General features: G+C 67.1%; 27 protein-coding genes and 5 pseudogenes (1 of these 32 running past the window's edge). 7 read left to right on the top strand and 25 right to left on the bottom strand.

All coding sequences use genetic code 11. From position 1 onward, the window contains the following. Positions 1–3,125, bottom strand: partial view of a non-ribosomal peptide synthetase gene (locus PSm6_RS24350; RefSeq protein WP_265168464.1) — the 5' portion only. 76 nt of this gene lie to the left of the window's left edge; only the first 3,125 of its 3,201 coding nucleotides appear in the window; its start codon is at positions 3,123–3,125; its stop codon lies beyond the left edge, outside the window. Positions 3,126–3,169: 44 nt separating this feature from the next. Continuing rightward, positions 3,170–19,894 (bottom strand): annotated as a pseudogene (locus PSm6_RS30740) (amino acid adenylation domain-containing protein); the annotation flags it as partial. A 274-nt stretch (positions 19,895–20,168) separates the two neighbouring features. Between PSm6_RS30740 and PSm6_RS24315 the strand changes: the two are divergent. Then, positions 20,169–21,358: pseudogene (locus tag PSm6_RS24315) on the top strand (PepSY-associated TM helix domain-containing protein). 7 nt (positions 21,359–21,365) lie between these two features. Here PSm6_RS24315 and PSm6_RS24310 read toward each other — a convergent pair. Together PSm6_RS24310 and PSm6_RS24305 are read right to left on the bottom strand one after the other, a co-directional pair. Then, positions 21,366–22,016, bottom strand: a complete 651-nt coding sequence (locus PSm6_RS24310; protein ID WP_265168460.1) for a thioesterase II family protein — start codon at positions 22,014–22,016, stop codon at positions 21,366–21,368. Positions 22,017–22,186: 170 nt separating this feature from the next. Beyond that, positions 22,187–23,593: an aspartate aminotransferase family protein gene (locus PSm6_RS24305; RefSeq protein ID WP_265168459.1), complete on the bottom strand. Its 1,407-nt coding sequence runs from the start codon at positions 23,591–23,593 to the stop codon at positions 22,187–22,189. A gap of 175 nt (positions 23,594–23,768) precedes the next feature. Between PSm6_RS24305 and PSm6_RS24300 the strand changes: the two genes are divergently transcribed. From PSm6_RS24300 to PSm6_RS24290, 3 genes are all read left to right on the top strand, one after another. Next, positions 23,769–24,362: a hypothetical protein gene (locus PSm6_RS24300; protein ID WP_265168458.1), complete on the top strand. Its 594-nt coding sequence runs from the start codon at positions 23,769–23,771 to the stop codon at positions 24,360–24,362. 4 nt (positions 24,363–24,366) lie between these two features. Continuing rightward, the gene (locus PSm6_RS24295; protein ID WP_021220719.1) at positions 24,367–24,681 is read left to right on the top strand and encodes a cyclic-phosphate processing receiver domain-containing protein; all 315 of its coding nucleotides are present in this window, start codon (positions 24,367–24,369) and stop codon (positions 24,679–24,681) included. Positions 24,682–24,760: 79 nt separating this feature from the next. Beyond that, positions 24,761–25,561, top strand: a complete 801-nt coding sequence (locus tag PSm6_RS24290; protein ID WP_265168457.1) for a hypothetical protein — start codon at positions 24,761–24,763, stop codon at positions 25,559–25,561. Between the two features lie 96 nt (positions 25,562–25,657). On the opposite strand, the gene PSm6_RS24285 is transcribed toward PSm6_RS24290, so the two are convergent. The 9 genes and pseudogenes from PSm6_RS24285 to PSm6_RS24245 form a co-directional block, all read right to left on the bottom strand. After that, positions 25,658–26,620, bottom strand: a complete 963-nt coding sequence (locus tag PSm6_RS24285) for a methyl-accepting chemotaxis protein (RefSeq protein WP_371877154.1) — start codon at positions 26,618–26,620, stop codon at positions 25,658–25,660. Between the two features lie 204 nt (positions 26,621–26,824). Continuing rightward, positions 26,825–27,159: pseudogene (locus PSm6_RS30635) on the bottom strand (cache domain-containing protein); the annotation flags it as partial. Between the two features lie 427 nt (positions 27,160–27,586). After that, positions 27,587–28,027 carry a hypothetical protein gene (locus PSm6_RS24275; protein WP_021220722.1) on the bottom strand — a complete coding sequence of 147 codons (441 nt, stop codon included), beginning with the start codon at positions 28,025–28,027 and terminating at the stop codon, positions 27,587–27,589. Positions 28,028–28,096: 69 nt separating this feature from the next. Then, positions 28,097–29,359: an NAD(P)/FAD-dependent oxidoreductase gene (locus PSm6_RS24270; protein ID WP_265168456.1), complete on the bottom strand. Its 1,263-nt coding sequence runs from the start codon at positions 29,357–29,359 to the stop codon at positions 28,097–28,099. Between the two features lie 4 nt (positions 29,360–29,363). Further along, the gene (locus PSm6_RS24265) at positions 29,364–30,941 is read right to left on the bottom strand and encodes an aldehyde dehydrogenase (NADP(+)) (protein WP_265168455.1); all 1,578 of its coding nucleotides are present in this window, start codon (positions 30,939–30,941) and stop codon (positions 29,364–29,366) included. 56 nt (positions 30,942–30,997) lie between these two features. After that, the gene (locus PSm6_RS24260; protein WP_265168454.1) at positions 30,998–31,945 is read right to left on the bottom strand and encodes a dihydrodipicolinate synthase family protein; all 948 of its coding nucleotides are present in this window, start codon (positions 31,943–31,945) and stop codon (positions 30,998–31,000) included. A gap of 44 nt (positions 31,946–31,989) precedes the next feature. Then, positions 31,990–32,916: a 4-hydroxyproline epimerase gene (locus tag PSm6_RS24255; RefSeq protein ID WP_265168453.1), complete on the bottom strand. Its 927-nt coding sequence runs from the start codon at positions 32,914–32,916 to the stop codon at positions 31,990–31,992. Between the two features lie 40 nt (positions 32,917–32,956). Continuing rightward, the gene (locus PSm6_RS24250) at positions 32,957–33,970 is read right to left on the bottom strand and encodes an Ldh family oxidoreductase (RefSeq protein ID WP_265168452.1); all 1,014 of its coding nucleotides are present in this window, start codon (positions 33,968–33,970) and stop codon (positions 32,957–32,959) included. A 23-nt stretch (positions 33,971–33,993) separates the two neighbouring features. Continuing rightward, positions 33,994–35,622: an APC family permease gene (locus PSm6_RS24245; RefSeq protein ID WP_265168451.1), complete on the bottom strand. Its 1,629-nt coding sequence runs from the start codon at positions 35,620–35,622 to the stop codon at positions 33,994–33,996. A gap of 276 nt (positions 35,623–35,898) precedes the next feature. Between PSm6_RS24245 and PSm6_RS24240 the strand changes: the two genes are divergently transcribed. Further along, complete coding sequence (locus tag PSm6_RS24240) at positions 35,899–36,678, top strand: AraC family transcriptional regulator (RefSeq protein WP_265168450.1); 780 nt, start codon at positions 35,899–35,901, stop codon at positions 36,676–36,678. Between the two features lie 37 nt (positions 36,679–36,715). Here the strand turns inward: PSm6_RS24240 and PSm6_RS24235 are convergent, their stop codons facing one another. Both PSm6_RS24235 and PSm6_RS24230 read right to left on the bottom strand, forming a co-directional pair. Beyond that, positions 36,716–37,468: an AAA family ATPase gene (locus PSm6_RS24235; RefSeq protein ID WP_021220730.1), complete on the bottom strand. Its 753-nt coding sequence runs from the start codon at positions 37,466–37,468 to the stop codon at positions 36,716–36,718. 52 nt (positions 37,469–37,520) lie between these two features. Next, complete coding sequence (locus PSm6_RS24230) at positions 37,521–38,561, bottom strand: cytochrome-c peroxidase (RefSeq protein WP_265168449.1); 1,041 nt, start codon at positions 38,559–38,561, stop codon at positions 37,521–37,523. A 185-nt stretch (positions 38,562–38,746) separates the two neighbouring features. Between PSm6_RS24230 and PSm6_RS24225 the strand changes: the two genes are divergently transcribed. After that, positions 38,747–39,319, top strand: coding sequence for a DUF4124 domain-containing protein (locus tag PSm6_RS24225; protein ID WP_265168448.1), 573 nt, complete (start codon positions 38,747–38,749; stop codon positions 39,317–39,319). A gap of 46 nt (positions 39,320–39,365) precedes the next feature. Next, entirely contained in the window at positions 39,366–40,103 is a 738-nt protein-coding gene (locus PSm6_RS24220; RefSeq protein ID WP_043245304.1) for a substrate-binding periplasmic protein, read from the top strand. 2 nt (positions 40,104–40,105) lie between these two features. Here PSm6_RS24220 and PSm6_RS24215 read toward each other — a convergent pair whose 3' ends face one another. The 10 genes and pseudogenes from PSm6_RS24215 to PSm6_RS30625 form a co-directional block, all read right to left on the bottom strand. Then, complete coding sequence (locus PSm6_RS24215; RefSeq protein ID WP_043245306.1) at positions 40,106–42,343, bottom strand: ankyrin repeat domain-containing protein; 2,238 nt, start codon at positions 42,341–42,343, stop codon at positions 40,106–40,108. A gap of 259 nt (positions 42,344–42,602) precedes the next feature. Beyond that, positions 42,603–43,388, bottom strand: a complete 786-nt coding sequence (locus PSm6_RS24210) for a hypothetical protein (RefSeq protein ID WP_148304331.1) — start codon at positions 43,386–43,388, stop codon at positions 42,603–42,605. Between the two features lie 180 nt (positions 43,389–43,568). Next, positions 43,569–43,973 (bottom strand): lysozyme inhibitor LprI family protein, encoded by a 405-nt coding sequence (locus PSm6_RS24205; RefSeq protein ID WP_043245311.1) that lies wholly within the window; start codon positions 43,971–43,973, stop codon positions 43,569–43,571. A 58-nt stretch (positions 43,974–44,031) separates the two neighbouring features. After that, complete coding sequence (locus PSm6_RS24200; protein WP_148304332.1) at positions 44,032–44,745, bottom strand: hypothetical protein; 714 nt, start codon at positions 44,743–44,745, stop codon at positions 44,032–44,034. Between the two features lie 7 nt (positions 44,746–44,752). Continuing rightward, a complete protein-coding gene (locus PSm6_RS24195) occupies positions 44,753–45,709 on the bottom strand; it encodes a hypothetical protein (protein WP_148304333.1) in 957 nt (318 codons plus the stop codon). Positions 45,710–45,817: 108 nt separating this feature from the next. Next, the gene (locus PSm6_RS24190; RefSeq protein ID WP_265168447.1) at positions 45,818–49,579 is read right to left on the bottom strand and encodes a calcium-binding protein; all 3,762 of its coding nucleotides are present in this window, start codon (positions 49,577–49,579) and stop codon (positions 45,818–45,820) included. After that, positions 49,528–54,441 carry a calcium-binding protein gene (locus PSm6_RS24185; protein ID WP_265168446.1) on the bottom strand — a complete coding sequence of 1,638 codons (4,914 nt, stop codon included), beginning with the start codon at positions 54,439–54,441 and terminating at the stop codon, positions 49,528–49,530. The genes PSm6_RS24190 and PSm6_RS24185 overlap by 52 nt, the downstream gene beginning before the upstream one ends. A gap of 11 nt (positions 54,442–54,452) precedes the next feature. Further along, positions 54,453–55,238, bottom strand: coding sequence for a hypothetical protein (locus tag PSm6_RS24180; protein ID WP_043245317.1), 786 nt, complete (start codon positions 55,236–55,238; stop codon positions 54,453–54,455). 505 nt (positions 55,239–55,743) lie between these two features. Further along, positions 55,744–56,343: pseudogene (locus tag PSm6_RS30630) on the bottom strand (methyl-accepting chemotaxis protein); the annotation flags it as partial. A 258-nt stretch (positions 56,344–56,601) separates the two neighbouring features. Next, a pseudogene (locus PSm6_RS30625) lies at positions 56,602–57,606 on the bottom strand (HAMP domain-containing protein); the annotation flags it as partial. Between the last annotated feature and the right edge of the window lie 65 nt (positions 57,607–57,671).

The following is a 57,671-nucleotide window of genomic DNA, read 5'->3' as shown; positions in this document are numbered from 1 at the left end:
CGCGCCTGGGCCAGCTTGAGCAACTGCCCCGGCACCGTTTCGAGGGCGCGCAAGGCCTGCGCCAATGCCGCCGGCGTCGGGTTGTCGAAGACGATGCCCGGGTTGGCCTCGCATTGCAGCAGCTTGCGGATGCCGGCCACCAGCTTGATCACCAACAGGGAATGCCCACCACTGGCGAAGAAGTCCTGGTCCATGCTCAACCGCTCGAGCCCCAGCAACTGGGCCATGCGCGTGGACAGCAGTTCTTCCAGGGCATCCTGCGGGGCCACGAAGTCCCGCGGTGCCAGCTGCAGCTCACGGGCCTGCAAGGCCTGCCGGTCGATCTTGCCGTTGGCCAGGCGCGGCATGGCCGCCAGCACCTGCACATGGGCCGGCAGCATCGATTCGGGCAGGTGCGTACGCAGCGCGGTGCGCACCTCGCTGGCGTAATCCTCCGCCACTGCGCCCTGCACCACGACGAACGCCACCAGCTCCGCAGCCTCGCCCGGGTTGCGCACCACCACCGCGGCCTCGGTGATGGATGGCAACAGCAACAGCGCCTGCTCGGTTTCGGCCGGTTCCACCCGATGGCCACGGATCTTCACCTGCTGGTCCTTGCGGCCGTACAGCTGGATGCCGCCATCCGGGCGGTAGCGCGCCAGGTCGCCACTGCGGTAGAGCACCTGCCCCTCGTCGAAGGGATCGGCGACGAACGCCTGGCGTTGCTCGACAGTGGCATTCAGGTAGCCGCGGCTGACCTGCTGCCCGCCGATGTACAGCTCGCCGAGCACGCCCACCGCCACCGGCTGGCGCTGCTCATCCAGCACATGCACCCGGTTGTTCGCCAGCACCCGGGTCAGCGGGATGCCCAGCTCGCCCAGGTCCGCCTCGGTCACGGGGTGGACGAGCACGCCCACGGTGGTTTCGGTCGGCCCGTAGTGGTTGAACAGCCGGCAGTCGGGGCGGATGCCCAGCACCCGTGCGGCCAGGGCCGGCGGCAGTGCCTCGCCACCCAGCACCAGGGTCTGCGGAACGACCGGGCTCTCCGTGTCCAGCAACGCGGCCAGGTGGGAGGGCACGATCTTCAGGCAGTCGATGCGCTGGGATGCGAGGTAGCCGGCAAATGCAGCGGGGTTCTGCAGGGTCGGGTCATCCGCCACATGCAGGGTCGCGCCGTTGTAGAGCGCACCGAACAGCGCGGTATTGCCCAGGTCGGCCGAGACGGTGGACGCCAGGGCGACCTGGCGGCAGCCATCGAGGGCCATCGCCTCGCTGGCGGCAACGGTGTAGTTGAAGAGGTTTCGGTGCTCGATCACCACGCCCTTGGGCGCCCCGGTGCTGCCGGAGGTGAAGAGCACATAGGCGACCTCGTTGCCCGCCGTCGGTTGGGCCTCGAATACCGCTGCCGAGGCTGCATCGGGAGTACCCGGCTGCACCTGCAATGCCGGCACGCCTGCCACCTCGGCGAGCGCCGTTGCGGTCAGCACCAGACGCGCGCCGGCCTGTTCCAGCACCTGCGCCTGGCGGGTCGCCGGCCAGTGCGGGTCCATGGGCACGTAGGCGGCGCCGACACGCCAGGTCGCCAGCAGGGCCACCACCCAGGCAATCGACCGGGGCAAGGCCAGCGCCACCCGGTCACCCGGCTCGACGCCGCTATGGCGCAGCCGCTGGGCCAGGTGCTGGACCTGGGTCTCCAGCTCGCGCCAGGTGAGTGCCTGGCCGCCTTCGGTGATCGCCAGGGCGTCCGGCGTGACCTCGGCCCAGTGGGCAATGCGCTGGGGCAGCAGGCCATCGGCCTCCCCCAGCGCCCGTGGCGGCGGATTGATCGCCAGCAGCTGTTGCCGCACCGGCTCGCTCAGGGGCGGCAGGGTCGCCAGCTCGGGGTCGCCCGCCAGCATGGCCTGCAGCAGGCCCTGGTATTGGTCCAGCAATCCGTGCATGGCAGTGCGGCTGTAGAGATCGGTGCGGTAGCTCAGGGCCAGCCCGACGGGTGCGTCCCCGGCACGCAGCACCTGCAGATGGAGGTCGAAGTCCGGTGCCTGCTCAGCCACGGCCGTGGCCCGCCAGGTGGCGCCCTCGATGACCCGTTCCGGCAGCAGCGGGCCGCAGGCGAATCCGCAGGGTGTCTCGGGCACGACCTGGCCGCTGCCGCCAACCCAGTACTCCTGCCAGGTGTCGTGCTGCTCCAGGCAGCTCGCCAACTCGGCGCAGACCTTGCGCAGGCGCACATCCCCGCCAAGGTCCAGGCGGATGGGCAGGGTCCGCTGCAGGACGCCAGGCGCCCCGGCGAAGAATTCGTAGGTTTCACGGGCATCGTGCCGCCAGGCCACCAGGCAGGCGGTACGACCGCTCAGGCGCGACAGCAGCGCCCACCAGCCCGCCTGCAGGAGCGATGCGGGTGACTGCCCATCGGCCTGTGCCCGCTTCTCCAGCGCGGCCAGCAATGCCGGCTCGAGGGGCAGTTCGACCCGCTCGGCGCGCTGGGGGAATGCGCCGCCATTACGGCGGTACGGCAGGTCGGGGGATGCGCCCTCGCCTTGCAGATGACTCGCCCAGTAGCGCTTGCCGTCGGCGGCGTCTTCGTCCACCGCCACTTCGGCGTGCCATTCCAGGTACTGCTCGAAGCAGGCCGGTTCATCGTCATCGGCGGCGCCTGCCGGCAGCCCCTGGTAGGCATCGAACAGGGCTTCGCAGAGGAGCCCCATGCTGCGGGCGTCGACGATAAAGCGCGCGACGCCCAGGCTCAGGCGCCAGCCGCCGGTTTCCAGGTGCTGCAACAGGCCACCCAGATGGACCCCGGCCCTGATTTGATGGGGCGCATTGGCCCAGCCGTCGAAGCCTGCCGCCAGCGCTGCCGGCGAGCCGGGCTCGGCCAGCACCTGCAAGGGGAAGCCACCGCCCTCGCCCGCCAGCTGGCGCCGGCCGTTGTAGCCGGGCACCTGGCCAATGCGCGTGGCGAGCACGGGGAAGCGCTGCACCAGCCCGTCCAGCGCGGCCTGCAGGCGAGCCAGGTCCAGCTCGCTGGGGATGTTCACCTGCAGCAGGTGCGCCACCTCGGCCCAGGTACCCCCGAGTTCGGTCCTTTCCAGCAGGCGCTGCTGCTCCGGCAGCAAGGGGAACCCGGTGCTGATTGCGTCCATGCTCATGCCTCCACCTCGTTTGTTTCCGTGTTCGCCTGCGCCCCGGACGGCTGTTCGAGTTCGCGGCGATCGAACATTTCACTCATGGCGACCACGATCTTCCGCGGCCCCTCGAAGGGGTCGCGGGCGTGGGCCGCCAGCATGTTGTCGAGCAGCAGGACATCGCCCTTCTGCCAGCCCGGGCGCACGGCGCAGGCTTCGTAGAGTTCACCGACCTGCTGCATGATCGCGTCGCTGATCGGCGAGCCGTCGCCGAAGTAGACATGCCGAGGCATGCGTTCCAGGCCGAACATGGCCAGGAGGTCATCACGGACATCGGCGTCCAGGCAGTGGATGTGATGGAGCTGGACCTGGTTGAAGAAGCTTTTCTCCCCCGTCACCGGGTGGCGGATGATCGCCGGGCACGGCGTGCGGATCTGCAGCCCGTCGTTCTCCAGCCACGACCACTGGATGCCGGCAACGCTGCAACGCGCCTCGACCTCCGCCCGCACCTCGGTCTTGAAGAAGTGCTGCCAGGGCACGTCCAGGTCGCTGCTGAAGGTGCGCACGTAGAGCAGCCCCTTGCGTTCGAACTGGTCACGCAGGGCCTCGGGCATCTGCCGGTACATCTGCCGGCAGTCGACGATGGGCGTGGCGCCGCCGATGGGCGATGGCAGCTCGCAGAAGAACAGCTGCTTGCGCGGCCAGCGGTCCTGGTGCGAACCCTCGTTGTGAAACAGGATCATCTTCTGCTCGGGATAGGGCGTGGAGCGGTAGGTGTTCTTGCCGCCCTCCTTCTTCGGCAGGTCGCCGTACTGGCCGTAGAGCCCGGGCTGCACCGCCTCGGCGAAGGCTTCGAAATCGTGGATGTCACGCAGGGCGAAGCCACGGAACAGGATCGAGGCGTGGCGGGCCAGCTTCGCTTCCAGCAACGGCCGGTTGGCCTTCGCCCAGTCGACCAGGTCGATGCCCGGGTCGCTGGGCTCCATCATCAATGGGAAATCCTGCCCGGGCACCACGAGGGTTTCCCGGATCGGGCCCTGGGCTTTCGCCGGGGTTCCGCCCTGGGCCTTCTTGAGGAACTTGCCCAGCTTGTCCGCCTTGTTGCGAACCGGCACCTCGGCGCTGGCCGCAGTGTGAATTGGCATGTCGATATCCTCCGATCTGATATTCGGGTCGCCCACGATCTGTTTAAGAATTCCGATCCAGCCGCTTAGCAGGGCGTCGATGCGCTGCACGTCGAACAGCTCGCTGGCGAACTGCCAGGTGCCCTGCAGGCCTTCTTCGGCAGCCTCCACGAACAGCGCCATGTCGAACTTGGAATAGGCAGTCGCCGACTCGATCGGCTCGATCCGCAGCCCTGCGACGGCGCGGCGCTGCAGCGGCAGGTCGCTCATCACGAAGAGCACCTGGACCAGCGGGTTGGCGCCCTTGTGGCGAGGCGCGGCAGCCGCCTCGACGATCATGTCGAAGGGCAGGTCCTGGTGCTCGAAAGCGTTGAGTGCGGCCTGCCGGGTGTCGGCGAGGAAGGCCGAGAACGGCTGCGCGGCGGCGTAGCGGGAGCGCACGGGCAGCACGTTGACGAAGAAGCCGATCAGGGTTTCCAGCTCCACCTGGCCACGCCCGGCCACGTCCACGCCGATGACGATGTCGTCGCTGGCGCCAATGCGGTGCAGCATGACCTGGAACGCCGCCAGCAGAACGTTGTAGAGCGTGGTGCCCTGGCTGCGGGCGAGCTCGTGCAAGCCACGACCAAGGGCCGGCTCGATCACGAACGACACTTCACGCCCCGCCAGGGAGGCATTGGCCGGTCGCGGCCGGTCGCTCGGCAGGGCCAGCAACCCGGAGCTGCCGGCCAGGTTCGCGGCCCAGAAATCGGCCTGCGCCTGCAAGGCACCACTGCGTTCGAGGTCTTGCTGCCAGGCGGCGAAGTCGGCGTATTGCAGGGGCAGCTCCGGCAGTGGCGCCAGGTCGTTCTCACGCAGGCGGCTGTAGATCTCCATCACCTCGCCAGCCAGGATCGACAGGGACCAACCATCGGAAATGATGTGGTGCATGGCGAACAGCAACACGTGCTCCTCGGCATCGAGGCGCAGCAGCCGGGCCCGCAGCAGCGGCGCGCGCAACAGGCTGATGGGGCTTTGCGCATTGTCTTCCACCGCAGCGACCACCCTGGCGTCGCGCTCATCGCGGGGCAGCGTGGACAGGTCGAGCAACGGCAGTTCGATGGCGAGGTGTTCGCTGACGAGGGCGAGAGGGTCGCCCTCGTCATCGGCCACATAGGCCGTGCGCAGGATTTCGTGGCGGCGGATGACCTCGTTCAGCGCCTGGGCGAGCAACGGTGCCTGCAGCTCGCCGCTCAGGCGCAGAGCCATCGGCATGCCATAGGCCCCACTGGCGGAGAACTGCTCGATCACCCACAGCCGGCGTTGCGCCAGTGACAGCGTGGCCGCACCGGTGCGTCGGGTCACCAGCGGCTGGGCACTGGCCCGTGCGGCGTCCGGCTGTGCTGCGCGGCTGCGCAGGCGTTCGCCCAGGGCGCTGAGCACCGGCGCCTCGAAGAGGTCGCGCAGGCTCACCGGTTGCTCGATGCAGCGACGCAGGCGCGCCACCACCTGGGTGGCCAGCAGCGAGTGGCCACCCAGCTCGAAGAAGTGGTCGCCGCGGCCGACCCGCTCCAGCCCGAGGACGTCCTGCCAGACATCGGCCAGGCGAGCTTCCAGCTCATCGGCCGGCGCTTCGAAGCGCTGTTGTTGCGAGGCGGCGTCGGGGGCCGGCAAGGCCTTGCGGTCCAGCTTGCCGTTGGGGCTCAGGGGGAAGCTTTCCAGCAGCACCAGGCAACCGGGGACCATGTAGTCCGGCAGCTGCGCCTTGAGCCGCTCACCCACCGCTGCGCGCCAGCGGCCCTGCTCGTCGCCATCGGCAGCCAGCAAGCCCGGTTCCTGCGGCACCACGTAGCCGACGATCTGCAGGCCGTTGGCACCCGGCAGGGCCAGCACCACGGCGTCGCGCACGCTGTCCTGTTCCAGCAGGCGCGCTTCGATCTCGCCCAGTTCGATGCGGAAGCCACGGATCTTCACCTGATGGTCGACGCGGCCGACGTACTCGATTTCGCCCTCGGCGTTGTAGCGCGCCAGGTCGCCGGTGCGGTACAGGCGGGCACCCGGTTCGCTGGCGAAGGGGTCGGGGATGAAGCGCTCGGCGGTCAGGCCCGGGCGGTTGAAGTAACCCCGTGCCAGCAGCTCGCCGCCGATCACCAGCTCGCCGATCATGCCGACCGGCGCGGGCAAGCCCACTTCGTCCAGCAGGTAGATGCTGCGCCCGGGCAGCACCCGGCCAATGGGCAGGGTCAGCGGCAACGGCCGTGCCTCGCTGACATAGGGCGCGCAATCCAGGGTGGTGGCGGTGACGGTGGCCTCGGTGGGGCCGTAGGTGTTGAGCAGGCGGATAGCGCCCAGCCCCGCCTGGCGCCAGGCCGACAGCCCTTCCGGCGGCATGGCCTCGCCACCGCTGTGGACCTGGCGCAGCGCGCCGTAGCTGCGCGGGCCGACCTCGGCGAAGTCGCGGGCGATCATGCTCCAGTAGGCGGTGGTGAGGTCGACGACGCTGATGCGTTTGTCCAGCAGCTCGCGGTAGAAGGTTTCGCTGTCCCAGATCTCGCTGCCGCGCAGCACCACCGCCGCCCCGCAGATCAGTGCGGGGTAGAGCTGCTCGACGAAACCGTCGAAGTTGAAGGTGGAGAACTGCAACACCCGGTCTTCTGCACCGAGGTCGAAGAAGTCCAGGGCCACCCAGGCATGCCGGGCCAGGGCCTGATGGCTGATGCCCACGCCCTTGGGCCGGCCCGTCGAGCCCGAGGTGAACATGACGTAGGCCAGGTTGTGCGGGTGCAGGTGCACCTGCGGGTCGCTGCTGTCGAGGCCTTGCCAGGCGTCGTCGCGGTCCAGGCACAGGCGCGGCAGGCCGGCGGGAATCGGCAGGGTCTGCAGCAACGGCTGCTGGGTCAGGACCAATGCCGCGCCGCTGTCTTCGATCATGCACAGCAGGCGGTCGGCCGGGTAGCCCGGGTCCAGCGGCACATAGGCGCCGCCGGCCTTGAGCACCGCCAGCAGGCCGATCACCAGGTCGAGCCCGCGCTCCACGGCGAGGCCGACCCGCACATCCGGCCCCACGCCCAGCGCCATCAGGTGCCGGGCCAGGCGGTTGGCACGGGCGTTGAGCTCGGCATAGGACAACTGGCGGCTCTCGAACAGCAGCGCCGCGGCGGTCGGCGTGGTGCCGGCCTGGTCCTCGAACAGCTGGTGCACGAAGCGCTCGCTGGGGTAATCCAGGGTGGCGCTGCTCCATTGCCCGACCAGTTGCTGCCGCTCGCCGGCATCCAGGTAGTCCAGGCTGCCCAGCGCGGCCTGGGGTTGCGCGGCCATCAGCCCGATCAGGCTCGACAGGTGGCCCGCCAGGCGCTGCACCACCGCCTCGGTGAAGTGCGCCTTGTCATAGCTGAACTCCAGGACCAGGCCGTCTTCCAGGCTGACGCTCAGGGTCAGCGGGTAGTTGGTGCGCTCGTGGTTGGCCACCTCGCCGAAGCGCAGCCCCTGGGGGCGCCTTGCTGCAGCGCGGCGGACATGGGGTAGTTCTCGAACACCATCAGGGTGTCGAACAGGCTCTCACCGCCCTGCCCCGCCCAGCGCTGGATTTCGTACAGCGGCGTGTGCTCGTGGTCGCGCAGCTCCAGGTTGAGCGCCTGCACCTGCTCCAGCCAGTGCGTCACGCTCTGCTGCGGTGCCGGCGCAGCGATCACCGGCAGCGTGTTGATGAACAGGCCGACCTGCTCTTCGATGCCCGGCAGCTCCGCCGGGCGACCGGCGACCGTTGCACCGAATGCCACCGTCGTTTGCCCCGTGTAGCGCTGCAGCAGCAGCAACCAGGCGGCTTGCACCAGGGTGTTGAGGGTGACCTTGGCGTGTCGGGCCGCCTCTTGCAGCCCGTGGCTGCGGGCAGGGTCGAACTGCACACGGTGGTCGCCGTAGCCACTGGCGGCCAACGGCATGGGGTTGGCCCTGGCCAGGCGGGTCGGCTCCTCCAGGGTCGCCAGCAGGGGGCGCCAGAACTGCTCGCTGGCCTGGGCGTCACGCTGTTGCAACCAACCGATGTAGTCGGCGTAGCGCCCTGCGCGGCCGGGCAGCGGCTGGCCGGCGTAATGCTGCAGCACCTCGCCCAGCAGCAGGGACAGGCTCCAGCCGTCCACCAGGATGTGGTGATGGGTCAGGACCAGGTGGCAACGGCCTTCCGCCAGTTGCACCAGCTTGATCCGCAGCAGCGGCGCGCTGCTCAGTTCGAAGCCGCGGTTGCGCTCGTCATCCGCCAGGGCATCCAGTGCCTGGGCGCTGTCCGCCTGCGCCCGCCAGTCGAGCACCTCGAAGGGCATGTCCACGCGGCGCTGGACGATCTGCAGCGGCTTCTCCATGTCGGCTTGCCAGAGAAACGCACTGCGCAGCACGTCGTGACGGTCCATCGCGTGCTGCCAGGCATCGCGGAAGCGCTGCGGCTCCAGGCCCTCGGCATCCACGCGCAGCTGGTTGACGTACTCCGCGCGCGATTCCTGGTAGAGGCTGTGGAACAGCATGCCCTGCTGCATCGGCGACAGCGGGTAGATGTCCTGCAGCTGCGCCACCGGGCCCGGCAGGGCATCCAGCTGCTGCTGGGTGAGCGGCATCAGCGGGAAGTCGGACGGCGTCACGCCCTGCTCGCCACTGGCGCAGCAATGCTCGACCAGTGCGCGCAGTTCGTGGGCGAAGTCATCGGCCAGCGCCTGAACCGTCGCCGCGTCGAAGCACTCATGGCTGTAGCACCAGTCGATGGCCAGCTGGCCGTCGTAGACCTGCCCGTTCAGCACCAGGCCGTTGGGCAGCGGCGCCTCCAGGCTTTGCTCGCGCCCGGCGGGCTCCTTGGCCGGCACGAACAGGCCGCCCTCGGCAGCGAAGCTGCCATCGAGCTGGCCCAGGTAGTTGAAGGTGACGCTCGGTGCCGGCAGGGCCGCCATCCGTGCCGGCACCTCGCCCGCCCCCAGGTAGCGCAGGGCGGTGAAGCCAACGCCGCCGTCCGGGACGCTGCGCAGGTCTTCCTTGATGCGCTTGATCGAGTCGCCCAGGCTGCCCTGCGGGTGCAGGTGCACGGGGAAGAAGCTGGTGAACCAGCCCAGGGTCTGGCTGACGTCGAGCCCGTCGCCCAGGTCCTCGCGACCGTGCCCTTCGAGCTGCACCAGGGCCGAGAGGTTGCCGGTCCAACGGCAAAGCACCCGGGCCAGCGCCGTGAGCAGCAAATCATTGATGCGCGTGCGGTAGGCCGCCGGCGCCTCCTGCAGCAGGCGGCGGGTGGTGTCCTTGTCCAGGTGCGCGTTGGCATGGGCCGCCTGGCGGTAGGTGGCGCGCCCTTCGCGCTGCTGCGGCAAGCCAGGTTGGGCATCGCCCAGGTAGGCCTGCCAAAACTCGAATTCAGCCTCGGCGCCCCCACGGGTGGCATGGGCCTGCAGCCGCTCGGCCCAGGCCTTGACCGACGCACCCTTCGGCGCGAAGACAGGGGCCTCGCCCGGGCAGCTTGGGCATAGGCCTGTTGCAGGTCGTCGAACAGCACCCGCCACGACACGCCGTCCACGGCCAGGTGGTGGATCACCACCAGCAAGCGCTGGCCGGCGTCGCCCATGTCGACCAGCACCACGCGCAGCAAGGGCCCGTGCTCCAGATCCAGGCTGCCCTGCACCTCATCGCACAGCGCCGCCAACTGCGCCGGTTCGGCCAGTTGACGCTGCGCCAGCACCGGTTCGCCGGCGGGCGCCGCGAAGTGCGCCTGCCAAACGCCGGAAACCTGGGTGAACCTGAGGCGCAGCGCGTCGTGCCGCTGCACCAGGGCGCCCAGCGCCTGCTCCAGCACATCGGCCTGCAGGGGCTGCGCGGGATGCAGCAGCACCGATTGGTTCCAATGGTGGGCATCCGGCCATTGGGCGTCGAAGAACATCCTCTGCGCCGGCAACAGCGGGGTGCTACCGGTCAGGGGGCCCTGCTCCACCGTTGCCGGGCCGTTATCGTGGCGGGCGACGGCCGCCAGGGCCTCGATGGTCTGATGCTGGAACAGGTCCTTGGGGCTGATGAGGATGCCCTTTTGCCGGGCCCGGCTGACGACCTGGATGGAGACGATGGAGTCGCCGCCCAGTTCGAAGAAATTGTCCTGCGCACCCACCTGCGCAACACCCAGAATCTCCTGCCAGATCGCAGCCAGGTGCTGCTGCGTCGCGGTGGCTGGCGCCACATAGGCCTTGCGCGACTGCCCGGCTTCCGGCTGTGGCAGCGCCTTGCGCTCCAGCTTGCCGTTGGGACTTAGCGGCATGGCATCCAGCAGCACCCACTGGGCTGGGACCATATAGTCCGGCAGCCCCTGGCGCAGCTGACTGGCCAGTTGTTCGGTGTCCAGATCGACCTGCGCCGGGACCACATAGCCAACAAGGCGCTGGTCGACCGCCAGCACCACCGCTTCGCGGACTTCAGCCAGTTCCATCAAACGGGCTTCGATTTCGCCCAGTTCGATGCGCAGGCCACGGATTTTCACCTGGTGGTCGATGCGGCCGGCGTATTCGATCACGCCGTCCGGGCGATAACGGGCCAGGTCGCCGGTGCGGTACATACGCTCGCCGGCCACGAAGGGGTTGGCGACAAAGCGTTCGGCGGTCAGTGCTGGGCGGCGGTGGTAACCCCGGGCCAGGCCTTCGCCGGCCAGGTACAGCTCACCCAATACACCCACCGGCACTGGCTCCAGATTGCTGTCGAGGATGTAGCAACCGAGGTTGGCGATCGGCTGGCCGATGGGCACACCGTCTTTGCCTTCATCGCGGCAGGTCCAGTGGGTGACGTCGATAGCCGCTTCGGTGGGGCCATAGAGGTTGTACAAACCAGCTTGCGGCAGGCGGGCGAACACTTGCTGCTGCGCATCCACCGGCAGGGCTTCACCGCTGCAGATGATGCGTTTGAGGCTGCTGCAACGCTCTACCTGCGGGTCGAGCAGGAAGGCCTGCAGCATCGAGGGCACGAAGTGCAGCGTGCTTACCCGCTCCTGTTCGATCAGCGCCACCAGCTTGGCCGGGTCGCGATGGTCGCCAGGGGCGGCCACGACCAAGCGAGCGCCCGTCATCAGCGGCCAAAAGAACTCCCACACCGAGACATCGAAGCTGAACGGCGTCTTTTGCAGCACGCTGTCGCTGGCATCCAAACCATAGGCTTGCTGCATCCAGCACAGGCGGTTGGTCAGTGCAGAGTGGCGGTTACCGGCCCCTTGGGTTTACCGGTGGAGCCGGAGGTGTAGATCACATAGGCGAGGTTTTCAGCATCGAGCGTGACACCGGGATTGGTCTCCGGGAAGTCACCCAGTAGCGCCTGATCCAGATCGATACGCTGCACGCCTGCCGCCAGTGGCAGGTCCAGGTGCGACTGGCTCAGCAGCAGTTTCACGGCGCTGTCGTCGAGCATGTAGGTCAGGCGCTCGGCCGGGTATTCCGGGTCCAGCGGCACATAGGCGCCACCGGCTTTGAGAATGGCCAGCAAGCCCACGACCATCTCGATGGAACGCTCGACGGCGATGCCCACCAGGCTGTCCGGCCCCACGCCACGAGCGATCAGCGCGTGGGCCAGGCGGTTGGCGCGGCGGTTGAGTTCGGCGTAGCTGAGCGTTTCAGCGCCAAAGGCCAGAGCCGGCGCATCGGGATTGCGCAACACCTGGGCTTCGATCAGATGGTGAACCGGGGTAGTCAGTGGGTAGTCGGTGGCGGTGGCGTTCCAGCCGTGTAACTGGGCCTCGCGCTCTGCCGGCGAGAGCATAGATAGCTCAGCGATGGGTGCGTCGGGCTGGGCGAGGATGGCCTCCAGCAGGCCCAGCCAATGGCCGGCCATGCGTTCGATGGTCGCGGCTTCGAACAGGTCGGTGGCGTACACCAGGCTGGCGCTCAGGCCATCGCCTTCATCACAGGTTTCCAGGGTCAGGTCCAGCTGCGCGGTGCCGCTGTCCCAGGTCAGGCTTTCCACCGCCAGGCCGGGCAAGCCGGCAAGTGCGCCGCCCTTGGCCTGGTGGTTGTACATCACCTGGAACAGCGGGTTGTGGCTGAGGCTGCGCTCGGGCTGCAGCGCCTCCACCAGTTGTTCGAAGGGCAGGTCCTGGTAGGCCTGCGCCTCCAGCCCCATCTGTTGCAGTTGCTGCAGCAGCTCGCTGAAGCGGGTGTGGCCATGCATCACGCCCTGGAACACCTGGGTGTTGATGAACAGCCCGATCAGCCGCTCGCTTTCCCGGCGGTTGCGGTTGGCCATGGGCACACCCACGCGCACCTCGGCCTGGCCGCTGTAGCGGTGCAGCAGCACCTGGAACGACGCCAGGAGCAGCGAGAACAGCGTGGTGTCCTGGCTACGAGCGAGCGCCCTCAGGGCAGCGGCCAGTCGGGCCGGCAGCGGAACGTCGAAACGGGCGCCACGGTGGCTCTGCACCGGGGGGCGCGCGTGGTCGGTGGGCAGTTCGAGCAGCGCCCGGCCTTCCCCTAGGCGCTCCTTCCACCAGCCCAGCTGGCGTTCGCGCTCACCGGCTTCCAGCCATTGGCGCTGCCAGGCGGCGTAGTCGCGGAACTGGATCGGCAGGGGTTCGAGCTGCGCCGCCGTGTGCTCGACGGCGGCTTTGTAGAGCGCCAGCAGGTCATCGACCATCACGCCCATGGACCAGCCATCGGTGATGCTGTGATGGAGCACCACCACCAGCACCTGCTCCGCCTCCCCGTGCACGCCAGTGCCGCGCGGATCAGCGGGCCCTTTTCGAGATCGAAGGGTTCGAGGATGCGCGCTTCCAGGTAGTCGTTCAGCACGTGTTCTTGCCCTGCCCCGGCCTGCAGGCGGGTGACGTCCAGCGTGAAGTCGAGCGCCTCTTCGATCTGCTGGTGGACCTCGCCGTCTTCTTCGACGAAGCGGGTGCGCAGGCTTTCATGACGGTCGATAAGCCCATGGAAGGCCTGTTCCAGCGCGCCGGCATCTACCGCGCCCTGGAGTCGCAGCACCACCGGAATGTGGTAGGCGGCGCTGTGCGGGTCGAGCTTCCAGAGGAACCATTGCCGCTGCTGCGCATAGGACAGCCCATGGCGGCCGCGCTCGCAGGCCGGGACGATGGGCAGGCGCGCCACGTCGATGCCCATCTGGCGCAGCTTGGCGAAGAACTGCCGACGCTTGCCGGCGTCCAGACCACGCAGGCGCTCGATCAGTTCCTCAGCGCGGATATCCCGTGCGGCGCCTTGCTTAAGCATCATCTTTCTCCAGTTCGTCCAGCGCGTCGAAAATCATGTCGTACTCATCGTCCAGCCCGCCCGCGCCCAGCCTGGGCTCCAGGTAGGCCGCCAGCTCGGCCAGGGTCCGGGCCAGGTAGAAGTCACGCAGGGGCACCTCGATGCCCAGGTCGTCGCGCAGGCGCGACGACAGCATGACCAGTTGCAGGGAGTGGCCTCCCAGCTCGAAGAAGTTGTCGTGGCGGCCCACCCGTTCCAGGCCCAGCAGGGCCTGCCAGATGTCTGCCAGGCGCTGTTCCAACTCGCTTGCGGGCGCCTCATAGGCGCGCTGCTGCAGGGCAGCATCCAGTGCCGGCAGGGCCTTGCGGTCGAGCTTGCCGTTGGTGGTCAGGGGCAGGTGGTCGAGGAACAGCAGGTGCGCCGGCACCATGTAATCCGGCAGGTGTTCGCGCAGATGCGCCTTCAGGGCGTCACGCAGAGCGGCTTCGTCGAGGTCGCTGCTGCGCACCAGGTAAGCCACCAGCTGCGGGCCGCCGTTGCCGTCCTGGGCCAACACTGCCGCCTCGCGAATCGAGGGGTGCGCCAAAAGCTGCGCTTCGATCTCGCCCAACTCGATACGGAAGCCACGGATTTTCACCTGCTGGTCCAGCCGGCCGATGTACTCGATCACACCGTCGTTGCGGTAGCGCGCCAGGTCGCCGGTGCGGTACAGCCGCTCGCCCTGCGCCGAGAACGGGTCCGGCACAAAGCGCGTGGCGCTCAGGCCGGGGCGCTTCAGGTAGCCACGAGCCAGGCCTGGGCCGCCGACATACAGCTCACCGGTGCAGCCCTGGGCCACCGGATTAAGCGCGCCGTCGAGCAGGTACCAAGTGAGGTCAGGAATGGCCTCACCAATGGGGCTGCTGGCGCCCTGTTGCAGGTCGTCGATGGACAGCGGCCGCCAGGTCACATGCACCGTGGTTTCGGTGATGCCGTACATATTCACCAGGCGCGGCTGGGCGTCGCCAAAGCGTTCGAACCAGGGCGCCAGGCCTTTTACTTCCAGTGCTTCACCACCGAACACCACATAGCGCAGCGCCGAGGCCTGATCGTTCGCCGCACAAGCCACGCCCATCAGCGCCTTGAACGCAGACGGCGTCTGGTTCAGCACGGTGACGCCTTCACGGCAAAGCAATGCGTGGAACTCATCGGGCGAACGGGTCACCCACTGCGGGACGATCACCAGGCGGCCGCCGTACAGCAACGCGCCGAAGATTTCCCACACCGAGAAGTCGAAGGCGAAGGAATGGAACAGGCTCCAGACATCCTGCGGCCCGAAGTTGAACCAGGCATCGGTGGCGGTGAACAGGCGCATGGCGTTGGCATGGCTGAGCAGTGCGCCCTTGGGCTGGCCGGTGGAGCCGGAGGTGTAGATGACATAGGCCAGGTTGGCGGGGCTGAGGGCGACATTGGGGTTGTCGTCGCGACCCTGGCCATCGTCGGGCTCCAGGGACAGAACCCGGACCTGCTCAGGAATGACCAGACGCTCACGAGCACTGTCTTCGGCCAGCAGCAGGCTAAGACCGCTGTCTTCGATCAGGAAGGCCAGGCGATCTTCCGGGTAGGCCGGGTCCAGGGGCACATAGGCGCCACCGGCCTTGAGGATGGCCAGCAGGCCAACGATCACTTCCAGGCCACGGCCGGCGGCCAGGCCGACCAGGCTGTCAGGCTGCACGCCCTCGGCGATCAAACGGTGGGCCAGGCGGTTGGCACGGCGGTTGAGCTCGCCATAGGCCAGGGTCTGGCCCTCGAAGCTCAGGGCAATGGAATCCGGCGCTTCGGCGGCACGCTGTTCGAACAGTTGGTGCAGGCAAGCGTCCACCGGGAAGCGCGCGGGCGCGGGGTTCCAGGCCTGCAGGTTGGCTTGCTGCTCGGCACTCGACAGCATCGGCAGCTCGGCCAGGCGCTGGTTCGGGTGGGCGACCATGGCGGTGAGCAGGTTGCGCCAGTGGACGGCCAGGCGCTCTACGGTGGCGGCTTCGAACAGGTCGGTGGCGTAGGTGAAGATCGCCTGCAGGCCTGCGCCGTCGACGATATCCAGGCTCAGGTCGAACTGCGCGTCGCGGCCGTCCACGGCAATCTGTTCGAAGGCCAGCCCCGGCAGCTCGGGCCGTTGTGCGTAGAGGTCATGCTGGTAGTTGAACAGCACCTCGAACAGCGGGCTGCGACCTAGGCTGCGCTCGGGCTGCAAGGCTTCGACGAGCTGCTCGAATGGCAGGTCCTGGTTGGCCTGGGCATCCAGCGTGGTCTGCCGGACCTGCTGCAGAAGCTGGCTGAAGGTCGACTGTTCGTCCACCTGCGCCTTGAGCACCTGGGTATTCACGAAGAAGCCGATCAGGCCTTCGGTTTCCAGGCGGTTGCGGTTGGCGATGGGCACGCCGATGCGGATATCGCCCTGGCCTCTGTAGCGCGCCAACAGCACCTGGAAGGCCACCAGCAGGAGCATGAACGGCGTGCCGCCCTGCTCCCGGGCACAGGTACGGATCGAGTGTGCGAACGCGTCGCCAAGGTCCAGGTCCAGGCGGGCTGCCCGTCTGTTGCGCTCAGCGGGGCGCGCATGGTCGGTGGGCAGCTCCAGCGTCGGGGCATGCCCACCCAGTTGTGCCACCCAGTAATCCAGTTGGCGACGGCGCGCCTCGGAGCCCATCCACTGGCGCTGCCAGGCGGCGTAGTCGGCGTACTGGATCGCCAGCGGCGGCAAGGCAACGGCCTCATCACGGCGGCCAGCGGCGTAGAGCGCCAGCAGTTCATCCACCATTACCCGCATCGACCAGGCATCGGACACGATGTGGTGCTGGGTCAGCAGCAGCACGTGCTCATCCGCTGCCAGGCGCCACACACGCACCCGCAGCAGCGGGCCCTGGCGCAGGTCGAAGGTCCGGCGCGCTTCCTGGGCGATGGCGTTGTCCAGCGCTGCCGGGGCCAGTGCCTCCACCACCAGGGAGACCGCCTGCGGCGCCTCCACCACCTGCCAGAGGTGCTCACCCTCTTGAACGAAGTGCGTGCGCAGCGACTCATGCCGGGCGATCAGGTCGCTGAAGGCCCGCTCCAGGGCCGCAATATCCAGCTCGCCCTTCAGGCGCAGCGCCGAGGGGATGTGGTACGCGGCGCTTTCCGGCTCCAGCTGCCAGAGGAACCACTGGCGCTCCTGGGCATAGGACAGCGGTAGCGGCTGTTCCCGGGAGATCGGCAGCAGCGGCGGCTCGGCCTGGACCAGCGGTTGCCCGATGGCGCGGGCAAACTCGCTGAGTTGCGGGTGCTCGAACAGGGTGCGCAGCGACACCTCGCGCTGCAGCTGCTGCCGAGCGCGCGACACCACCTGGGTGGCCAGCAAGGAGTGCCCGCCCAGCTCGAAGAAACCGTCATGACGGCCGACCCGCTCGACACCGAGCAGGGCCTGCCAGATATCTGCCAGCTGGCGTTCCAGGCCTTCCTGGGGTTCCACGTATTCCTTGCGCGATTGCCCAGCCTCGGGTTGCGGCAGCGCCTTGCGCTCCAGTTTGCCGTTGGGGCTTAGGGGCATGGACTCCAGCAGCACCCACTGGGCGGGGACCATGTAGTCCGGCAGTCCCTGGCGCAGCTGGCTGGCCAGGGATTCGGTGTCCAGATCGCCTTGAGCAGGCACTACATAGCCCACCAGGCGCTGGTCGACCGCCAGCACCACGGCTTCGCGGACTTCAGCCAGTTCCATCAAACGGGCTTCGATCTCGCCCAGTTCGATGCGCAGGCCACGGATTTTCACTTGATGGTCGATGCGGCCGGCATATTCGATCACGCCGTCCGGGCGGTAACGGGCCAGGTCGCCGGTGCGGTACATGCGCTCGCCAGCGACGAAGGGGTTGGCGACAAAGCGTTCGGCAGTCAGCGCCGGGCGACGGTGGTAACCCCGGGCCAAGCCAGCACCTGCCAGGTACAGCTCGCCGAGCACACCAACAGGCACTGGCTCCAGATTGCTGTCGAGGATGTAGCAACCGAGGTTGGCGATCGGCTGGCCGATGGGCACACCGTCTTTGCCTTCATCGCGGCAGGTCCAGTGGGTGACGTCGATGGCCGCTTCAGTCGGGCCGTAGAGGTTGTACAGGCCGGCCTGCGGCAGGCGAGCAAATACCTGTTGTTGGGCATCCACCGGTAGCGCTTCACCGCTGCAGACGATGCGTTTGAGGCTGCTGCAACGCTCTACCTGCGGGTCGAGCAGGAAGGCCTGCAGCATCGACGGCACGAAGTGCAGCGTGCTGACCCGCTCCTGCTCGATCAGCGCCACCAGCTTGGCCGGGTCACGGTGGTCGCCAGGAGCAGCCACGACCAGACGAGCGCCGGTCATCAGCGGCCAGAAGAACTCCCAGACCGATACGTCGAAGCTGAAGGGGGTCTTTTGCAGAACGGTGTCATCACCGTTAAGGCCATAGGCCTGCTGCATCCAACACAGCCGGTTGGTCAGGGCGGAATGACGGTTGCCAGCGCCCTTGGGCTTGCCGGTGGAGCCGGAGGTGTAGATCACATAGGCGAGGTTTTCAGCATCGAGCACGACACCGGGATTGGTCTCCGGGAAGTCACCCAGTAGCGCCTGATCCAGATCGATACGCTGCACGCCTGCCGCCAGTGGCAGGTCCAGGTGCGACTGGCTCAGCAGCAGTTTCACGGCGCTGTCGTCGAGCATGTAGGTCAGGCGCTCGGCCGGGTATTCCGGGTCCAGCGGCACATAGGCGCCACCGGCTTTGAGAATGGCCAGCAAGCCCACGACCATCTCGATGGAACGCTCGACGGCGATGCCCACCAGGCTGTCCGGCCCCACGCCACGAGCGATCAGCGCGTGGGCCAGGCGGTTGGCGCGGCGGTTGAGTTCGGCGTAGCTGAGCGTTTCAGCGCCAAAGGCCAGAGCCGGCACATCGGGATTGCGCAGCACCTGGGCTTCGATCAGGTGGTGAACCGGGGTAGTCAGCGGGTAGTCGGTGGCGGTGGCGTTCCAGCCGTGTAACTGGGCCTCGCGCTCTGCCGGCGAGAGCATAGATAGCTCAGCGATGGGTGCGTCGGGCTGGGCGAGGATGGCCTCCAGCAGGCCCAGCCAATGGCCGGCCATGCGTTCGATGGTCGCGGCCTCGAACAGGTCGGTGGCGTAGGTCAGCGCGGCGTGCAGTTGGCCGCCCTTTTCGTAGGTATCCAGGCTGAGGTCGAACTGGGCCGTGCGGCTGCGCCAGTCGAGTGGCGCGAAGCGCAGGCCTCCCACCGCGCCCATGGCCTCGATATCCGCGACGTTCGGCTGGTGGTTGAACATCACCTGGAACAGCGGTGCATGGCTGAGGTTGCGCGCCACGCCCAGGTCTTCCACCAGGCGCTCGAAGGGCAGTTCCTGGTGAGCCTGGGCGCCGAGCACGCATTCGCGGACCTGGGCCAGAAGCGCCTGCACCTGCAAGCCCGGCTCGAAGTGGGCTGGCAGCACCTGGGTGTTGACGAAGAGGCCGATCAGCCCTTCCACTTCGGCGCGGTTGCGATTGGCGATGGGCACGCCGATACGCAGGTCGGCCTGGCCGCTGTAGCGCTGCAGCAGCACCTCGAAGCCCGCCAGCAACAGCATGAAGAGGGTCAGCCCCTGCTCCCGGGCGGCGCTGCGCAGGGCTTCGGCCAGGGGCGCCGGGACGGTGAAGTCATGACGGTGGCCGCGGTAGCTGGCACGGGCCGGGCGCGGGTGGTCGGTGGGCAGCTCCAGCACCGGCTGCTGGCCACCCAGGGCGGCACGCCAGTACGCCAGCTGACGCTCCTGCTCGCCGGCTTCCAGCCAGCTGCGCTGCCACAGGCCGTAGTCGGCGTACTGGATGGGCAGCGCCGGCAAGCCGGCCTCGCGCCCCTCGACGTCGGCGGCATAGAGGCGGCCGAGCTCGTCGATCAGGATATTCATCGACCAGCCATCGGAGACGATGTGGTGCAGGGTCAGCAGCAGCACATGCTGCTCAGCCTCCAGGCGGATCAGCCTTACCCGTAATAGCGGCCCCCGCTCCAGATCGAACGGGCGCAAGGATTCGGCCAGGGCCTCCTGACGCAGGTGTTCTTCCCGGGCGTGCTCGGCCCAGGCACTGCAATCCTCGAACGCCACGACCAGCGGTTGCTGCAAGGGGCGCAGCTGCAGCGTCTCGTCGGCCGCGTCGAACACCGTGCGCAACGAGGCATGCCGCGCCACCAGGCCGGCGAAGGCGCGCTCCAGCGCGGCCCTATCCAGGGGGCCATTCAGGCGCACTGCGCTGGGCAGGTTATAGGCGCCGCTTTGCGGGTCCAGCTGCCAGAGGAACCACATGCGCTGCTGCGCATAGGACGGGCGACGGCTGTCGACATGCTCGACACCAGCGGGGATCGGAAAGACCGAGAAGTCGATCCCTTCGCCGCGCAGGCTCTCCAGGAACATCCGGCGTTTTTCCAGAGGCAGCTCGATAAAACGGCGGGCGAGTTTCAGGGAGTCTTCTGCGTTCATCTGTCTTTTCCGTACACGTGGGCAGCACGCATTGAGTGCTCGATTGCTCAAGGAGAACGGACGGCAGGCGCGGAAAATTACCTGGGTGACATCGGCACCGGATAGCGGATGGCAGCCGACCCGGACTGGGCAAAACGCAGTCCGGCAAGGCCTGCCAGGAGGCCACCCGTACCGGGGCCATAAATTTTGCGCACTCTCGCTCGTTCATAGAGCAGCGCCGCCTCAGGCGGCGAATCAGCGAAGCGTCGCCTTCCTCCAGGAACAGCCCCGACCCATGCCGAAGAAGTCCCGCTCCCGCCTCTGGTTTCTCGTTCACAGCTGGCTGGCCATGCCCATCTGGTGCTTCATGCTGATCGTCTGCGTGACCGGCACCCTGGCGGTGGTGAGCCAGGAGCTGGTGTGGCTGGCCAAGCCGGAGGTGCGTGCGAGCAAGACGGAGGCCGGGCAGCAGCGCATGGGCTACGACCAGATCGTTTCGCGCCTCCACTCCGCCCAACCCGACGCCGTGATCAGCGCGATCCGCCGGCCGGGCGAGGACCACTTCGCCTTGCTGGTGGATGTCAGCTACCCCGACACCAGCGTGGCCAGGCTCTATGTGAACCCGTATACGGGGGCGATCCAGGGGCGCAGCTCGAGCTTCGACTTCCGCCAGTTCACCCGCGCCCTGCATGGCTGGTGGCTGGTGCCGTTCAGCAACGGTTACAGCTGGGGCTGGTACCTGGTGTCGCTGCTGGGCCTGCCGATGCTGGCGTCGCTGGTCACCGGCCTGGTGGTCTACAAGCGCTTCTGGAAGGGTTTCCTGACGCCGCGCCTGCGCTTCGACCAGGGCGCGCGCATCTTCTGGGGGACTTTCACCGCCTGAGCGGCATCTGGTCGATCTGGTTCATCGCGGTGATCGCCATCACCGGCCTGTGGTTCCTGGTCCAGGCGATTCTTTCCGACAACCACATCACCCTGTCCAGCGAGGGCATACCGCCGGTGCTCGCCCGTGATGCCGTACCCATCGCCACACCGGGCAAACCCGTGGCGCGGATCGAACTGGAGCGTGCCGTGGCCATCGCCAGCCAGACCATTCCTTCGCTGGAAGCCGAGGCGCTGTACTTCCCCGAAGACGCCTACAGCGCCCTGTACATCTACGGCAGCAGCAACTACCCGCTGATGTACCAATCGGTGGCCCTGAACCCCTTCGATGGCCAGGTGGTGGCGGTACGCAGGCTGGGGGACCGCTCGCCCCTGGAGTTCATCACCGAGTCGATGCACCCGCTGCACACCGGCGACTTCGGTGGTCTCTGGAGCAAGCTGATCTGGTTCGCCTTCGGCCTGATCCTCAGCCTGATGGTGCTCAGCGGCTTCCTGATCTGGAGCAAGCGCACCGCCCAGGCGACCCTGGCACTGGTGAAGCGCAACCAGCGCCTGGCCAGCATCCAGGCGACGCGGGAACAACAGGTGCTCTGCGGGGAATAGCGCGCAGTCAGATGGCTTCGGCGCCGGACCAGCGCTCGGCGAACCCGTCCAGCTGCTGGCCGAGGTAGGCGAGCACGTCGGCTTGCCGGTCGCGGATGAAGCGATGGTCGCCCTCGAAGAGCCGGAGGTGCAGCCTGCCGGCGGTCTCTTCGCTCCAGGCCTTGAGCTGCGCCTTGCGCGGGCCGTCGTCCACCCCGGCAAGCACATGGATGGGGCAACTCAGCGGCGTGCGCGGCTGGTGCCGGTAGCTCGTGTACCCCGACCGGGCGGCGCGCAGGGCCGGCCACCGCGCACCTTCAGGGGCGCGCCGCCAGCACTCGAGACTGCACTCGTATTCAGCCCAGCGTGAAGGCGCCACCGAACCCAGGGCGAACAGGCCCAGCGCGGCGCGCGCACCCCGCTCACGCAGGGCATAGAGCATTTCGCAGGCCAGCACCGCGCCGAAGCCGTGCCCGACCACCGCATAGGGCATACGCCGCACATCCAGCTCCAGCCCGCGCGCCAGGTGCCTCGCGACAGCAGTCGGAGCGGCAATGGGCAACGCCTGCACCTCGGGCAGTGGCAAGGGGCGCACCTGCACCCAGGCCGGCAGGCAGGCACCCCAGGCGAGGTAGTCCGCTGTGCCGGCGCCAGGACAGGCGACACAGAACAGTTGCATCGCGGGCGTCATTCAGCCCGCTGCCGGGCCAGCCATCCGTGCACACAGGGCAAGGGACGGAAGGTCATCGCGATCAGGTACGGAACTCATTGTTTCGACTCGTCAGGAACAAGATGGCCGCAGCGCTTCCCGGGGAAGCGCTGCGGCCTGGTGTGGCCAGGGCGTGTGACTCAGGCCGGTTCGACGAGGGCAGCCGCCAGCGCTCGGGCAAAGCGGCGGGCGACTTCATCCACCTGCTCGGCGGTGATGATCAGCGGCGGCAGGAAGCGCACCACGCTGCCATGGCGACCACCCAGTTCGAGGATCAGCCCTCGCTTCAGGCACTGCGCCTGCAGGCGCGAGGCCAGGGCGTTGAAGGTCGGGGGGTGGCCGAGGGCGTCGGGCGGGCCGGACGGGTCCACCAGCTCGACGCCGAGCATCAGCCCGCGGCCACGGATGTCGCCCAGCTGCGGGTAGTCGCGCTGCAGCTCGCGCAGGTGACCGACCAGGCGCTCGCCCATGGCGGCGGCGTGACCGGGGATGTCGTGCTCCTTGAGGTAGCGCAACACCGCCGAGCCGGCAGCCATGGCCATCTGGTTGCCCCGGAAGGTGCCGGCGTGGGCGCCCGGACCCCAGACGTCGAGCCATTCGCGATAGACCATCACCGCCAGCGGCAGGCTGCCACCGATGGCCTTGGACAGCACCACCACGTCGGGGATGATGCCGGCATGCTCGAAGGCGAACATCTTGCCGGTGCGGCCGAAGCCACTCTGGATCTCGTCGACGATCAGCGCCACACCGGCCTTTTCGGTGATGCGACGCAGGCCGCGCAGCCATTCGATGTCCGCCGGCACCACGCCGCCCTCGCCCTGCACCGCTTCGACTATCACGGCGGCGGGCAGCAGCACGCCGGCCTCCGGGTCACTGAGCAGGTTCTCCAGGTAGTGCAGGTTGGCGCGCACGCCGGCCTCACCACCGATGCCGAAGGGGCAGCGGTAATCGTAGGGATAGGGGGCGAACTGCACGCCGTTGCCGAGCACCGCGCCCAGGGCCTTCTTCGGCCCCAGGTTGCCCATCAGCCCCAGGGCGCCCTGGCTCATGCCGTGGTAGCCGCCCTGGAACGAGAGGATGGTGCTGCGCCCGGTGGCGGTGCGCACCAGCTTCAGCGCGGCTTCCACGGCGTCGGTCCCGGTGGGGCCGCAAAACTGGATCTTCGCCTCGCGGGCCAGGCCCTCGGGCAGCAGGCCAAAGAGGTCCTGGACGAACTGGTCCTTCACCGGGGTGGTGAGGTCCAGGGTGTGCAGGGGCAGCTCGTCGGCCAGCACCTGGCGGATGGCATCGATCACCACCGGGTGGTTGTGGCCCAGGGCCAGGGTGCCGGCACCGGCCAGGCAATCGATGAAGGTGCGGCCTTCCACGTCCTCGACATAGAGCCCGCGCGCGCGCTTAAGCGCCAGGGGGATGCGCCGGGGGTAGCTGCGGGCATTGGACTCCTGCTGCTTCTGGCGGGCCAGCAGCGGCGATTCCTCGAACTGGTAGAGCGTCTCTTCTTCAGCGGCCAGCGGCAGGCTGGCATTGAGGCTGGTAGCGGCTTGCATCCTTCGACCCTCGATAAAGTGGCATCAAGCTCCGGGCCGTGCGCTTGTGGCGCTTCTCGGCCTTGTGCAGAGGAGACGATGGGCGACGGTGGGGATTTAGACGCAATGCGTGAAGCGATATGCAGCGCAAGATAAACTTCGCAGCCCTGCACACTCCCGGCTGGCTGCACGCTGAATGGAATCGAATCTGGACCGCTCCCTGGTGGAGGAACTGCTGGCCGCGCCCGGCCTGATGCGCCAGTGCCTTCTGCACGCCTTGACCACCCCTGTGGAGGCGCTGGAGTTTCGTACCCGGGATGAAGGTCTCTGTGACGCCAGGTTCTATTACTGTGGCAAGGCGCAGGCCGCAACGCCCGCCGAGGGCCTGATCGCACTTCTCAATCGCGAGCTGCATCAGGTGGAAGAGTGGGCGATGGAGGAGACGACTCCCGAGCATGTCGGAGACCTGATGGAGCGCTGGCTGCTCCCAGAGCTCGCCAACGCCCAGCCCACTCGCGTCGATATCGACAAGGCGACCCTGGAGATCACCAGCCTGGGAGACACCATCCGCAGCGCCATCCTGGCGCGGCATGCCGATACCGGCCGCCCTTATCACGGCGGCCGCTGGGGCATCTTCCGCGACGGCCAGCCGCAACCGCTGGACACCCCGATCCTCCCCGAACCGTTGATCGCGCCAGCGCTGGCCTTGCAGGACAGCTGGAACGAGAAGCTCTATTTCTGCGAAACCCACGACACCTGGCTGCTCTACAGCTGGGCAACAGGAGCCTGAGGCGATGAAGGTCTATCTGGACGACGAACGCACCACCCCCGACGGCTGGGTCCGCACCGGGTGGCCGGACGAGGTGATCGCGCTGTTGAAAACGGGCCAGGTCAGCGAGCTGAGCCTGGACCACGACCTGGGCGACGACGAACGCGGCACCGGCTACGACGTGATCCTGTGGATCGAGGAAGCCGTCGCCCTGCATGGCTTCGTGCCGCCACGCATCCACGTGCATTCGGCCAATTCCTCGGCAGTGCTGAAGATGCAGGCCGGGGTCCGCGCCATCGAAGCCCTGGCCCGGCGCAACCGCCAGCCCTGGGCCGGGTGACTCGACGTCGGACTGAAGGCAGGTGCAGGAGCGCCTTTCTGATCTAGTCTCTTGCAGCATTCATCAGGGAGGAACGCCCATGCCAAGAGGCCCGCAGAAAACCAAGAGCAAGCTGAGAGTCCATATCGACCCCGTTTCCGGAGACGTCAAGGTGACCGGCCGCCCGGATTGGACCACCAACGCCAAGCGCATCAAGGTCAACCAGCGCTCGAGCCAGGGCGACGTCGAGGACAGGCGCCACATGGTGCATTGGAGCCAGTCGATCAGGAAGAACGCCGAGCGTGTCTTCAGTGCCATCAACCAGGCGTACGGATCGGATGCCAAGAAGCTCTACGAGGTGTTGGTCGAGCCCTTGCAGTCGCGGAACCTCAAGCGCATCCCCAAGAACAGCAAGGATGTGATGCTCTATATCGCCAAGTACCTGAACAGCGCGCCGGTGAACCTGGTGGCGGGCCGGGCCGATACCAACAAGGCCATCGAGATCGTGCGCAAGAACCTCGATCTCTTCGCCACCTACCTGCGCGAAAGCCATACGGACAGCGACACCGACCCGGCTTCAACGACCAACCACCAGCGCATGCAGGCGTGCAGGGCCAAGGCCCGGGAGCTGCTGCCGGTCGGCGACAAGAGCAGCGACATCAAGGCCCAGGTCAGCAAGATCCACAAGCAGCTGATCGCTCATATCGATGGCATCGAGTCACCCGCCGAACTCTGGTCGCTGCTGTTCGACCTGCGCTATTCGGTGACCTTCGACATCTCGCCGATGGCCCAGCGCCAGGCGACCGAGAAGATGCTCAGCTGGGAGCGGATGATGCTCTCGTCCACCTACATGCCGGCGAAAGACCAGCTCGAGCGGCTGGTCTCGCTCGCGGACGCCTGAGCAGGGAGCGCGATAGCCGGCCCCGCTCGGGTAGCCCCAACACCAGGCCGCGAAGGGTGCACGGCCGATAGCGGCGGCAACGCGCGCCCCTCCCCCTCAATCGGCTCGGTAACGCCCCACGAGCCGTTGCAAGCCACCGGCCATGTCCCCCAGGCGCTGGGTGATGTCGCTGGCGGTGCGCGAGCCGGCGGCGGTCTGTTCGGCGATGGCGGCGATCTGGTGCACGTTGGCATTGATGGATTCACAGACCTGGGTCTGCTCCTCCGCCGCAGCGGCGATCTGCGCGTTCATGCCATTGATGGTGGTGGTCGCCTCGACGACCGCCTCCAGGGCCTGGCCGACCCGGCCCACCTCCACCACGGCGCGGGCGCTGCCGCCCCGGATCTGGCCGATGGCGGCTATGGCCTCGCGAGCGCCGGCCTGCAGGCGGCCGATCATTTCCTGGATTTCCGCCGTACTGCTCTGGGTACGCCCCGCCAGCGTGCGCACCTCATCGGCGACGACCGCGAAGCCGCGCCCCTGGTCACCGGCACGCGCGGCTTCGATGGCGGCGTTGAGCGCCAGCAGGTTGGTCTGCTCGGCGACGCCGTGGATCACATCCAGCACGCCGCCGATGCCCTCGGACTCGCTGCCCAGCCGGCGGATGATCTCGACCCCGCTTTCCACCTGCCCCTCCAGCCCGTCGATCACCTCGGCGGCGCTGCGCACCAAGCCCTGCGCGCCCTGTACCTGGTCCTCCGCGGCCTGGGCCGCCTGCGCCGCGCCAGCCGCACTGCTGGCGACCTGCAGGGCCGCCGCCGACATCTGCTCCATGGCGGTGGCCAACTGGTCGCTCTCCACGTGCTGGCTGGCGATGCCCTGGCCGGTCTGCTCCATGAAGGCACCCAGTTCCTCGCTGGCGGCCCCCAGGGTGGCGGCGGACGAGCGCGTCTGCCGCACCAGTTGGCCGATCTGCTCGGCGAAGTGGTTGAAGGCCCGCGCCAGGGTGCCCAGCTCGTGGCCGGCGGAAGGGTCCAGGCGGCGGGTCAGGTCGCCTTCGCCCCGGGCGATGTTTTCCATGGTCCGCACCGCCTGGTCCAGGGGCCGATGGATGCTGCGTGCCAACAGGATCGCCAGGGTGGCGATCAGCACCAGCAGGATGGCGGCGGAGGCGGCGCTGCGGATCAGGCTCAGGCGCACGGCAGCGGCGAATTCCCGCTCCAGCCCGGCGAGCTGCGTTTCCAGGTCGTCGATGTAGAAGCCGGTGCCCAGCACCCAGTCGCTGTCGGGCATCGGCACCACGTAGGCGAGCTTCGGCGAGGGCTCCTCCTCGCCGGGCCGCGCCCAGCCGTATTCCACGTAGCCACCCCGGCGGCGCCGGCCTCGACGTATTCGCGCACCAGATGACGGCCTTCGGGGCTGGTGGAGTCCCAATAGCCCGTGCCTTCGCGGGCTGGGTTGTCGGCGCTCATCACCTGCACGCCCTGACTGTCGTAGGCGAAGAAGTAGCCGCTGCCGCCGTCGAAGCGCAGGCTGCGCAGCGCCTCCTTGATGCGCTCGCGGCCCGCTGCCGAGTCGCCATTGGCCAGCGGCGCCACGGCGCTCAGGGCCAGCTCCATGTAGTTGGCCAATTGCTCGCGCTTGGCCGCCAGCAACGACTCGCGCAGGTCGTCGCGGCTCAGGTCGCGCAGTTCCCGGGCCTGGGATACGAACAGCCAGGCGCTGATCGTGGCCAGCGCCAGGACCGGCAGCAGGGCCAGGAGGAGGATCTTCTGCCTGATGGATAAGCGATTCATCCCGTCATTCCCTCTGTGAGTGTCGACGGGGCCTTCTAGCACGGTGGAATCCTGGACGACGGAGCGCTGCCCGAGCCCGTCATCGTCGCCAGGAAAGGACGCAGGCGCTCACGCGAGCAGCAGGTGCACGGCCTGGCCGTGGCCGGGCGCGAGGGCGTGGGCACAGGCTCACGAAGGGTTCGCACCCGTCCTGCCCCCGGGGCCGGCATGCCCCTACGACGCAATCACCGGCAGGCAGGCGGCTCGCGGGTCAGGTCCCCTGGATCGCGCTCCACACCTGCGAAAGCCCCACCAGGTGCAGCCCGCCCAGCGTCAGGCAGATGGCCGAGCTCCACAGCCAGAAGGCGGCGCTGCGGCCCAGCCCGCGCTTGACCAGCAGCAGCCCGCCGAGCCCCCGCAGCAGGTACACCGCGGTGACCAGGCACAGCACCGGCCGTGTCAGGGGAAGTGGCAGGCCGAGCCCGGCCAGCAGCGCGTAGAGCGCCCAGAGCCCCAGCACCGTGGCGATGGCCAAGGTGACCAGCGTGGCCACCGGGCTGCCGGCCTCAGCCAGGCGCGCCATGCGCTCACCGGCGCCGAAGAACCGATACCAGGGCGCGCCATAGCGGATGCAGCCCAGATGCAACAGCGCGGCGATGGCGCTCAGGGCGCCACCGGCCAGCAGGAAGGGATTAGGGAAAAGGTCGTCCATGGCGAAGCTCCTGTGTAGAGGCCCGCCATTCTGGGGGCCCCAGGCCCCATGCGCCAGCAGCCGGGCGCACTAGCTCGCGAAGCGCCCGAGCCGGTACGCCTCCAGCCCCGCCATGGCCTGCCCCTGGGCCAGTTGGCCGATGTACTCGGCGGTGACGGCGGCCTGGGTCAGCCCGAGGTGCTGGTGGCCGAAGGCGAGCAGGACGCGACCCTCGCCCACCCGGTCGATGATCGGCAACGAGTCCGGCAGCGAGGGACGGAAGCCCATCCAGGGGCTGGCGCCTGCGGTGTCCAGCTCGTCGCGGAACAGCCCCTGGCTGAGGCGGTGCAGCTGCCAGGCGCGCTCCATGTTGGCGGGGCGCACCAGGCCGGCGAACTCCACGGTGCCGGCCAGGCGCAGGCCGTCGGCCAGGGGCGTCATGATGAAGCGGCGCTCGAGCGAGGTGACGGCGAAGGGCAGCCGGCCGTGCTCGTGGGGCAGCATCAGGTGATAACCGCGCTCGGTGTCCAGGGGCACCTGCTTGCCCGTGAGGCTGGCGGTCAGCGGGGCCGAGTGGGCGCCGCAAGCCACCAGCACCTGGCGCGCCTGCACACTGCCTGCATCGGTGCTCAGCGCCACGCCATCCGCGAGAAGATGGCCACCGTGCACCTGCTGGCGCACGAAGCGCACGCCCAGCCCTTCGGCGGCCGCCGCCAGTTCACGAACCACCCGATGCGGGTCGATGAAGTGCCCGGTGCGAGGGAAGAACAGCCCGCCGCGTATGCGCTCGCTCAACTGGGGCGCCGCCGCGTGCACGGCGGCGCCCTCCCAGAACTCCAGCGGCACGCCCTGCCCGGCCATGCGCGCCTGCACCTGCTGCAGCGCCCGGCGGGATTCCTCGCGCTCATACACCAGCAACGAACCGTCCACCTTGAGCAGGTCGGGGCGCTGGATGCTGGCCAGCAGCCGTTGCCAGGCCTCCAGGCTGGCCTCATTGAGCCCGCGCAGGCCGGCCACGGTGCGCTGGAAGGGCGCAGCGCGCAGGTTGAGCAGCAGGCGCAGGAACCAGGGCAGCGCCTGGGGCAGGTACTTCCAGTCGAGGCGCAGCGGGCCCATCGGGTCCATGAGCATGGCCGGCAGGCGTGTGAGGATCGACAGGTCGGCGATGGGGAAGACCTGCTCGGTGGCCAGGTGCCCGGCATTGCCGAACGAGGCGCCCTGCCCCGGCTCCTGCGGATCCAGGACCCGCACGCGCTTGCCCTGCCGCGCCAGTTGCAAGGCGCAGGCGACGCCGATGATGCCGGCGCCGACCACCGCGATATCGATCGCGTCCGAAGCGGGATGATTGCCCATGGCGCTACGCCTCCCGCTGGCCATCGAGCAGGCGGCGCAGCTGCAGCGGGTTGCCCTGCCGGAGCGCCGTGGGCAGCAGCGCATCCGGGAAGCCCTGGTAGCAGACCGGCCGCAGGAAGCGCTGGATGGCCGCGGTGCCCACCGAGGTGCTGCGGGCATCGGAGGTGGCCGGGAAGGGGCCGCCGTGAACCATGGCATCGCACACCTCGACGCCGGTGGGCCAGCCGTTGACCAGCACGCGGCCGGCCTTCAGCTCCAGGGTCGGCAGCAGGGCCCGGGCGGCGTCGTGGTCCGCTTCGTCCAGGTGCAGGGTGGCGGTGAGCTGGCCTTCGAGGTGCTCGGCGATGGCGCGCACCTGCCCCGCACCCCGGCACTGCACGATGAGCCCGGCGGCACCGAAGATTTCCGCCTGCAGCGCCGGGTCGGCGAGGAAAGCGTCGGCCTCGGTGACGAACAGCTGCGCCTGGCAGCGGTTGGGTCCATCACCCGGCTGCCCGCTGGCCACCCGGCGCACCTTGGCGTGGCGGGCCAAGGCGCCGACGCTGGAGGCGAAGGCATCGAAAATGCCCGGCGTCAGCATGGTCTGCGCCGGGCTCTTCTCCAGTTGCCCGGTGGCGGCGGCGATAAAGGCATCCAGCGCCTCGCCCCGCTGGGCGATGAGCAGGCCCGGATTGGTGCAGAACTGCCCGGCGCCCTGGGTCAGCGAGGCGACGAAGCCTTCGGCCAACGCCTCGCTCCGGGCGTGCAGGGCAGCAGGGAACAGGAACACCGGGTTGATCGCGCTCATTTCCGCATACACCGGGATCGGCTCCGGCCGCGCCTGGGCCGCCTGGCACAGGGCCAGGCCACCGCTGCGCGAGCCGGTGAAGCCGACGGCCTTGATGCGCGGGTCGCTGACCAGGGCGATGCCCACCTCGTGGCCGGCACCGTACAGCAGCGAGAACACGCCCTCGGGCATCGCGCAGCGCTCCACTGCGCGGGCCACCGCCCGCCCCACCCACTCGCTGGTGCCCGGGTGGGCGACGTGGGCCTTGACCACCACCGGGCAGCCGGCCGCCAGCGCCGAGGCGGTATCACCACCGGCCACGGAGAAGGCCAGGGGGAAGTTGCTGGCGCCGAACACCGCCACCGGCCCCAGGGCCACCTGGTGCTGGCGCAGGTCCGGGCGTGGCAGGGGCTGGCGTTGCGGCTGGGCGCTGTCGACCCGCACGTCCAGCCATTCACCGGCGCGCAGGGTGCGGGCGAAGGTGCGCAACTGCTGGCAGGTGCGGCCACGCTCGCCCTGGAGGCGCGCCAGGGGCAGGCCGGTTTCAGCCACGGCGCGCTCGATCAGCGCATCCCCCAGCGCCTCGACTTCTTCGGCGATGGTGTCGAGAAACGCCGCGCGCGCCGCTGGCGAGGTTTCCCGGTAGGCGGTGAAGGCTTCCCAGGCCAATGTGCAGGCCTGTTCCACCTGTGCCGGGCTGCCGCCCGGGTAGGCGGGTTCCAGCACGGCACCGGTGGCGGGGTCGATGGCACGGATGGCCGTGCCGCGTCCGGCCACGGCCTGGCGGCCGATCAGCATGTTGCCTGTGAGTGTCATGGTGCTTCCTGTTGTGCGGGGCGCCGCTACGCAGGGGCTGCGCAGCGGCACCTGGGTCAGACGAGGTTCTGTTCCACCGACCAGCTGGCGTACCACTGGCGGAACAGCGCGTACTGCTGCTCGGCGTAGCGACGCTGGGCATCGCTGAGGGCATCGCTTTCGTTGAAGTGCAGGCTGTATTCGCGGTCGCCGTTGAGCACCATCAGGTACTTGTAGAACAGCACCAGGTCGCAGCCCTCGTCGAAGGACGAGAGCACATCCAGTGCCTCGCTCAACTCCAGGGCCAGGCGCCGCGCGCGGGTGTCGCCGGCAGCGGCCTGGCGGCTCAGGGCCACCAGTTGCAGCACTTCGCGGGGCAGCACGTTGCCGATGCCGGTGATGGTGCCGGCGGCATTGCAGTGGACGTAGCCGTGGAACACCTGGGTGTCGACGCCCGCGACGAGGATGACCTCGTCGTCGCGGGAGGTGATGTGTTCGGCGGCGTAGCGCATGGCCTCGGCGCCACCGAACTCCTTGAAGCCGATCAGATTGGAGAACTGGCTGCGCAGGTCGAAGAACAGCTCAGCGCGGGTGGAGAAGCTGTAGTAGGGGCTGTTGTAGATCACCGAGGGCAGCTGCGGCGCGGCGCCGAGCACGGCGGCGAAGTGCGCCTTCTGTGCGGCAGGCGAAGCCGCGCGGGAAAGCAGGCGCGGGATCACCATCAGGCCCTGGGCGCCCACCTTGGCGGCGTGCGCGGCGTGGGCGACCGCCTCGCGGGTGTTCACCGCGCCGGTGCCGACCACCGTGGGCACGCCGGCCTGCACCAGGCGCGCCACGCCCTCCTGGCGCTGGGCCTCGCTGAGCAGCGGCCAGTCACCCATGGAGCCGCAGTACACCACCCCGCTCATGCCCAGCTCGACCAGCTCACGGCCCTTGGCGACCAGGGCGTCGAAGTCCGGCTGGCGGGCGGCGGTGCAGGGTGTCATCAGGGCGGGGATGCAACCGGTGAAGATGTCGTGATTCATGGTTCTGCTCCTTGGTGCAGGGGAATGGAGAGGCATGCGCGGGTTCAGATGCCCCACGCGAAGGGGTCCTGTTCGTCGATGAGCAGGACGCAGTCGGCGGTGATATGGGCGCGCCCGGTGATGAAGGGGCGGATGCGCTCGCCCTCCCACTCGTAGCGGCCCTCGAAGCGGCTGCCGGTGATGCCGGCCTGGACCCAGGTCTCGCCCGGGGCGAGCTTGCCGTCGGCCGCCAGGCACGCCAGCTTGGCGCTGGTGCCGGTGCCGCAGGGGGAGCGGTCGTAGGCCTTGCCCGGGCACATGACGAAGTTGCGGCTGTCGCCGTGTTCGTCCTCGGCGAACAGCTCGACATGGTCGATCAGCGCGCCGCCTTCGCCCTGGATGCCTTGCGCCTCCAGGGCCCTGAGCATCGCCCAGGTGAAGGCGGTGAGGGCTTCGACGTTGTCCAGCTGCAGGCGCTGGCCGTGCTCGGCCACGAGGAAGAACCAGTTGCCGCCCCAGGCGATATCGCCCAGGAAGGTGCCGTGGCCGGGCACCTCCACCGGCACCTGGGTGCGGTAGCGGTAGGACGGCACATTGCCGATGGTCACGCGGCCATCCTCGTGGAGGGTGGCGCTGACGGTGCCCACCGGGGTGTCGATACGATGCTCGCCCGGGTCGATCAGCCCCTGGTGGTGCAGGGAGACCACCAGGCCGATGGTGCCGTGCCCGCACATGCCGAGGTAGCCGGCGTTGTTGAAGAAGATCACCCCGCAGGTGGCGCCGGGCGACAGCGGCGGGCAGTGCAGCGCCCCCACCAGCACATCGTTGCCGCGCGGCTCCAGCAGGCAGGCGCGGCGCCAGTGGTCGTGGTGCTCGCGCAGGCTGTCGCGCTGCTCGGCCAGGGTGCAGCCAGCGGGTTCGGGGAAGCCTTGCATCACCAGGCGCGTGGGTTCGCCGCCGGTGTGGGAGTCGATCACATGTATGCGCTTCATGGGCGGTTCCATTCAGGGAGACAGGTGGGTGGCCGGGGCGCTAGGCCGCCAGCCGCTCGATATCGTCCAGCAGGGTTTTCGCCACCCAGACGCCGTCACGCGCGCTGCGCTGGCGGGCATCGAAGCGACGTTGCGAAGGCAGGCGTGCGCCCTGCCCGGTGATGGCGGCGAACAACTGCTCGGCGCGGCGTTGCCCCTCCTCCAGGGCGCCGCCGAGGAAGCGCGCCGGGTCGAAGGCCAGCAGCAGTTCGCCATGGCAGGGCGTGGCCCCGGCGGCGGCATCGAAGGCCAGCGATTCGGCGCTGGTGAGGTCGCCGATCAGCGCGCCGGCCATCAGCTCGATCATCGCCGCCAGGGCCGAGCCCTTGTGGCCGCCGAAGGTCTGCATGGCGCCTTCCAGCACGGCGCGGGCGTCGGTGCTGGGCCGCCCTTCGGCATCCAGGCCCCAGCCCAGGGGAATGGGCTTGCCCTGGCGGGCGTGCAGCTCGATGTCGCCCCGGGCGATGGCGCTGGTGGCGAAGTCGAAGACGAAGGGTTCGCGCCCCGCGCGCGGCCAGGCGAAGGCCAGCGGGTTGGTGCCGAACACGCCCTGGCTGCCGCCCTCCGGCGCCACCCAGGCGTGGCTGGGGGTCATGGCCAGGCCCACCAGCCCTTCAGCGGCGATGGCCTCCACCTCCGGCCAGAGCGCGGAGAAGTGGAAGCAGTTGCGGATCACCAGGGCGGCGACGCCCAGCTCGCGGGCCTGCTCCACCAGCAGCGGCAGCCCGGTCTGCAGGGCCAGCAGCGAGTAGCCGCGGTGGGCATCGACGCTGACGATGGCCGGTGCCGGCCGGCTCAGGGTCGGCCGGGCGTTGGGGTCGACCTTGCCGGAGCGCAGCGAGTGCACGCACACCAGCACGCGGTAGAGGCCATGGGAGTGGCACTCGTCGCGCTGCCCCTGGGTGATGGTGTCGGCGATGGCCCGGGCGTGATCCTCGCCCATGCCGTTGCCGATCAGCGTGCGCAGGGCCAGGTCATGGACTTGCTCGAGGCTGAGGTTGATGAGCTCGCTCATATCCGTACTCCTTCTTGCGGCTATCAGGACAGGGCCTGGCTGGGGGCCGCGGCCGGTCGCAGGCCCTGCTCGGTGTCGGCGGCCTCCTCGCTTTCATCCTCGCCACTGAGGATGATCAGCTCGGCCGGCACGCCCGTGGCCGCGCCCCAGTAGTAGATCGCGGTGGCGCAGGCCGCCACGGCGAGGGTGTCGAAGGGGTGGGCCAGCAGGCCCAGGCCGCCGAAGCTGCCGAGCCAGGAGAGCAGCAGGGTCACGGCGTAGAAGCCGATCAGCCAGGCGGACGAGCGCACCTGCTGGGCCAGGCTCAGGTGCTCGGTGGGCACGAAGCGGCGGCACAGCAGGTAGATGACGAACATCAGGATCTGCAGGCTGAGCAGCCAGGACACGGTGTTCCAGCCCGACCAGTAGACGATCAGCGCGGCGATGACGAAGGACAGCGGCCCCATCACCGCCATGCCCCGGACGCGGAACGGCCGCGGCATGCCGGGGGCGTTGCGCCGCAGCGCGGCGACGGTGACCGGGGCCACGGCGTAGCTGAGGATCAGCGCCGCAGAGACGACATTGATCAGCGCCTCCCAGGAGGGGAACGGCAGGGTCCAGAACACCGACAGGCCGAAGGTCAGCCACAGCGCCGGGCGCGGGATGCCGGACTTTTCATCGATGCGGGTGAAGAGGCGGAAGAAGGTGCCGGTCTGCGCCCAGCCGTAGATCACCCGTGGCGTGGCGTTCATGTAGATGTTGCCGCAGCCGCTGGGCGAGACCACTGCGTCGGCCACCACCAGGTAGGCCAGCCAGCCCACGCCGAGCACCAGGGCGATGTCGCGGTACGGCAGGGCGAACTCCTTGGAGATGCCGGCCCAGCCGTTGGCGAGCATTTCCGTCGGCACGGCGCCGAGGAAGGCCAGTTGCAGCAGCACGTAGATGGCGGTGGAGAGCAGCACCGAGAGGATCAGCGCGATGGGGATGGTGCGCTGCGGGTTCTTCACCTCGCTGGCCACCGAGATGATCGGCGTGAGCCCCAGGTAGGCGAAGATGATGCCGCCGGCGGAGACCGCCATCTCGATGCCCGAGAGGCCGAAGGGGGCAAAGCCCTGGGCCTGGAAGTTCTCCGGCTTGAAGAAGGCGAAGAGCACGCCGATGACCAGCAGCGGCACGATGAACTTGAACACGCTGACCAGGTTGTTGGCCCGGGCGAAGGTCTTCACGCTGCGATAGTTGAGCCAGAAGAACAGGCACAGCAGGCCGAACTGCACCAGCCAGCCGCTGAGTGTCGGGTTGCTCGAACCGGCCTCGGTCAGCCCCGGGAACCAGGCCGCGGCGTACTGGCGGGAAGCGACCACCTCGATGGCCACCAGGCTGGAGAAGGCGATCAGGGTGATGAAGCCCATCAGGTAGCCCAGCAGCGGGCCGTGGGAGAACACCGGGTAGCGCACCACGCCACCGGCACGGGGCAGCGCCGCGCCCAGTTCGCAGTAGATGATGCCGAGCAGCAGCACGGCGAAGCCGCCGATGAACCAGGAGATGATCCCCGCCGGGCCGGCGATGGCGGAGACGTGGCTGGCGGCGAACAGCCAGCCGGAGCCGAATATGGCGCCCAGACCGATGAAGGTCAGGTCGGTCAGCGACAGCTGTTTCTTGAACTTCCCAGACATGGCGTAGCCTTCTTGTGCGTTATTGGATGGGCTGGAAGATCACGCTGCGGTACCGCTGCGAAAGACGATCCGGGCACTCCCGGCCCTTCGTCCACCGGCGCCATGCCGCATGCGATAGCCATAGAGTGGACTGGCCAGGTGGTGCGGGGCTTGATGCTTTTCCCCAGCTCCGATGACGAAATCAGCACAATGGAGCGGGATGGCACGAGGCCGCTCGACAGCCACTCCGGGCTGCGGCACTCTCCTGCCGGTCAGGCTTCGAACGAGGTGAAAGGCATGGTGCGAAGAGCACTGGCGGCACTGGCCGCGATAGAGCCCCAGCGCCGTCCGGCATCCCTGGACGAACTGCTGGCCAGCGCCGATTTGCTGTTGCCGGTGCTGGATGCGATTCCCAATGCGGCGGTCTTCATCAAGGACACCCAGGCCCGTTACGTCCTGGCCAACCGTACCCTGGTGCAGCGTTGCGGCCTCAAGCAATTGCAGCCGCTGCTGGGCAGGACCAGCGCAGAGGTCTTCCCCGCCCAGCTCGGCCCCGGCTACACCGAACAGGACCGCCGCGTCCTGGAGAAAGGCCAGGTGCTGGAGGACCAGCTCGAACTGCACCTCTATGGCAGCCGCGAACCCGGCTGGTGCCTGACCCACAAGCGCCCACTGCTGAGCCGCAGCGACGCCATCATCGGCCTGGTGGGCATCTCGGTGGACTTGCAGTCGGCCGCCACCGCCCACCCCGCCTACGCGCGCCTCGCGGAAGTGGACGAGTACATCCGCCAGCACTTCCACGAGCCCATCACCCTGGACACCCTGACCCGCATCGCCGGGCTTTCGGTCGCCCAGCTGGAGCGCTACTGCACCCGCGCGTTCCAGCTGACGCCACGGCAGATGATCACCAAGGCGCGCCTCGAACACGCCCATCGCCTGCTGCAGACGGAGTTACCCATCACCGATGTCGCCCTGCAATGCGGCTACACCGACCACAGCGCCTTCAGCCGCCAATTCAAGCAACTCACGGGCTTCACGCCCCGGCAATACCGGCAGGCGATGGGTGGCGGCACCTGAGAACGCCCGCCGCTGGCTGTACCGAAGGTGGCGGGCCTCAGCCCTCCTCCCCCAGCAAGGTGCGCAGGGTGCGCGCCGGGTTGGCGAGGAAGCCACGGCTGACCTGCACGTGCTCGGTGTCGTCGTAGGCGGTGAGCGTGAAGCCCTCCGGCCCGCACTGGTAGATCCAGGCGTCCGGGTAGGCCATGAGGATGGGCGAGTGGGTGGCGATGACGAATTGCGAATCGTCCTTCACCAGGTCGTGGATGCGCGCCAGCATGGCCAGCTGGCGCTGGGGCGAGAGCGCCGCCTCGGGTTCGTCGAGGAGGTACAGGCCCTTGCCGCCGAAGCGGTTCATCAGCAGCGCGAGGAAGGATTCACCATGGGACTGCTCGTGCAGCGAGCGGCCGCCGTAGGCGTCGATCACCGGCGGCGCCGGAGCCGGCTCGGCGTCCAGGTGCTCGATCTCGGTGGCCAGGTTGAAGAAGCTCTCGGCACGCAGGAAGAAACCGTCCCGCGCGCGGCGCACGCCCCGGCTGACGCGCAACGCGCGGTGCAGCTCGGAATGGGAGGCGCGGGTGCCGAAGTTGAAGTTGCGCGTGCCGCCTTCGGGGTTGAAGCCCAGGGCCACCGCCAGGGCCTCCATCAGGGTGGACTTGCCCGAGCCGTTCTCGCCCACCAGGAAAGTCACCTTGGGGTGGAACTCCAGGCGCTCCAGGCTGCGCACCGCCGGCAGGACGTAGGGGTAGCGGGAGAAGGAGTCCACCTTGTCCCGCTTCAGCAGCATCTCGATCAGGTAACGCGTGTCCATCGGCGGGGTCCTTGCTCCGGGGCGACCATCCTAGAGCCCGCCGGGCCCGCCGTCACTCCGGCCGTGGCGTGCTCGCGGTGCTGGCCGGCAGGATCGGGTAGCTGACATCCGGCTGACGCCCCGATAGCCCGTGGAGGAAGGCGGTGATCGCGGCCACTTCCTTGTCCTTGAGTTCGCGGCCCAGCTGGCTGTTGCCCATGATCGCCACCGCCTCCTTCAGCTCCCAGACCTGGCCGCTGTGGAAGTACGGTGCGGTAAGGGCGATGTTGCGCAGGGGCGCGGCGCGGAATACGTAGGCGTCGCTGGAGGTCTTGGTCACCGCGAAGCGACCCTTGTCGCCGATGGGCAGGATGTCTTCGGTGGGCTTGCGCACCAGGCCGAAGGGGAAGTACGCCTGGCCGCCGAGGTTGACACCGTTGTGGCAGGCGCTGCAGCCGCTGTCGATGAACAGCGCCAGGCCTTCCTTCTGCTGGGCGTCCAGGGCCTTGTCATCCCCGGCCAGGTAGCGGTCGAAGGGCGAGTCCGGCGTGGTCAGGGTCGCCTCGAAGGCCTCGATGGCCAGGGCCATGTTGTCGAAGCTCACCGGTTTCTCCGCCTTGGGGAAGGCGGCGGAGAAGGCCGCCACGTACTCGGGGATGCTGGCCAGGGTCTGCTCCACGCGCTCAGGGGTGTTGTTCATCTCCACGCTGGCCTGGATCGGGCCCTTGGCCTGGGCTTGCAGGTCTTCGGCGCGGCCGTCCCAGAACTGCGCGGCGTTGAACACCGCGTTGAACACCGTCGGTGAGTTCCGCGGCCCTTTCTGCCAGCCGTGGCCGACCGAGGTGGGCACGTTGTCCGCCCCGCCGGTGCCGATGTTGTGGCAGGTGTTGCAGCTGATGATGTGGCTGCGGGAGAGGCGCGGTTCGAAGAACAGTTGCTTGCCGAGGGCGATCTGCGCCTCGGTGAGCGTGCGCCCCTGGGTCTGCGAGACCGTGGCCGGCACCGGCTTGAACAGCGCAGTGGCCTTGTCGCGCAGGGGATCCGCCGTGGCCTCCCAGGGCAATGCCGCTGCGAACGTAAGACCACCGAGCACTAACATCTGTATAGGGCGCATACGGGTGACTCCTCAGGCTTTCTTCTGGTTTGCCTCAGGAGAGTTCAGCCAGCCACCGCGCTTCTTGATTTGCATCAAGAGGCCGCCGCAAGCGCAGCGGTGCGATTGTCGCAGCCGGGGCTGTCGGCGCCTCGAGCCAGTGGATAGACTCCTCCCCCATTGCGGCCCCAGCACAAGGATGTTCGATGCGCTCCCCCCTCAGCCTCACCCCGGCCCTGCTCGCCTGCGCCCTGCTCCTCACACCGCTGGCCCCGGCCTCCGCCGCCATCTTCAAATGCAAGGCCGCCAATGGCGCCACCCAGTTCTCCGACCGCCCCTGCGGCACGGCGGAGAACCAGGAAGAGATCGCCCACGAGAGCCCCGCACCGCCAGCTCCCAGCAGCACGGAGCAAACCGGCAAGGCCACCTTGCCGCTGGACGATATCCAGGCGAGCTACGCGGCGGCCGAGCAGGCCAACCCGCCGCTGCTGACCCTGGCCGACCTGCAGGGCACCTGGTCGGACCTGGACTTCGACTCGCCCCTGCGCGGCTATTGGGTGTTCGGCTCCAGCACCGTGCGCATGGACCGCAAGGGCATGGAAATCCGTGATCGCGTGAAGATCACCGTCCGCTTCAGGCTCAAGGGCAATCTGCTGACCTACATTCATGAGCCCGATTCCTTCCGCAATAAGCGCTGGGAAGAGAAGGTCGTGATCGAGCGCTACGAACCTGGCCGGCTGATCGACTTCGGCTCCGTGGTGCTCTATCGCGTCAGGTAGCGCATCGCCCGGCTACGCTGAACCCAAGAGTTTTCGAGACCGCCTCATGAAAGGGCTTTTCACCCGCTTGCTGCTCAGCGCCGCGCTTGCCATCCAGGCCGCAGGCGCCGCCGAGCTGCGCCTGCTCACTGACAACCACCCGCCCCTGCATTTCGAGCGCGATGGCGAGCTGGTGGGCTTCGCCGTGGACCTGGTGCGCGAACTCGCCCGAGAGACCGGTGACAGCATCCAGCTGGAGCGCCTGCCATTGCTGCGTGCCTTGGTGATCGCCCGCGAAGGTCCGGACGTGGCCGTCTTCACCATCCTGCGCACCCCGGAACGCGAGGCCGACTACCGACTGGTGGGCCCGGTGCTGGAGGTGGAAACCGCGCTCTACGCCCTCGCCGACCACACCCCCGCCATCGCCGGCCTGGACAACGCGCGCAAGGTGCAGCACATCGCCATGCCGCGCAAATGGCTGGTCTACCGCCGACTGCAGGAAATGGGCTTCACCAACCTCTACGGCGTCGACACCCCCGAGCAGATGATGCGCCTGCTGCGCCTGGGCCGCACCGAACTGGTGGCCGCCGACACCCTCAGCGTCGCCACCCTGGCCCGCGAGGAAGGCCTCGCCCCGCAGCAATTGCGCTACGTGGCGCCGGTGATGCACCAGGGCAGCTACATCGCCTTCTCCCGGCAGACCGATGCCCAGGTCGTCGCCCGCTGGCAGCAAGCGCTGGAGAAGGTGCGTGCGGATGGACGGCTGGTGAAGCTGGAGCGGAAGTGGCTGGGTGGGCCGAGGTAGCGTCATTGGCCCCCACCACCCGGCGTTGCCGGGTGGATATGCAGGGAACCGGCATCGACGCGCTCGTCGCGTCGCAGCACAGTCAGGGCCCAATCATCGTCCAGTACTTCGCGCCCCACTGACGAAGGGGTGATCTCCCGTATGCCCTTGCTCTCGCTCGAGAGCGTCCAGCCAATGCGTTCGGCGGGTATCACCAGGCCGCGGGGATGCAGCAGGTAGAGATAAAGGGACGAATGGTCCGGCCCGTACCTCTTCACCATGCGAACTTCACTGCCCTCGAACGGGAACCTGTACACCTCAGCGTCCGGCACCGTTTGCAGCGCCTGCAGCAGCTTGGCCGCGCGCGCCTCCGTGCGGTGGGCCGCCAGCGCCTGGTAATAGGCGTATACCGCGCTCGCCCGGCAGTAGCGCGTGCCGTTGTAGAAGAACCATGTACTGCCCGAGGTATCACAGGCCAGCCCCTGGTTGAACCAGGCATTGGCCAGCAGCCTGGCGTCCTTGCTGCTGTCGATCAGCGCCTGCCCGGCCTGCAGCGAAAGGCCAAGATCGCCATCGCGCAGCGCCACCAGGGAGAGGTCGCTCAGGGCACGCTCGTTATGCGGCTGGATATTGATCGCCAGGTTCAGCTTGCGCAGCGCCAGCTTCAGATCGCCTGCGCCATAGGCCTTCTCGCCCTCCAGCACCAGCCGCTTGGCACGCGCCTGCAAGGCCTCGTCCGTAGGCGGCTGCAGCAATGCTTCGACCTCCGCCAACTGGGCCGGGGCGATGTTCGGGTTTGGCTCCTCGGCATTCGCCGCGGTGTATCGGTTGAGCCAGTCCAGCGGCGTACTCCCCTCCTCCCCCTCGCGATGGGCCTGGATGAAGGGCTCGGCCCCGTTGTTCACCAGCAGCCTCACCAATGCTGGCGAGGCGTAGCGTGCCGCATAGTGCAGTGCGGTCATGTTGCGGGTGGTGATGCTGTAGTAGCAGTCGTCCTCGGGGATGACGGTCACCGCATTGGGGTTGGCGCCCTGCTCCAACAGGATGCGCGCGGACTCGGGCTGGTTGTAATGGGCGGCGTACATCAGCGCCGTCTTGCCGAAGGCGTTGGCCTGGTTGACGTCGGTGCCCCGCTCGATCAGGTACTCGAGCGCCGCGGGGTATTCGATGGCGATGGACAGGTCACGGACCTGGCCTTCGATGGCGCGGATTTCGTCCATGGGGCGATGGGCGAGGATGGCGTTGCGCAGGGCCAACTCGGAATCAGGGAAGAAGCGGTTGCGGTCAGAGGAGGAGAACCCCATCCCGCTGCTGATGGCCGACTGCAAGGCCATGCTGGACATCGCCTGCGCCTGCTGTGGCGACCAGCCGAAACGCTGCTTGTAGAAGCCCGCCACAGCCTTAATGGCCTGGTCCATTTTCGCCTGGTAGTCCTGCGTCGCCCGGTATTCCAGTACACCCGTGGCGGCCCAACGCTGCAGGGCCACAAGGTTGAACGCATAGGGCGCATCACCGGTGCCAGACAGGCCACGGGCCCAGGGCCGGTAATACACCTCAGCCGTGCTCAATCCCCTCTTCTCGTCCCTGAGCCAGTTCGGGGACAGGCTTCCACAGCCATAGCCATAACCCCGGCTCCACCCGGACGAAGCGTGCGACAGCTCCGACAAGGCTCGCCTCACCTCGGCCGGCACGTTGCCGGTCAACGCCGATCCGTCGGGGATCACACGGATACGGCAGGCATTGCCCCAGCGCAGGTCGCCCTGCAGTTCGTTTATTTCGAGCGTGCCAGGGTCGTCGTCGCTCTGGCTGGCGATGCTGTAGAACCCGCCCTTGTCACGCCGAAACAAACTCAGGTGGCGCGCCGGCGACGGCCCCTGCTGCGCCAGCCTGCTGAGTTCGTCCCATCGACCGGCATCCCGCAGGGCCTCCCGGGAGGCCACCACCTGGTAGCGCTCACAGCCACCCCCGCACCCGGGGTGGGTATAGGTGTTGAATACCAGCGGCCCCTGGCCGTCGTTGAGCTGGGCAGGCGTGCCATACACCGCTTCGAAGCCACGCATCGAGAAGTCGGCCCAGCGCCCACGCGTGAGGAAGTACGCCTTCGCCTCCTTCAACGCCTGCTCACAGAACGCCCCCTTGCCCTCGACCAGGGTCGGGGTGAACCAGGTTTTATGCGGTACCGGAGGGACATATCCTTCGGCAGCCTGGACGGCACCGAACAGCAACATCAGGGAAAGGCAAAGCAACGACTTGAAGCGCATGGAACACCTTGTACTCGGAAACATGCTCAGGACTGAGCACTCATATGAACAAGTGGGCATGCTTGTGCCTTCGATCAGTACCGGGGTGAACCAAGGCCTGACCAACACAGGGCGTGCAAGCTCCTCAGCGGCCTTTGTGGCGCCAAGCAAGAACATCATGGGACGGTAAAACAGCAAGCGGTGGCGCATCGAACATCCTTGTATCGGGGGCTTGATCAGGGCCGCTGTATAGCGTTTTCGGCCCTGGGCCGGCAATGAATCAGAACAGCCGTCTGGCATCACGCGTCCCGGCTCCCGTCTCATCCTCCTCGGTCAGCACCTCACCACAGTTCGAGGCCGCAACGCTCCATTGGTGGTCGACCAGGCCGCGGTCGAAGGACTCCCGCCATTCCCAGTATTCGCGGCGCTTTCTAGCCAGGTAGTCCGGGTGCGGCTCGCCGGCATGCGCACTGTCGCAGCAATCCGTATCGAGGAAGGTGTAGCTCACGCGATAGAAGTGCCGACCGAAGCCACGGAACCGTTCATAAAGGCTCGGGCTGTAGTCCAGCTTCGCCGTGGCGACCGGGTCGAGCCTTTCTACGCGGCGGGTATCCAGGAGGCTGGCGCTGCCTGAATCATCTTTCCGATAGCTCACCAGCACGTAGGGCTCATGCAGGCTACGCGGGTCGAAGCCGGGGCGCCGCGGTGCAATCGGCTCGATGGAAAAATTAGCCTCGAACGAGCGGTCGTTGTGCGAGAACGCCTCCATGAGCGCCGGGAAGTCATAGCGCGGCGGATTGCGGATGACACCGGTCTTGAGCTTCTGCCCACCCAGGTACTCGTCATGGGTGCGGCTGTTCTCCATTGCCAGGCGCACCAGGTTGCGCAGCAAGGCCTGGCGATGCTCCTCGGTGCTGAGGGCACGATCCACGGCCATGCAGATGCCCCCATCGAGGCGCTGGACTCGATACAAGGAATAGGCGGCAAGTGACAGCAACGGCACCAGCGCAACGGCCAGTGCAGCCGCAAGTAATCGCTTTCCGAATCGGTTGTTTGAAACTGACATTGATCATCCTTGACTGCATGTAAAGCGCCGGCTCCTGCCAGCACATCGAAACCGGTCCTGTGGCAACAGCCGGGACAGGTGGATACCGAAGGTCTATCACTCGATGTCTTCCACTTCCCGACGAACTTCCCTCATGAACCGCCTGGCCCGATTGCTCCCGCTGGCTCCAGGCTCATCGACCTAGTGGAGGCAATTATCACAGAACAGCTGGATCCGCCTGAGCCCCTGAGTGCGCGCGTCATTCAACTCCACCTGGCAAGCCTTTAGAAACAGCGCATGCTGGTTCTCCGGGTCACGATAACCCCGAGCCCCCACCGACTGGACGGCACATTCGCGGCGGCGGAACTCCAGCCAGGCATGTTGGGCCGCATCAAACAACTGGAGGTCCACCTTCAAACGAGTGCGGATACCTTGCACCGTCGCATTGAGTTCATCTTCTGAGCGTTGATAAAGCGGCTCGACGCACATCACCACCTGATCACTGCTCAGGTTAAAGCAACCCGCAACCTCACCCCCAGCTTCCTCGGCCTGCACGCTCCCGCAAACCGCGAATACAAAAGTGATCAACGTCGTACGCATATCCATTCGCTTGGAGCTCCTCAATGTGCAAATCCTTCTCATGAATCAAACTCGCGACGTCGCATCAATTCTGGATAGCGCCCACTTCCCTGCGGACCGTTTCCATGATCACGTGCCAATTCACCAAAGCGCTGTACTCGAAGAAGACCCGAACCTGCAGCCCTGAGCCCAGGTAGTAGTACGCTCTGCAATGACCGTTTCTCAGGACTGGGTCCTTTGGCCAGGCCACGCTGCAAAAGAACTCCCTGCCATTCCCGCGCGGCCCATCTGACGGCACATAGACATAGGTTCCAGAGTATTCAGCCTCTGCAGCAGGCCCTTTCAGTGGGTACTCCGCAAGGCCCAGCGCTGGGCGAACGATCGGCGCCTCGGCCCTCTCCTTCTCACCCTCGAAATAGGATTTCCCGTTGGGGTCTCCCATTCTCGAAATCTCGACCCTGATCCTGCTGTCCCGAGCGGTTGGAACGGGGTTTCCCTTGTGAAGCCCTGCCTGGTCGATGAAGAGGTGCAAGGTCAGTTCATCGGCCTTGCCCGGACGAATGTCTCCAGCCGAATAGACATCGAACTCCAAATCACTTGGCACTCGAAACGGCACACCGCTGACCTCGACCCTGTTGTCCCCGCCTTCGACCAGTCCGTGCGCCGCTCGGTACTCGGGAGTATGGGTCGCGGGCCTTTCCTTTCCGCATGCAACCAATGCGAAGCAAATAAAAAGCATGAGCAGGCAGGTGCCACGCTCTCCACTTCCAACATTCCGGGCAAGCAACGCTGTCGTCATGGCCACTTCACTTCTCCCAGGCAACTGGCATGACGATGCACTGCAACTCGGACGGGCCGTTTCGGTGCATTGAAAATACGAAAACCTCAGGCGGAGCAAAGGTACGCGTCGGGACAGACACAAAGACCGGCCCCTTGTGGAGCCTGTACACCGCCCAATAGGCACTGGACCCCAGCCCGACATTTCTAACCAGGCGATTCCTCTGCCGCCCATATATCGACTGCCCGGACTGCGCATCACCCGTGGCCTGTCCAATCGGATCCTGTCGGGTGGAAACCCATTCCTCCGCCAGCCTGCTGTTCGCCGGTAGATTCATTACATGCTGAATCAGCCCGGCTGCGGTGCCACACCTGCCTTTCTTGCCTTGCCACTTCAAGCAATCAGGACCATATGGGAGCAGCTTGTCAGGCCTCTCATGAAGGGCCTCATCCGTGATCATCAACTGCTGAGTGCCATGCTCCCGGACAATTCCAGTCCTCCTGTAGATCTGCTCAATCGATCCATCGCCATCCACGTCCATCGACACGTACTCCAAGGCGCGCTCCACCCCCGTCCATTCAGGCATCGCCCTGGACTCTTCCAGTGGCTGGAACGCCAACCTGCGACTGGAGCTGGAGAGCCACTCAAAGAGATTGCCCGCCGATACACCCTCTTTGTTCATGTCCTCCAGGAACTCGGCACAAAGCGCTTCGTCCCGAACACCCGCCAGTTGATAAAAACCCGCTGGCCGCTTCGTTGACAAAAGGGTCTTGATCTTCGCCCCGCCCTTCACCAGGACCGTTTTCCTGATGTCCGAATAGAAGGCATTTCTGTGGGGCACTTCTTCAGTGATCGACGCCTTATCCAGGTGAGCTTCCGCTGCAAACAGAGCGTTTGAGAACGGCAAGAAAAATACCAGCCCCATCAAAGGAAGAAGAAGCCGTGGAGGAGCGGTAAGCCTGGGACGTCCAAAACCAATAAACATGCGCCTACTGCCTCTTCGGCTTCAAAAACGACACACCGCATAAGCGGGAAAACCACATGGAAACAGCCCGCCATAAGGCGGGCTGCTCCAGTCGCTACATCTTCACACTCACTGCCAGTTGGCGGCGATCACCACATTGAGCTGATCCCGCTGGGCCTGGGACAGGTTCATCTCCCCGCCCGTGGGCGCGCCGAAGGCGGCCATGGCGTTGACCAGGTTGTCCAGCTGGTTGGCGTAGAGCGTGGAGCTGCCGGCTTGCACCGCGTCCAGTTTCTGCGCCGCCCCCGCGTACCAGTCCTGCACGGTGATGGCGTCGGCCGAACCCAGCACGTCGATCACCAGGTTGTTGCCCTGGCGGGACAGCCAGAGGTTCTCGCGGGTGATGCCTTCGATGCTCAGCACATCGTTGTCGGCGGGCTTGTTCGACAGGTTGTTGATGACGTCCTGGCCGTCGCCAGCGGCGAAGCGGTAGGTGTCGTTGCCGTCCCCGCCGATCAGGTAGTCATTACCCTTGTTGCCGCGCAGCGTGTCGTTGCCTGCACCACCGTCGATCAGGTCGGCGTCCGAGGAACCGAGGATGTTCTGATCGCCCGCCTGGCCGGCCAGGACGGTGCCGAAGCTGCGGTCGTCCGGGACGTTCAGGTAGTTCGGCGAACCGACGGTGTCGGGGTTGGTGAGCCCGAAGGCGCTGAACACCTGGGCAGCGGTCAGTTGCCCGCCGGCGGCGAAGGTGATCACGTCGACGACGGCGTCACCGCCCAGGAACCAGTTCTTCAGGGTGACCTGATCGCTGCCACCGTTAACCTTGAGCACCAGATCGTTACCGCTCTTCATTAAGCCACTGGAGACTTGATTGAAGGCGATGCCTTCGAAGCGCAGCGTGTCGTAGCCGCCACCGGTGTTGTCGATGACGTCCTGCCCGCTGCCGGCGCTGAAGACGTAGGTGTCGTCGCCGCGACCACCAAGCAGGGTGTCGTTGCCCTGACCACCGACGAGGGTGTCGTTGCCATTGCCCCCTTCCAGGCGATCGTTGCCGGCACCGCCGGACAGCGAGTCGTTGCCGTTGTAGCCGAGCAGCAGGTCGCGCTGGGCGGTGCCGTTGAGGGCTGCGTCGTTGCCCGCCGTGCCCTGCACGGTGTTGTCGAAGGCCGCTACCGGCGTTGGCATGGCGATACCGAACGCGCCGAAGATCTGTGCGGCGGTGAGCTGGCCACCGGTCTCGAAGGTGAAGGTTTCCACCAGGTTGTCGCCACCCAGGAAGAAATCCTTCAGCGTCACCTGGTTGGTGGTGCTGCCGTTGACCTTGAGGATCAGGTCGTTGCCCGACTTGGACAGGCCCGAGCCCACCTGGTTGTAGGTGATGCCACCGGCGAAGCGCAGGGTATCCGCTGCGCCGCCCGCCTCCTCGATCACGTCCAGCCCGGCGGTGTAGACGTAGGTGTCGTCACCCACGCCGCCCAGCAGGCGGTCGTTGCCCGCCGCGCCGGCCAGGGTGTCGTTGCCGGCCCCACCGACCAGCACGTCGTTGCCGGCGGTGCCGGTGAGCGAGTCGGCACCGCCCAGGCCGGGAACCGGCGGTTGCCCGGTGCCAGGGTCGGTGGGCGTGCCCGGGTCGGTCGGTTCCGGGTCCACCGGGCCGGGGGTGCCGGTGCCGTCCGGGAAGGCGGTGATCATGCCGGCGATCTGCGCGGTGGTGAGGTAGCTGCCGCCGTCGTCCGGCTGCACGTAGTCGATGGCCGAGTCACCGCCCAGGAAGTGGTTGGTGATGCGCAGCTGGTGGGCCATGTCCTTGTCGACGAGGATGACCAGGTCATTGCCGTCGCGGTGGAAGCTCAGGCGCGCACGGGCCACGCCATTGAGCACGAAGACGCCGTCGAAGCCGCCACCGGTGTTATCGATGACGTCCTTGCCGCCACCGGCGCGGTAGTAGTACTTGTCGTCACCGGTGCCACCCACCAGACGGTCGTTGCCGTCTTCACCGTCCAGCACATCGTTGCCCGCGCCGCCGATGATCACATCGTCGCCGGAGCCTGCATTACCGCCGTTGCCACCGGAGAGGTAGTCGTTGCCGTCACCGCCCTCCAGCTGGTCGTTGCCGGCCATGCCGAACAGGGTGTCGTTGCCGGCCAGGCCGCGCAGCAGGTCGCGACCGTCGTAGCCGGAGAGGCGATCCGCCGCCGTACCGCCGTCGATCACCGCCTCGTAGCCACCGGCCACGCCGTTGGCCGCGGCCATATGGCCGATGCGCGCGGCGGTGAGCATGAAGCCGCCCTCCGGCTGCACATAGCTGATGGCCTTGTCGCCACCGAGGAAGTGCCCCAGCACGCGCACCGACTGCTGCGCATCGCCGTCCACCAGGATCAGCAGATCGTCGCTGTCGCGGCGGAAGCTCAGCCGGTCCTGGGTGATGCCGCCGGAGAAGAACACGCCGTCGTTGCCGCCGCCGGTGTTGTCGATGACGTCCGCACCGTCGCCCAGGCTGTAGACGTACTTGTCGTCCCCGGTACCGCCGATGAGGCGGTCGGCGCCTGCACCGCCGTCAAGCTGGTCGTTGCCGGAACCGCCGAGGATCAGGTCATCGCCGTCCTCGCCTTCGAGGTAGTCGTTGCCGCCCTCGCCGAGAATGGTGTCGTTGCCGGCACGCCCCCAGACCTTGTCGTCACCGGCACCCAGGTGGATGGTGTCGGCGAGGTTGCGGTAACCGAGGATGCTGTCGGCGTTGTCGGTGCCGTGGTGGATCACGCGGTTTTCGACATCCGCCTGACTCAGCGAGCTGCCATCGGCGAAGGTCAGGCTGTCCAGCTTGAAGTGGTCGGTAGGCTCCTTGAACCAGTTCTGCACGGTGATGCGATCAGTGCCGTTGGCGTGCTCGATGATCAGGTCCAGGCCACGACGGTGGAAGCCCAGGTCCGCTGCGCTGATGCCTTCACCGAAGCTCAGGGTGTCGAAGCTCGGCGTGATGTTGCTGAAGGCCTCGTTGGCGCGACGCTCGATCAGCAGGTCCTGGCCGTCACCGAGGTTGAAGCGGTAGGTGTCGTCACCGAAGGAGCCGTAGATCGTGTCGTTGCCGGTGCCGCCTTCGATAACGCTGGCGTTGCCGCTCCAGGCATCGTTGCGCGCGACGATCAGGTCATTGCCCGCCCCACCGATCAGGGTGTCGGAGCCCTGGCCATGGAGCGTGTCGTTGCCATCGCCGCCCAGCAGCTCGCCGTAGCCTTCCAGCAGGTCGTCGCCGCTGCCGCCATCGAGCAGGCCATTGCCCTGCAGGGTGTCGTTGCCGGCGTCACCGAACAGCTGGTCATTGCCGCCGCCACCGATCAGCGAGTCATGGCCCTCGCCACCGCGCAGGGTGTCATTGCCATCGCCACCGTCGAGCAGGTCATCGCCCGCATCGCCGGCCAGCAGATCGGCCTGGTAACCACCAAACAGGGAGTCGTTGCCATCGCCGCCGGAGAGCTGGTTCTCGCCCTCTTCGCCGTACAGCTGGTCGTCGCCTGCGCCGCCGGAGAGCGTGTCGTTGCCCGCTTCGCCATGCAGGGTGTCATTGCCTTCGCCACCCAGCACCTGGTCGCTGCCGAAGCCGGCCTGGGCGAGGTCGTTGCCCAGGCCCGCGTCGATCACATCGTCGTCGGCGTGGCCGTAGATGGCGTCGTCCTGGGCGGTGCCTTCCAGGGCCTTGAGCTTGATGGTGTCGAAGTCCCAGGTGAGGCCGCCGTCGAAGATGAATTGCTCGATGGGCGTATAACCCTGTGCGCCGGCCTGGTAAGAGAAGTGCCCCTGGATCCGCAGGCGGTCGCCCGTCAGCTCGTTGGTGACGATCAGGTCGTTGCCGTCGCGGCGCAGCAGTAGATCCGCGGGAGCAACTCCCACGAATTGGACGCTGTCGACACCGGCCGCATCGGAGATGACGTCGTCTCCCCAGTTGGGGAGAACCGATACTGGTCATTGCCCGATGCGCCTTCCAGGCGATCGTTCCCGGCGCCACCGTCAATGATGTCGTCGCCCTCACCGGCATAGAGGGTGTCGTTGCCCGCCCCGCCTTCGATGAGGTCATTGCCCTCGTCGGCGCTCAGCCAGTCGTTGCCCTCGCCACCGCGCAGGGTGTCGTTACCCGCACCGGCGTACACCGTGTCGTCGCCACCCAGCGCCTCGATGAGGTCGTTGCCGGAATAGGCGTTGATCAGGTCAGGCGCCTCGGTACCTGCCAGCGTCAGCAGACGCAGTTGCCCCGGATCGATCAGCGCCTCCTGGCCTTCGCCGTAGCGCAGGCGGATGCCGCTGAGCGGGAACTCGTCGCGGAAGAAGGACGACAGGGTCAGCAGGTCGCCCTGGCTGTCCGGGAAGGAGACTTCGAGGCTGGAGCCATTGCGACGGAACACCAGGGTGTCCAGCGGCAGGTCAGAGAGGTAGATGGTCACCACGCCCTCATAGGCATCGGCGATCACATCCTGGCCATCACCCCGGGCGAACAGGTAGTTGTTGGTGCCACCACCGCCATCGAGGCGGTCGTTGCCCTGGCCACCGGCCAGGAAGTCATCACCGGCACCGCCCACCAGCACGTCATCGCCCATGCCGCCCTGGAGGGTATCGCGCCCGGCACCGCCGGTGAGGTAGTCGTCGCCCGCACCCCCGATCAAGGTGTCATCGCCGACGCCACCGTCGAGCTGGTCATGGCCATCGCCACCGTCCAGGTAGTCGCTACCTTCGCCGCCCAGCAGCGTGTCGTCACCGACCTCGCCAAGCAGCCTGTCGTCGCCAATGCCGCCGTCAAGGTGGTCGCGGCCCTCACCGCCCAGCAGGGTGTCGTTGCCGGCGTAGCCGTACAGCAGGTCATCGCCGTCCAGGCCAGACAGCTGGTCGCTGGTCACATAGCCTTCGATCACATCGTTGCCGGCCGTGGCCTGCAGCACCAGGCCCTTGACGTCCTCGATGCTCCAGACGATGCCGTTGTGGAACTCGATGCGGTCGACGGCGATGCCGTTGACCCCTTCCGCGCTGAAGTAGTTGCTCAGCCGCACGCTGTCGCCGGGGGACGTGTACAGCACCAGGTCGTAGCCGCTGCGTCGTGCGGTGACATTGAGCGGCTCGATACCGGTGCCGAACAGCACGCGGTCGAACTTGCCACCGGTTGCATCGGCGGCGTTGTCGATCACGTCATTGCCGTGGCCGACCTCGAACAGGTAGGTGTCGTTGCCACGGCCGCCGATAAGCGAGTCGTTGCCGCTGCCACCGACCAGCGTGTCGTTGCCGTCGTCGCCCATCAGTACGTCGTCGCCAGCACCGCCGGAGAGCTGATCGTTGCCACCCAGCCCATGAATGCTGTCGTTACCCGCCAGGGCGTCGATGCTGTCACCAGCGGCGGTGCCGAACACCAGGTCATTGCCAGCGGTCAGCGACGAGGCCGTGAGCAGGTCGAGGATCTGCTGCTGATCCAGGCCACCGCCATTGGCGAAGCGGATCGCCTCGATGGCGCCGAAGTCCAGCGTGCCGTCGAAGTCGAAGAAGTTATCGATGCGTACGGAGCCGGCATCGCTGCCGTCGGTGTTCTTGACGTGGACCCACACAGTGGTGGCATTGCGCGAGAACACCAGGTCGCCCTGGCCGATGCCGGCACCGAAGACGATCTGGTCGAGGCCACCCCGGTCGAGAATCGCGTCGTTGCCCTGGCCGCGCGCGAAGTGGTAGCTGTCGACGCCGGAATAGCCATACAGGCGGTCATCGCCGCCCGCACCGTAGAAGATGGTCCCGGACTGGATGCCGTAAAGCGTGTCGTTGCCCGAGGTGCCGATACGGGTGGAGAAGTCGAAGAACGGCGCCAGCTCGACATTGGACGCGGTGATGGCCTGGAACGCCGCGTCGCGCTTGGCTCGGTAAGCCGGCGAATAGGTGCCCAGGTCATTGAGGATGGTGATGATGTCACGGACACGCTCGGGTTTGCCCTCGGCGAGCAACCCGCTCAGCTTGCCCTGCAGCGCGTTCCAGTCGACGGCGATGCTCTGCGCGTCGGAGCCGAAGCCGGACCGGATGATGTCCAGCTCGTTGGCGTATTCGGTCTGCGCCATGATCTGCGCGGCAGTGAAGCGCTTGAACTCCAGGTACTCGGCCACCAGGATCGGAGCCGCCTGCCCGTGAGGATTTGGGTCGCGCTCGCCCCAGCACCAGGTGCCCAGGTAGGGGCGCCCCACCAGGTTCTCCAGGGTGACCAGTTGGCGTGCGTCCATCACATGGCCGTAGACCTTCTTGGGATCACGGCTGAACGGATCGACACCTTCGGCGCCGGCCCAGCGGTAGATCAGGGTGTCGAGCAGTGCATCGCGCTGGCTCGGCGCTGCGGCGACATACTGCGCCAGCAGGTCCTTGAGGCCGGCATCCAGTGCCATGGCCTGGCGCAGGTCCTGGACCTTGCCGAAGCCCTTGGCGTTGGCCAGGGTCAACACGTCTCTCGGCAGCACGATGTCGCCGCTGTTGATGCGGCGGGTACTGTCGACCTTGAACCAGACGTCGGCCGCCGTGGAGGCAATGCCGTTGGCCAGCATCACGGTGCCGATCTGGCGGTGCTCATGGCCGTTGGCATCGATATGGCTGGAGGTGCTGTAGCCGGTGCCGATGGAGACGACGCCCGCAGCGGCCAGCCCCTGCAGTTCGCCATCATCGCTGACGCCGTTGCCGTTGAGGTCGCGCCACACCTGCAGCGTCGAGTACGCCGCGTCCTGGGCGTTGATCAGGCCATCGCCGTTGCTGTCGTACTCGGCCAGGGCCTGGAAGCCGTTCTCGGCCTTGTTGCCATTGCTCAACAGGCTGTGGTTGCCGAACAGCTCGGTGCCATTGCTGATGCGCCCGTCACCGTTGCGGTCATGCACCAGCAGGCCGTCGTCGGGGCTGACCCAGCCGGACATTTCGCTGAGGCCGTCACCGTCCAGGTCGAAGTAGCTCGCCCCCACTTTCAGGGTCTCGATGCCATCGCCGTCCAGGTCGATGACGATGGGCGAGGTGCGCTGTTCGGCGTCGTCGGTTTCCGGCTCTTCCTCTTCCTCCTCGTCGGTGAGGACGATCTGCAGCGAGCTCTTGTCCTTGTGGTAGTTGAGGATGGTGAGGCCGCCGTTGACGGTCAGCGTGCTGCCGCTGAGCACGTAGACGTTGCCGCGCTTGTCCTTGTAGATGTTCTCCGGGTCGCTTTCCTTGCGCGTACCACCGGCCAGCACCTGGTTGCCGAGGTAGACCTGGCCCCTGCCGGCATCGTCGTCCTCGATCACGTCCTGCTTGTCGGCGAAGTAGGTGTCGAAGTCCGCACCGCCGCGCAGCGTGTCCTGCCCGGCGCCACCGACCAGGATGTCGTTGCCGACGCCGCCGGTGATCAGGTCGTTGCCGATGCCGCCGTCGAGGTAGTCGAGGCCGCCATCGCCGTAGAGGGTGTCGTTCCCTTCCCGGGCGAAGATATTGTCGTCGTTATCCCCCCCGTAGATCGTGTCGTTACCGCCATTACCGTAGATCAGGTCCTCACCGGCTTCGCCCCGCAGGAGGTTGTTGCCGGCGTTGCCACGAATCTCGTTGTCCAGGCTGTTGCCGGTGCCGTTGATGTCGTCGCTTCCGGTGAGTTCGAGGTTCTCGACGTTCGCGGACAGGGTGTGGGTGACGCTCGACTTGACCAGGTCGGTGCCGGCATTGGCACCTTCGACCACGGTGTCGCCTTCGTCGTCGACGATGTAGGTGTCGTCGCCGGAACCACCCTCCATGCTGTCGGCGCCGCCACGGCCGTCAAGATGGTCGTTGCCGTCACCACCAAAGAGCTGGTCTTTGCTATAGCCGGTACCGAACAACGTGTCGTTGCCCTTGCCGGCGATCACCGCAGCGCCCTTGTAGGGGAGGATTTCGGTGATGTTCATCATCAGCATGGGGTCGATGACCCCGTTGTTGTTCACGTCGCGGCCGTCATAGACGACATAGCGCCCTTCGGGGTCTTCGTAGGTGATGATGTTACTGGCGACCAGACGGGCATGGATCTCGGCAAACAAGCCAGCAAAATACTGCGGCTTGAGACCGAACTGGGCCATGTTCAGAATTTCTGCGGCATCGGCCAACTTGTTCTTTATGTCCAGGCCGTACCAGTCTTCACCCGTCAGGACCAGCTTCTGCGCAACGGATCCGGTGAACGTGATCGGCACCGTCCTGCCGATGCCGGAGGGATCGATCTGCTCCTTGGTGAGGTCGTTGGCGATCTGAATCAGCTTATTGCCACCGATGTAGTCGAAGTTCTCGTCTACCGGTTCCACGCAGATGTCGATGATTTCCCGGGAGCCGTCCTCGTTCACATAGAACCGGGCTTCTTTGTTGATCTTGTATTCGCCAGATCCAAAGATATAAGCGCGCTCGATAAAGTCGCTTTCCAGAACACCCTGAATGTAGCCATTGATCGCGAGAATCCCGTCCTTGCTGGGGTTCTTGCCATACGCCTGAAGCAACTGCTCGGCGGTGTAGACACCGGCCGCAAGCTTCTTTCCGGCCCCCAGGTAAGCGTCATCGTGGCCGCCCAGGAAGTTGCGGACGTACCTGAAGCGCTCGACACCGACGAAGCGCCCCGCTCCGGCTGTCATGAAGTCGTTCTTGTCCACTTCGAGGACCTTGCCGACCTGCCCAGCCGGGCGTATCAGGGCGTCGTTCTTCAGGTTGGCGGGCGGTGTATCCGTATCGAATAGGTAGCGCGAAACGATCTGTTCAATCGAGGGCAAACTCATGGTCTATTTCCTTACAGTCCAGTCCATTTGATGTTTCGGGTTCCAACTCCGTTATCACTGTCTTGCGTCAGCAATTCCCCGCAATTGGATACCGTGGCCGTGCGCGTATGCGTCGCGATCCCCTTGGCCATGGTCGCCAACGTTTCCTGATAGGCAGCGCGATTGCCCGCCAGCACCTCTGCACGCGGCCGCCCGTAGGGCGTGCTGTCGCAGCAGGCGATGCCGACGAAGCTGTAGGTCACGCTGTAGTAGGTATTGCCGAAACCACGGAAGCGCTCGTAGAGGCTAGGCTGGCCGAACTCCTGCACCACGTCCGCCTTCGCGCGGGCCACGATGAGGCGGCTGTCGGTGAAGGTCGCTATCCCATCGGCGGCGGCGCGGTAGCTCACCAGCACGAAGGGCTCGCGGACGCTCGCCGCATTGAACTGCCGCCGAGGGGCCACGGGTTCGATGGTGAAGTTTTCCTCGAAGGTCTTCTCGTTGCCTTGCATCCGCTCCATCAGGGCCTTGAAGTCCAGCACCGGCGGGTTGCGGATGATGCCCGTGCGGTCTGCCTGGGTGCGGAACAGGTCGTCATGGCGCTGGCTGTTGAGGGCGTCGAGACGAATTAGGTTGCGCAGCAATGCCTGGCGATGCTGCTCAGGGCTCAGCACCCGGTTCGCGGCGAGGCACAGCCCGGAGTCGTTCTGGGTGATGCGGTAAGCCACGAACGCCGACGCCGCCAGTACCGGGAGCACCGCCAGGGCACCAATGAGGATCGGCAGGCGAAGGCGTCGCGGCTTGTAGGGTGGGTGCATCGAGACGGGTCCTTTTATCAAGCATGGGAGTGGGCGCCCGGCCTGAACGACAGGCAGGCGAAAGCGCGGCCGACCTGGCTGGGCAGGTGCCGGGCATTGCACGGGACGGATGAAAGGCCGCCCTGCGGGCAGCCAACACGGGAGGTGGGCATGTTCATCCTTGAAGCGGAATGTTCGCCGACGATCCTGTCGGCTTCCGGGGAGATGGCGTAGAAGACGCCTTTGCAGGAGCAGCGTCAATCGGGCTCACGCTGATTCTGTGAAGCCGTTCAGGGAACCCCTAAATTCCTTGGATGCACCGTGAAAACACCGTGCCAGAGCGCGTCGGCCGGATACCACCGACCGTCAGTACGGGCAGCCAGGGCCACCCGACCTAGCCTCCTGGCTCACCCCGCTGCCGTCATGCCTGGAACGCGCTGGGTGACATCCGCAGCCGCCAGGGTGCCCGCAACGCCCCACGCCTCTACGTGATCACGTGCGCGCACCGCACCTGGCGGGACCGCAATCAAATCCTGAACGTATCCACCAGTTGCTTGAGCCGGCTGACCTGCTGATCCAGCTCGGTACAGGCCTTCAGGCTGGCCTGCAGGTTGTGCACGCCGTCCTGGTTGAGGACGTTGATCTCGGTGATGTCCATGTTCAGGCTTTCGATCACCGAGGTCTGTTCCTCGGTGGCGGTGGCCACGGACTGGTTCATGCCGTCGATCTCGCCGATGCGGCGGGTGACGCCGCGCAGGTTTTCGCCGGCCTGGCCGCCGATGCGCACGCTGTCGTCGCTGAAGTGGCGGCTTTCGCCCATGGTCGCCACGGCGTCGCGGGCACCGGTCTGCAGCTGCTCGATCATCTGCTGGATCTCCAGCGCCGAACTCTGGGTGCGCTGGGCCAGGTTGCGCACTTCGTCGGCCACCACGGCGAAGCCGCGTCCCGCCTCGCCGGCGCGGGCGGCTTCGATGGCGGCGTTGAGCGCCAGCAGGTTGGTCTGCTCGGAGATGCCCTTGATCACGTCGAGGATCTGGCCGATGTCGTTGCTCTTCTGGCTGAGCACTTCGATGTGGTTGCTGGATGCCTGGATCTTCTCCGACAGCTCGCCCATCGCCACCAGGGTGCGTTCGACCATGCCCTGCCCTTCCTCGGCATCGCGGCGTGCGTCGCTTGCCTGTTCCGAGGCATCGGCGGCGTTGCGGGCGATCTCCTGGGCAGCGGCGCCCAGTTCGTTGATGGCGGCGGCCACACTGTCGGTGCGGGCGGCCTGCTCGCTGGAGTTGGTCATGGAGGCGTTCGACGCCTGCACCACGGTGCTCACCCGCTCGTGCACCTCGCGCGTGGCGGACGCCACTTCGCGGATCGATTTGTGGATGCGCTCGACGAAGCGATTGAAGGCATCGGCCAGCTCGCCGAACTCGTCACGGGAGTCGATCGACAGGCGCTGAGTCAGGTCGCCCTCGCCCTCGGCGATGCCGCTCATGGCGTGGCTCATCACGTGCAGCGGGCGCAGCAGGATGCGGATCAGCCCGCCCAGCAGCAGGAGGATGGCGACCACGCCGATGATGGTCGACATCAGGGCGGAAACGCGGAACTCCTGCAGGGCGGCGAAGGCCTTGGACTCATCGACGGACAGGCCCACGTACCAGCGCACCCCGGTCAGCCCTTCCACCGGCAGGAAGGTCACGATGCGTGCCTCGCCGTTGCGGTCGCTCACGCTCTGCAAGACGGACTCCAGGCGCGGCGCAGTGCCGGCGAACAGGTCCGGCAGCTTCTTCAGGACCAACTGCTGGTCGGGGTGGACCAGCACCGTGCCCTTGTCGTCCACCAGGAAGGCGTAGCCCATGCCGCCCAGGTCGAAGGAGTTGAGGATCTCGTCGACCGTCTTCAGCTTGAGGTCACCGCCGACGACGCCCTGCAGGGCACCCGAGGCGGACACCGGGCGGGTGATGGTGATCAGCAGGCCGTCGCGCGGGTCGGCGGCCAGGTAGGGCTCGGTCAGGCCGGGGCCGGTGGTCTGCGCCGCCTGCTTGTACCAGGGCCGCTGGCGCGGGTCGTAGCCGGCGGGCAGTTCGCTGGGCGGGAACTGGGTGTAGGTGCCGCTCGCCTGGCCGTAGTAGGCATAGAGGAAGGCGGCGGCGATGCTGCGGTGCTGCAGGCTCTTGGCCAACGCGGCCTCGCTGGCGTCGTCCTCGATGGACTCGGCCAGGTTCTCCAGCAATTCCATGCGGCCCACCAGCCAGTGCTGGATGTTGCCCGTGGAGACCTGGCCGACATCGTTGAGGTAGTTGGCAAGGTTCTGGCGGATGGCGTTCCGCTGCAGGTAGTCGTTGTACAGCGCGAAGGACGCGAAGGCAGCGATCACCACCAGGGAGGCTGCCACCATGATCTTGTGGCTGAATTTCAGGGTTCGCATGGAGGAACTCACTCAAAAAGGTGCAAAGGCATGAG

It is taken from the genome of Pseudomonas solani (assembly GCF_026072635.1).
Lineage (GTDB): Bacteria > Pseudomonadota > Gammaproteobacteria > Pseudomonadales > Pseudomonadaceae > Metapseudomonas > Metapseudomonas solani.
This window is presented reverse-complemented; position numbering and strand designations above follow the sequence as displayed.

Coding starts and splice junctions, on each gene's coding strand:
- PSm6_RS24310 (WP_265168460.1), bottom strand. CDS start 22,016: ATGCAACTGTTCTGTGTCGCCTGTCCTGGCGCCGGCACAGCGGACTAC.
- PSm6_RS24305 (WP_265168459.1), bottom strand. CDS start 23,593: ATGCAAGCCGCTACCAGCCTCAATGCCAGCCTGCCGCTGGCCGCTGAA.
- PSm6_RS24300 (WP_265168458.1), top strand. CDS start 23,769: ATGGAATCGAATCTGGACCGCTCCCTGGTGGAGGAACTGCTGGCCGCG.
- PSm6_RS24295 (WP_021220719.1), top strand. CDS start 24,367: ATGAAGGTCTATCTGGACGACGAACGCACCACCCCCGACGGCTGGGTC.
- PSm6_RS24290 (WP_265168457.1), top strand. CDS start 24,761: ATGCCAAGAGGCCCGCAGAAAACCAAGAGCAAGCTGAGAGTCCATATC.
- PSm6_RS24285 (WP_371877154.1), bottom strand. CDS start 26,620: ATGGAAAACATCGCCCGGGGCGAAGGCGACCTGACCCGCCGCCTGGAC.
- PSm6_RS24275 (WP_021220722.1), bottom strand. CDS start 28,027: ATGGACGACCTTTTCCCTAATCCCTTCCTGCTGGCCGGTGGCGCCCTG.
- PSm6_RS24270 (WP_265168456.1), bottom strand. CDS start 29,359: ATGGGCAATCATCCCGCTTCGGACGCGATCGATATCGCGGTGGTCGGC.
- PSm6_RS24265 (WP_265168455.1), bottom strand. CDS start 30,941: ATGACACTCACAGGCAACATGCTGATCGGCCGCCAGGCCGTGGCCGGA.
- PSm6_RS24260 (WP_265168454.1), bottom strand. CDS start 31,945: ATGAATCACGACATCTTCACCGGTTGCATCCCCGCCCTGATGACACCC.
- PSm6_RS24255 (WP_265168453.1), bottom strand. CDS start 32,916: ATGAAGCGCATACATGTGATCGACTCCCACACCGGCGGCGAACCCACG.
- PSm6_RS24250 (WP_265168452.1), bottom strand. CDS start 33,970: ATGAGCGAGCTCATCAACCTCAGCCTCGAGCAAGTCCATGACCTGGCC.
- PSm6_RS24245 (WP_265168451.1), bottom strand. CDS start 35,622: ATGTCTGGGAAGTTCAAGAAACAGCTGTCGCTGACCGACCTGACCTTC.
- PSm6_RS24240 (WP_265168450.1), top strand. CDS start 35,899: ATGGTGCGAAGAGCACTGGCGGCACTGGCCGCGATAGAGCCCCAGCGC.
- PSm6_RS24235 (WP_021220730.1), bottom strand. CDS start 37,468: ATGGACACGCGTTACCTGATCGAGATGCTGCTGAAGCGGGACAAGGTG.
- PSm6_RS24230 (WP_265168449.1), bottom strand. CDS start 38,561: ATGCGCCCTATACAGATGTTAGTGCTCGGTGGTCTTACGTTCGCAGCG.
- PSm6_RS24225 (WP_265168448.1), top strand. CDS start 38,747: ATGCGCTCCCCCCTCAGCCTCACCCCGGCCCTGCTCGCCTGCGCCCTG.
- PSm6_RS24220 (WP_043245304.1), top strand. CDS start 39,366: ATGAAAGGGCTTTTCACCCGCTTGCTGCTCAGCGCCGCGCTTGCCATC.
- PSm6_RS24215 (WP_043245306.1), bottom strand. CDS start 42,343: ATGCGCTTCAAGTCGTTGCTTTGCCTTTCCCTGATGTTGCTGTTCGGT.
- PSm6_RS24210 (WP_148304331.1), bottom strand. CDS start 43,388: ATGTCAGTTTCAAACAACCGATTCGGAAAGCGATTACTTGCGGCTGCA.
- PSm6_RS24205 (WP_043245311.1), bottom strand. CDS start 43,973: ATGGATATGCGTACGACGTTGATCACTTTTGTATTCGCGGTTTGCGGG.
- PSm6_RS24200 (WP_148304332.1), bottom strand. CDS start 44,745: ATGACGACAGCGTTGCTTGCCCGGAATGTTGGAAGTGGAGAGCGTGGC.
- PSm6_RS24195 (WP_148304333.1), bottom strand. CDS start 45,709: ATGTTTATTGGTTTTGGACGTCCCAGGCTTACCGCTCCTCCACGGCTT.
- PSm6_RS24185 (WP_265168446.1), bottom strand. CDS start 54,441: ATGAGTTTGCCCTCGATTGAACAGATCGTTTCGCGCTACCTATTCGAT.
- PSm6_RS24180 (WP_043245317.1), bottom strand. CDS start 55,238: ATGCACCCACCCTACAAGCCGCGACGCCTTCGCCTGCCGATCCTCATT.